This is a genomic window from Microbacterium sp. USTB-Y (genome assembly GCF_023703415.1).
In the GTDB taxonomy this organism is placed as follows: Bacteria; Actinomycetota; Actinomycetes; order Actinomycetales; family Microbacteriaceae; genus Microbacterium.
On sequence record NZ_JAGMTU010000002.1, the window covers coordinates 675387 to 730314 of the forward strand.

At 71.5% G+C, this 54928-nt stretch carries 57 protein-coding genes and 1 tRNA gene (2 of these 58 only partly in view); 17 read left to right on the plus strand and 41 right to left on the minus strand.

Features of this window, described 5'->3' with window-relative positions; genetic code table 11:
* From J8G10_RS06890 to J8G10_RS06905, 4 genes are all read right to left on the minus strand, one after another.
* Positions 1–371 carry the beginning of an isocitrate lyase/phosphoenolpyruvate mutase family protein gene (locus J8G10_RS06890; RefSeq protein ID WP_251442039.1) on the minus strand. It extends 445 nt beyond the left edge of the window, so 371 of the gene's 816 nt are visible here — the first part of the coding sequence; its start codon is at positions 369–371; its stop codon lies off the left edge, out of view.
* 16 nt (positions 372–387) lie between these two features.
* Positions 388–879 carry a peptide deformylase gene (locus tag J8G10_RS06895; protein ID WP_251442043.1) on the minus strand — a complete coding sequence of 164 codons (492 nt, stop codon included), beginning with the start codon at positions 877–879 and terminating at the stop codon, positions 388–390.
* Complete coding sequence (locus J8G10_RS06900) at positions 879–2879, minus strand: MinD/ParA family protein (protein ID WP_251442046.1); 2001 nt, start codon at positions 2877–2879, stop codon at positions 879–881. The genes J8G10_RS06895 and J8G10_RS06900 overlap by 1 nt, the downstream gene beginning before the upstream one ends.
* A 99-nt stretch (positions 2880–2978) precedes the next feature.
* Positions 2979–6392 (minus strand): pyruvate carboxylase, encoded by a 3414-nt coding sequence (locus J8G10_RS06905; RefSeq protein WP_251442049.1) that lies wholly within the window; start codon positions 6390–6392, stop codon positions 2979–2981.
* 84 nt (positions 6393–6476) lie between these two features.
* On the opposite strand from J8G10_RS06905, the gene J8G10_RS06910 reads away from it, so the two are divergent.
* A complete protein-coding gene (locus tag J8G10_RS06910) occupies positions 6477–7286 on the plus strand; it encodes a ParA family protein (protein WP_251442406.1) in 810 nt (269 codons plus the stop codon).
* A gap of 71 nt (positions 7287–7357) precedes the next feature.
* Here J8G10_RS06910 and J8G10_RS06915 read toward each other — a convergent pair whose 3' ends face one another.
* The 3 genes from J8G10_RS06915 to J8G10_RS06925 all read right to left on the minus strand — a co-directional run bounded on the left by J8G10_RS06915 (position 7358) and on the right by J8G10_RS06925 (position 9189).
* On the minus strand, positions 7358–7903 hold the full coding sequence (locus J8G10_RS06915; protein ID WP_251442052.1) for a MerR family transcriptional regulator: 546 nt from the start codon (positions 7901–7903) through the stop codon (positions 7358–7360).
* Positions 7904–8035: 132 nt separating this feature from the next.
* Positions 8036–8713 carry a MerR family transcriptional regulator gene (locus tag J8G10_RS06920; protein ID WP_251442055.1) on the minus strand — a complete coding sequence of 226 codons (678 nt, stop codon included), beginning with the start codon at positions 8711–8713 and terminating at the stop codon, positions 8036–8038.
* Positions 8713–9189: an FHA domain-containing protein gene (locus J8G10_RS06925; protein ID WP_251442059.1), complete on the minus strand. Its 477-nt coding sequence runs from the start codon at positions 9187–9189 to the stop codon at positions 8713–8715. The genes J8G10_RS06920 and J8G10_RS06925 overlap by 1 nt, the downstream gene beginning before the upstream one ends.
* 112 nt (positions 9190–9301) lie before the next feature.
* On the opposite strand from J8G10_RS06925, the gene lpdA reads away from it, so the two are divergent.
* Positions 9302–10699, plus strand: a complete 1398-nt coding sequence (gene lpdA, locus J8G10_RS06930) for a dihydrolipoyl dehydrogenase (protein WP_251442062.1) — start codon at positions 9302–9304, stop codon at positions 10697–10699.
* Between the two features lie 68 nt (positions 10700–10767).
* Here lpdA and J8G10_RS06935 read toward each other — a convergent pair whose 3' ends face one another.
* From J8G10_RS06935 to J8G10_RS06965, 7 genes are all read right to left on the minus strand, one after another.
* Positions 10768–11868, minus strand: a complete 1101-nt coding sequence (locus J8G10_RS06935; RefSeq protein WP_251442065.1) for an NAD(P)/FAD-dependent oxidoreductase — start codon at positions 11866–11868, stop codon at positions 10768–10770.
* A 28-nt stretch (positions 11869–11896) separates the two neighbouring features.
* Positions 11897–12637 carry a methyltransferase domain-containing protein gene (locus J8G10_RS06940; protein WP_251442068.1) on the minus strand — a complete coding sequence of 247 codons (741 nt, stop codon included), beginning with the start codon at positions 12635–12637 and terminating at the stop codon, positions 11897–11899.
* On the minus strand, positions 12627–13781 hold the full coding sequence (locus J8G10_RS06945; RefSeq protein WP_251442071.1) for a type III polyketide synthase: 1155 nt from the start codon (positions 13779–13781) through the stop codon (positions 12627–12629). Before J8G10_RS06945 ends, J8G10_RS06940 begins: the two co-directional genes overlap by 11 nt.
* 81 nt (positions 13782–13862) lie before the next feature.
* Positions 13863–14495, minus strand: a complete 633-nt coding sequence (locus J8G10_RS06950; protein ID WP_251442075.1) for a CYTH domain-containing protein — start codon at positions 14493–14495, stop codon at positions 13863–13865.
* Positions 14488–14700, minus strand: a complete 213-nt coding sequence (locus J8G10_RS06955; protein ID WP_251442078.1) for a response regulator — start codon at positions 14698–14700, stop codon at positions 14488–14490. Before J8G10_RS06955 ends, J8G10_RS06950 begins: the two co-directional genes overlap by 8 nt.
* A gap of 39 nt (positions 14701–14739) precedes the next feature.
* On the minus strand, positions 14740–15210 hold the full coding sequence (locus J8G10_RS06960) for an A24 family peptidase (protein ID WP_251442081.1): 471 nt from the start codon (positions 15208–15210) through the stop codon (positions 14740–14742).
* Between the two features lie 96 nt (positions 15211–15306).
* Positions 15307–16161 (minus strand): Rieske (2Fe-2S) protein, encoded by an 855-nt coding sequence (locus tag J8G10_RS06965; protein ID WP_251442084.1) that lies wholly within the window; start codon positions 16159–16161, stop codon positions 15307–15309.
* Positions 16162–16273: 112 nt separating this feature from the next.
* Between J8G10_RS06965 and J8G10_RS06970 the strand changes: the two genes are divergently transcribed.
* The 4 genes from J8G10_RS06970 (at position 16274) to J8G10_RS06985 (ending at position 22777) form a co-directional block, all read left to right on the plus strand.
* Positions 16274–16723, plus strand: coding sequence for a nuclear transport factor 2 family protein (locus J8G10_RS06970; RefSeq protein ID WP_251442087.1), 450 nt, complete (start codon positions 16274–16276; stop codon positions 16721–16723).
* A 251-nt stretch (positions 16724–16974) separates the two neighbouring features.
* Complete coding sequence (locus J8G10_RS06975; protein ID WP_251442090.1) at positions 16975–17793, plus strand: hypothetical protein; 819 nt, start codon at positions 16975–16977, stop codon at positions 17791–17793.
* A complete protein-coding gene (locus tag J8G10_RS06980; RefSeq protein WP_251442093.1) occupies positions 17790–19337 on the plus strand; it encodes a DNA polymerase Y family protein in 1548 nt (515 codons plus the stop codon). The genes J8G10_RS06975 and J8G10_RS06980 overlap by 4 nt, the downstream gene beginning before the upstream one ends.
* Positions 19337–22777, plus strand: coding sequence for an error-prone DNA polymerase (locus J8G10_RS06985; protein ID WP_251442095.1), 3441 nt, complete (start codon positions 19337–19339; stop codon positions 22775–22777). The genes J8G10_RS06980 and J8G10_RS06985 overlap by 1 nt, the downstream gene beginning before the upstream one ends.
* A 45-nt stretch (positions 22778–22822) precedes the next feature.
* Here J8G10_RS06985 and J8G10_RS06990 read toward each other — a convergent pair whose 3' ends face one another.
* On the minus strand, positions 22823–23197 hold the full coding sequence (locus J8G10_RS06990; RefSeq protein WP_251442098.1) for a hypothetical protein: 375 nt from the start codon (positions 23195–23197) through the stop codon (positions 22823–22825).
* Positions 23198–23253: 56 nt separating this feature from the next.
* Positions 23254–23781 (minus strand): flavin reductase family protein, encoded by a 528-nt coding sequence (locus tag J8G10_RS06995; protein WP_251442100.1) that lies wholly within the window; start codon positions 23779–23781, stop codon positions 23254–23256.
* A gap of 138 nt (positions 23782–23919) precedes the next feature.
* Between J8G10_RS06995 and J8G10_RS07000 the strand changes: the two genes are divergently transcribed.
* A complete protein-coding gene (locus J8G10_RS07000) occupies positions 23920–24546 on the plus strand; it encodes a GyrI-like domain-containing protein (RefSeq protein WP_251442112.1) in 627 nt (208 codons plus the stop codon).
* Between the two features lie 5 nt (positions 24547–24551).
* Here the strand turns inward: J8G10_RS07000 and J8G10_RS07005 are convergent, their stop codons facing one another.
* Entirely contained in the window at positions 24552–25331 is a 780-nt protein-coding gene (locus J8G10_RS07005) for a thioesterase family protein (protein WP_251442114.1), read from the minus strand.
* A gap of 126 nt (positions 25332–25457) precedes the next feature.
* Here J8G10_RS07005 and J8G10_RS07010 point away from each other — a divergent pair, with 126 nt between their 5' ends.
* Entirely contained in the window at positions 25458–25931 is a 474-nt protein-coding gene (locus tag J8G10_RS07010; RefSeq protein WP_251442117.1) for a carboxymuconolactone decarboxylase family protein, read from the plus strand.
* 15 nt (positions 25932–25946) lie between these two features.
* On the opposite strand, the gene J8G10_RS07015 is transcribed toward J8G10_RS07010, so the two are convergent.
* The 5 genes from J8G10_RS07015 to J8G10_RS07035 form a co-directional block, all read right to left on the minus strand.
* A complete protein-coding gene (locus J8G10_RS07015) occupies positions 25947–26582 on the minus strand; it encodes a YoaK family protein (RefSeq protein WP_251442120.1) in 636 nt (211 codons plus the stop codon).
* 116 nt (positions 26583–26698) lie between these two features.
* Positions 26699–27256, minus strand: coding sequence for a peptide-methionine (S)-S-oxide reductase MsrA (gene msrA / locus J8G10_RS07020; RefSeq protein ID WP_251442138.1), 558 nt, complete (start codon positions 27254–27256; stop codon positions 26699–26701).
* Positions 27253–27735: a peptide-methionine (R)-S-oxide reductase MsrB gene (gene msrB, locus J8G10_RS07025; protein WP_251442140.1), complete on the minus strand. Its 483-nt coding sequence runs from the start codon at positions 27733–27735 to the stop codon at positions 27253–27255. The genes msrA and msrB overlap by 4 nt, the downstream gene beginning before the upstream one ends.
* Before the next feature lie 145 nt (positions 27736–27880).
* Positions 27881–28543, minus strand: coding sequence for a response regulator transcription factor (locus tag J8G10_RS07030; RefSeq protein ID WP_251442142.1), 663 nt, complete (start codon positions 28541–28543; stop codon positions 27881–27883).
* Positions 28540–29697, minus strand: a complete 1158-nt coding sequence (locus J8G10_RS07035) for a sensor histidine kinase (protein ID WP_251442144.1) — start codon at positions 29695–29697, stop codon at positions 28540–28542. The genes J8G10_RS07030 and J8G10_RS07035 overlap by 4 nt, the downstream gene beginning before the upstream one ends.
* Before the next feature lie 271 nt (positions 29698–29968).
* Between J8G10_RS07035 and J8G10_RS07040 the strand changes: the two genes are divergently transcribed.
* Both J8G10_RS07040 and J8G10_RS07045 read left to right on the plus strand, forming a co-directional pair.
* Complete coding sequence (locus tag J8G10_RS07040) at positions 29969–30661, plus strand: ABC transporter ATP-binding protein (RefSeq protein ID WP_251442146.1); 693 nt, start codon at positions 29969–29971, stop codon at positions 30659–30661.
* A complete protein-coding gene (locus J8G10_RS07045) occupies positions 30658–31956 on the plus strand; it encodes an ABC transporter permease (RefSeq protein ID WP_251442148.1) in 1299 nt (432 codons plus the stop codon). Before J8G10_RS07040 ends, J8G10_RS07045 begins: the two co-directional genes overlap by 4 nt.
* A gap of 45 nt (positions 31957–32001) precedes the next feature.
* Here the strand turns inward: J8G10_RS07045 and J8G10_RS07050 are convergent, their stop codons facing one another.
* The 3 genes from J8G10_RS07050 to J8G10_RS07060 form a co-directional block, all read right to left on the minus strand.
* Positions 32002–33261 (minus strand): MFS transporter, encoded by a 1260-nt coding sequence (locus J8G10_RS07050; protein WP_251442150.1) that lies wholly within the window; start codon positions 33259–33261, stop codon positions 32002–32004.
* 132 nt (positions 33262–33393) lie between these two features.
* Entirely contained in the window at positions 33394–34146 is a 753-nt protein-coding gene (locus J8G10_RS07055) for a hypothetical protein (protein ID WP_251442151.1), read from the minus strand.
* Positions 34147–34192: 46 nt separating this feature from the next.
* On the minus strand, positions 34193–34918 hold the full coding sequence (locus J8G10_RS07060; protein WP_251442154.1) for a hypothetical protein: 726 nt from the start codon (positions 34916–34918) through the stop codon (positions 34193–34195).
* Between the two features lie 108 nt (positions 34919–35026).
* On the opposite strand from J8G10_RS07060, the gene J8G10_RS07065 reads away from it, so the two are divergent.
* Together J8G10_RS07065 and J8G10_RS07070 are read left to right on the plus strand one after the other, a co-directional pair.
* Positions 35027–35491 carry a glyoxalase/bleomycin resistance/extradiol dioxygenase family protein gene (locus J8G10_RS07065; RefSeq protein WP_251442157.1) on the plus strand — a complete coding sequence of 155 codons (465 nt, stop codon included), beginning with the start codon at positions 35027–35029 and terminating at the stop codon, positions 35489–35491.
* Between the two features lie 20 nt (positions 35492–35511).
* Entirely contained in the window at positions 35512–36000 is a 489-nt protein-coding gene (locus J8G10_RS07070) for an SRPBCC domain-containing protein (RefSeq protein WP_251442166.1), read from the plus strand.
* 224 nt (positions 36001–36224) lie between these two features.
* Here the strand turns inward: J8G10_RS07070 and J8G10_RS07075 are convergent.
* A tRNA-Pro gene (locus tag J8G10_RS07075) sits at positions 36225–36298 on the minus strand.
* A 120-nt stretch (positions 36299–36418) separates the two neighbouring features.
* Here J8G10_RS07075 and J8G10_RS07080 point away from each other — a divergent pair.
* The 4 genes from J8G10_RS07080 to J8G10_RS07095 all read left to right on the plus strand — a co-directional run bounded on the left by J8G10_RS07080 (position 36419) and on the right by J8G10_RS07095 (position 39630).
* On the plus strand, positions 36419–37003 hold the full coding sequence (locus J8G10_RS07080) for a GNAT family N-acetyltransferase (RefSeq protein ID WP_251442168.1): 585 nt from the start codon (positions 36419–36421) through the stop codon (positions 37001–37003).
* A 59-nt stretch (positions 37004–37062) separates the two neighbouring features.
* Positions 37063–37779 (plus strand): lysoplasmalogenase, encoded by a 717-nt coding sequence (locus tag J8G10_RS07085; RefSeq protein ID WP_251442171.1) that lies wholly within the window; start codon positions 37063–37065, stop codon positions 37777–37779.
* Positions 37776–38156 (plus strand): RNA-binding S4 domain-containing protein, encoded by a 381-nt coding sequence (locus tag J8G10_RS07090; protein ID WP_251442174.1) that lies wholly within the window; start codon positions 37776–37778, stop codon positions 38154–38156. The genes J8G10_RS07085 and J8G10_RS07090 overlap by 4 nt, the downstream gene beginning before the upstream one ends.
* A 61-nt stretch (positions 38157–38217) precedes the next feature.
* Positions 38218–39630, plus strand: a complete 1413-nt coding sequence (locus J8G10_RS07095) for an HNH endonuclease signature motif containing protein (protein WP_251442177.1) — start codon at positions 38218–38220, stop codon at positions 39628–39630.
* A gap of 287 nt (positions 39631–39917) precedes the next feature.
* Here J8G10_RS07095 and J8G10_RS07100 read toward each other — a convergent pair whose 3' ends face one another.
* Positions 39918–40874: an NUDIX hydrolase gene (locus tag J8G10_RS07100; protein WP_251442180.1), complete on the minus strand. Its 957-nt coding sequence runs from the start codon at positions 40872–40874 to the stop codon at positions 39918–39920.
* A gap of 78 nt (positions 40875–40952) precedes the next feature.
* Here J8G10_RS07100 and J8G10_RS07105 point away from each other — a divergent pair, with 78 nt between their 5' ends.
* Positions 40953–41372, plus strand: a complete 420-nt coding sequence (locus J8G10_RS07105; RefSeq protein WP_251442183.1) for a GNAT family N-acetyltransferase — start codon at positions 40953–40955, stop codon at positions 41370–41372.
* Between the two features lie 150 nt (positions 41373–41522).
* Here the strand turns inward: J8G10_RS07105 and der are convergent, their stop codons facing one another.
* The 14 genes from der to xerD all read right to left on the minus strand — a co-directional run.
* Positions 41523–43046: a ribosome biogenesis GTPase Der gene (der, locus tag J8G10_RS07110; RefSeq protein ID WP_251442186.1), complete on the minus strand. Its 1524-nt coding sequence runs from the start codon at positions 43044–43046 to the stop codon at positions 41523–41525.
* A complete protein-coding gene (gene cmk / locus J8G10_RS07115; RefSeq protein WP_251442189.1) occupies positions 43039–43737 on the minus strand; it encodes a (d)CMP kinase in 699 nt (232 codons plus the stop codon). Before cmk ends, der begins: the two co-directional genes overlap by 8 nt.
* Positions 43730–44827, minus strand: coding sequence for a prephenate dehydrogenase (locus J8G10_RS07120; RefSeq protein ID WP_251442191.1), 1098 nt, complete (start codon positions 44825–44827; stop codon positions 43730–43732). The genes cmk and J8G10_RS07120 overlap by 8 nt, the downstream gene beginning before the upstream one ends.
* Positions 44824–45612 carry a pseudouridine synthase gene (locus J8G10_RS07125; RefSeq protein ID WP_251442193.1) on the minus strand — a complete coding sequence of 263 codons (789 nt, stop codon included), beginning with the start codon at positions 45610–45612 and terminating at the stop codon, positions 44824–44826. Before J8G10_RS07125 ends, J8G10_RS07120 begins: the two co-directional genes overlap by 4 nt.
* Positions 45609–46235: an SMC-Scp complex subunit ScpB gene (scpB, locus tag J8G10_RS07130; RefSeq protein ID WP_251442195.1), complete on the minus strand. Its 627-nt coding sequence runs from the start codon at positions 46233–46235 to the stop codon at positions 45609–45611. Before scpB ends, J8G10_RS07125 begins: the two co-directional genes overlap by 4 nt.
* Positions 46225–47094, minus strand: coding sequence for a ScpA family protein (locus J8G10_RS07135; RefSeq protein ID WP_374208763.1), 870 nt, complete (start codon positions 47092–47094; stop codon positions 46225–46227). Before J8G10_RS07135 ends, scpB begins: the two co-directional genes overlap by 11 nt.
* Positions 47078–47941 carry a ParA family protein gene (locus J8G10_RS07140; protein WP_251442197.1) on the minus strand — a complete coding sequence of 288 codons (864 nt, stop codon included), beginning with the start codon at positions 47939–47941 and terminating at the stop codon, positions 47078–47080. The genes J8G10_RS07135 and J8G10_RS07140 overlap by 17 nt, the downstream gene beginning before the upstream one ends.
* Before the next feature lie 31 nt (positions 47942–47972).
* Positions 47973–48701 carry a gamma-glutamyl-gamma-aminobutyrate hydrolase family protein gene (locus J8G10_RS07145; RefSeq protein WP_251442199.1) on the minus strand — a complete coding sequence of 243 codons (729 nt, stop codon included), beginning with the start codon at positions 48699–48701 and terminating at the stop codon, positions 47973–47975.
* On the minus strand, positions 48694–49473 hold the full coding sequence (locus J8G10_RS07150) for a 3-oxoacyl-ACP reductase (RefSeq protein WP_251442201.1): 780 nt from the start codon (positions 49471–49473) through the stop codon (positions 48694–48696). The genes J8G10_RS07145 and J8G10_RS07150 overlap by 8 nt, the downstream gene beginning before the upstream one ends.
* 98 nt (positions 49474–49571) lie before the next feature.
* Entirely contained in the window at positions 49572–50975 is a 1404-nt protein-coding gene (locus J8G10_RS07155; RefSeq protein ID WP_251442203.1) for an aldehyde dehydrogenase, read from the minus strand.
* A gap of 34 nt (positions 50976–51009) precedes the next feature.
* A complete protein-coding gene (locus tag J8G10_RS07160) occupies positions 51010–52377 on the minus strand; it encodes a glutamine synthetase family protein (RefSeq protein ID WP_251442205.1) in 1368 nt (455 codons plus the stop codon).
* On the minus strand, positions 52374–53096 hold the full coding sequence (locus J8G10_RS07165; protein WP_251442212.1) for a FadR/GntR family transcriptional regulator: 723 nt from the start codon (positions 53094–53096) through the stop codon (positions 52374–52376). The genes J8G10_RS07160 and J8G10_RS07165 overlap by 4 nt, the downstream gene beginning before the upstream one ends.
* A 7-nt stretch (positions 53097–53103) precedes the next feature.
* Entirely contained in the window at positions 53104–54651 is a 1548-nt protein-coding gene (locus tag J8G10_RS07170; protein ID WP_251442214.1) for an amino acid permease, read from the minus strand.
* An 88-nt stretch (positions 54652–54739) separates the two neighbouring features.
* Positions 54740–54928, minus strand: partial view of a site-specific tyrosine recombinase XerD gene (xerD, locus tag J8G10_RS07175; protein WP_251442217.1) — the 3' portion only. It continues 714 nt past the right edge of the window; only the last 189 of its 903 coding nucleotides appear in the window; its start codon lies off the right edge, out of view; its stop codon occupies positions 54740–54742.

A 54928-nucleotide genomic window follows, 5' to 3' on the forward strand; every position in this document is an offset into this window, starting at 1 on the left:
CGGAGGGAGTCCTCGAGGTTGACGCCCACGACGCCCAGGGCGACGGCCTCCGCGACGGTCTCGGCGACGGCCGCCGGCCCGGCTCCGAAGCCGTCCTCCAGATCCGCCGTCACCGGAAGCCTGCCGTCCACCGCGACGACGATCCGCTGCAGGGCGCGCAGCGCGGTGTCGCGGTCGAGGCGGTGCCCGTCGGCGCTGCCGTTCGCCCAGGCGATCCCGGCGCTCGTCGTCGCGATCGCACGGAGGCCGGCCTGCTCGGTGATCCTGGCCGACACGGGATCCCAGGCGTTGACGAGGACGAGCGGATCCCCCGGGACGTGGAGCGAGCGGAACCCGTCCGCCCGGGCGCGCTGCGCCGCCGGAACCGTCATGCCGATCCCTCCCGCATCAGAACCAGGAGCTCTCGCGCACCTCGCGCATCGCGACCTTCCGGGTCTCGGGATCCAGCCGGGAGAGATAGACCTTGCCGTCCAGGTGGTCGGTCTCGTGCTGGAGCGCCTGAGCGAGCAGGCCCTCCCCCTCCAGCACCACGGGCTCGCCGTCGAGGTCGATCCCCTCGACCCGCGCCCAGGGGTGGCGCAGCGCGTCGTGCCACAGGCCGGGCACCGACAGACAGCCCTCGCCGGTGGGCACGGGCTCCCCGCGCACCTCGACCAGCACCGGGTTCAGCACATAGCCGATGTCTCCGTCGATGTTGTAGCTGAAGGCGCGCAGCGCCACGCCGATCTGCGGCGCCGCGACGCCGGCTCGGCCGGGCAGCTCGACGCTGTCGACGAGGTCGGCGACGAGGGCGCGCACGCCGTCGTCGATGGTCTCGATCTCCGCGCACACCGTGCGCAGCACCGGGTCTCCGAAGAGGCGGATCTCGCGGACCGTCATCAGGCGGCCTGCGCTCTCAGGCCCTCGACCACGACGGCGGCCAGCTCGCGCGCCGCCTGCCGGGTCTCGGGCTGGAGTGCGGCGAAGGAGATGGCGCTGCCCGCGGCGATCCGCGCGTCGTACGGCACGCGCAGCACGTGCGCCACGCGGGTGCGGAAATGCGCCTCGAGCTCGCTCAGCCGGACCATCGGGGATCCCGGGCTGGACTGGTTGAGGACGACGACCGCCTCCCGCACCTTGTCCGCGTATCCGTTCGTCTCGAGCCAGGTGAGCGTCTCGGAGGCGAGGCGCGCCTCGTCGACGCTGAGACCGGTGACGATCACGATCGTGTCGGCGCGGTCCAGCGTGGCGGCCATGACGGAGTGCACGATGCCGGTGCCCGTGTCGGTCAGCACGAGCGAGTAGTAGTGCGCGGCCACGGACGCGACCTGGTCGTAGTCCTCGTCGTTGAACGCCTCCGAGACGCGCGGGTCCGTGTCCGATGCCAGCACGTCCAGGCGGGTCGCGTCACGGGACACCACCGCCGAGATGTCGTGGTAGCCGGTGACCTGATCGTGGATGCGCACCAGGTCCCGCACGGTCTTGCTGTTCGTGCGCGCGATGCGGTCGGCGAGCGTCCCGCGGTCGGGGTTCGCGTCGACGGCGATGACACGGTCCTCGCGCGCGTCGGCGAGGGCCATGCCGAGCAGCGCGGTCACCGTGGTCTTGCCGACTCCGCCCTTGCGGCTCAGCACCGGCACGAAGCGCGCCGTGCCGGGAAGGGGCGCGGCGATGCGCGCGCTCAGCGCCTTCCGCTGCTGGGCGCGCTTGCCGTCGCCGAGGTTGATGCGACGACCGGAGATCGTGTACAGCAGATGGCTCCACAGGCCCTCGGGCTCGGGCCCCGCGAGCCGCGAGGTGTCGAGCAGCCGGTCCGCCGTCAGCAGATCGGCGCTCTCGCGCTCGCGGTCGCCCAGCTGGTCGAGACGGCGCGAGGCGAGCTCCGTCTCCGGCGCGGGGGCGGCGTCTCCGTTCACGGTCTGCTCCTCGGCTCGGGGGACGGATACGGGAGGTGTCGCCGGCGTCGGACGCGGCTCGACCGGGCGGAGCGTCATCGGCGACGGCGCCGGCCAGGGAGCGCGGACCGGGGCCGCCGCGGGTTCCGTCATGGGGCTCTCGGCTGCCGCGGCCGCGGGCTCCACGCGCGCGGGCTCCTCGGGGGCGTCCGTCTCCGACTCGTCCCGCGGCTCGACGGCAGCGGTGCCGGCCTCGTCCTGGGACGGGGCCTGCGCGCCGTACCCCGGGCGCTCCGGCTGTTCGCCGTCGGGCGAGCGCGGCGCGCTCGGGTGCGACTCCTGCGCCGTGCTCGAGTCCTCCGGCACGGCCGCATCGGTCGCGACGGCGTCGTACGGCGCCTCCGCGGCGTCCGGGTCCACATGACCCTCGGCTTCGGCTTCGGCTTCGGCTTCGGCTTCGGCTTCGGCTTCGGCTTCGGCTTCGGCGAGATCGTCATCGGCTTCGGCCGCGGCGGGCTCGTCAGCGGCTTCGGCAGGCTCGGCTTCGGCTTCGGCTTCAGCGAGCTCGTCGTCGACCTCGGAGTCCGTCATCTGCTCGGCGGCGTCGGCCTGCTCGGCGGCGGCCGTCGGCTCGTCGTCGGCCTCATCCGTCTCGTCCCCCTCGACGAGCTCGGCGACGACCACGGTCTCCTCGGCGACGGGCGCCGGGATCTCGATCACGATGTCCGGGACGCCGGTGCCCTGATGGATCCGCCCGATGCCGTCGTCCTCGCGGACGAAGGCTGCGGGATCGGCCTCGAGGACGAGATCGGTGAAGGCCTCGCCCTCGGTGACGTCGTCATCGACGAGGTCCTCGTCGTCGGCCGAGGGCAGCGTCACCGGGACCTGCGCCGTCGCCCCGCCGAGCAATCCGATGCCGGCGGTGCTGATGGCGCCCGTGCTGTCGAGCACGCCGAGCGTCTCCTCGGCGTCTTCGCCCTGCGTGTTCCTGCGTTCTGTGCTCATGCTGGTCTGTCTCTCCCCCGCGGCGCGCCCCGGTGGGGAGCGCATCGCCCGCACAAGATTAGTGCACGGCGACGGGGGCGCACACGACGGCCGGACTCCTCACGCCGGCTGCGACGGCCGGATGACGACGATCAGGTCCCCTGCCTCGACCTGCTGCGTGGCGCCGATCGCGAGCCTCTCGATGACGCCGTCGACGGGTGCGGTGATCGCCGCCTCCATCTTCATCGCCTCGATCGAGGCGACCGGCTCCCCGGCGCGAACGGCGTCGCCGACCTCGGCCTTGACCGTGACGACGCCCGAGAACGGTGCGGCCACCTGGCCCGGCTTCGAGGTGTCGGCCTTCTCGACCTCGCGCGCGTCGACCGCGACGGAGCGGTCCCGCACGAACACGGGCCTCAGCTGTCCGTTCAGCGTGGTCATGACGGTGCGGATGCCCTTCTCGTCCGCCTCGCCGATCGCCTCGAGGCCGACGTAGAGCTGCACACCCGGGTCGATCTCCGCCACGTGCTCCTCGCCCGGCACCAGTCCGTAGAGGTAGTCCGGGGTCCCGAGGGCGGACAGATCCCCGAACGCCGCACGGGTGCGCTCGAACTCCGCCGCCGGTCCCGGGAACAGCACGCGGTTGAGGGTCTGCCGACGCTCGCGGCTCTCGCCGTCGAGGGCCTGCTGCTCCTCCGCGGTGATCGGGACGACATCGATCGACACCGTCCGGCCGGCGAGCGCCTTGGTGCGGAACGGCTCCGGCCATCCGCCGGGGAGATCGCCCAGCTCACCCGCCATGAAGCCGATCACGGAATCGGGGATGTCGTAGTTCTGCGGGTTCTCCTCGAAATCCGCGGGGTCCGCCCCTGCGGCGACGAGCGCCAAGGCCAGGTCGCCGACGACCTTCGACGACGGGGTGACCTTGGGGATCCGGCCCAGGATCCGGTCCGCGGCGGCGTACATGTCCTCGATCCGCTCGAAGTCGTCGGCCATGCCGAGCGCGATCGCCTGCTGGCGCAGGTTGGACAGCTGCCCGCCCGGGATCTCGTGGTGGTAGACCCGTCCGGTCGGGGCGGTCAGCCCGGACTCGAAGGGACGGTAGAGCTGGCGCACGCCCTCCCAGTAGGGCTCGAGGTCGCCGACGGCCTGCAGGTCCAGCCCGGTGTCGCGCTCGGTGTGGGCGAGGGCCGCCACGAGCGCGGACAGCGACGGCTGGCTCGTGGTGCCCGACATCGGCGCCGCGGCCGCGTCGACCGCGTCGGCGCCGGCCGCGCTGGCGGCCAGCAGCGTCGCGAGCTGACCGCCCGCGGTGTCGTGCGTGTGCACCTGGACCGGAAGGTCGAAGCGCTCCCGCAGGGCGGCGACGAGCCGTGCCGCCGCGGCGGGCCGCAGCAGCCCCGCCATGTCCTTGATGGCGAGGATGTGCGCACCCGATTCGACGATCTGCTCCGCGAGGCGCAGGTAGTAGTCCAGGGTGTACAGGTCCTCCGCCGGATCCAGCAGGTCGCCCGTGTAGCAGAGCGCGACCTCGGCGACGGCGGTTCCGGTCTCCAGCACCGCGTCGATCGCCGGGCGCATCTGCGACACGTCGTTGAGGGCGTCGAAGATGCGGAAGATGTCCACGCCGGTCGCCGCGGCCTCGCGCACGAACGCGTTCGTCACCCCGACGGGACGCGGCGTGTACCCGACGGTGTTGCGTCCGCGCAGCAGCATCTGCAGCGGGATGTTGGGCATCGCGGCCCGCAGCGCCTCCAGGCGCTCCCACGGATCCTCGGCGAGGAAGCGCAGGGCGACGTCGTAGGTCGCACCGCCCCAGGCCTCCATCGAGAGGAGCTGCGGGGTCATGCGCGCCACATGCGGCGCGACGCGCACCAGGTCGCGGGTGCGCACCCGCGTGGCGAGCAGGGACTGGTGCGCATCGCGGAAGGTCGTCTCGGTCACGGCGAGAGCGGTCTGCTCGCGCAGCGCACGGGCGAAGCCCGCCGGGCCGAGCTGGAGCAGCCGATCCCGGGCGCCCGCCGGCGGCGCCGCGCTCAGGTCGATCGCGGGGAGCTTGCTGCCCGGCGACGGCGACAGCGGCTTGTCCCCGTAGGGCCGGTTCACCGTGACATCGGCGAGCCAGTTCAGCAGACGGGTCGCGCGGTCCCTCGAGGGGTTGCTGGTGACCAGCCCCGGCCGCTCCTCGATGAACAGCGTGGACAGGTCGCCGACGACGAACGCCGGGTCGTCGAGCACCGCACGAAGGAAGGGGATGTTGGTGGAGACCCCGCGGATCCGGAACTCCGCGAGCGCGCGCTTGGCCCGCGCCACCGCGGCCGGGAAGTCGCGGCCTCGGCAGGTGAGCTTGGCGAGCATCGAGTCGAAGTGCGGGCTGATCTGGGATCCCGCGGCCGTGGTGCCGCCGTCGAGGCGGATGCCGGCCCCTCCCGGCGAGCGGTACGTCGTGATGCGACCGGTGTCGGGACGGAAGCCCTGGGCCGGGTCCTCGGTCGTGATGCGGCACTGCAGCGCCGCACCCCGCAGCTGGATGTCGTCCTGCTCCAGCCCGAGGTCCGCGAGCGTCTCGCCCGCGGCGATCCGGATCTGCGACTGCACGAGGTCGACGTCGGTGACCTCCTCGGTGACCGTGTGCTCGACCTGGATGCGCGGGTTCATCTCGATGAACACGACCTCGCCCGCGCGCTCCCCCGCGGTCTCCAGCAGGAACTCGACCGTGCCGGCGTTCTCGTAGCCGATCGACCGGGCGAAGGCGACCGCGTATCCGTGCAGGGCGTTGCGGGTCTCGTCGTCGAGGTTCGGCGCCGGCGCGATCTCGACCACCTTCTGATGCCGCCGCTGCACGGAGCAGTCCCGCTCGAACAGATGCACCGTGTTCCCGGCGCCGTCGGCGAGGATCTGCACCTCGATGTGGCGGGGCCGCTGCACCGCCTGCTCGAGGAAGACCCGGGGGTCGCCGAACGCGCTCCCCGCCTCGCGCATGGCCTCGGCCAGCGCCGGGGCCAGATCGCCCAGCGACTCGACCCGGCGCATCCCGCGTCCGCCGCCGCCCGCGACCGCCTTGACGAAGATCGGGAAGCCGATGGCCTCGGCCTGCGCGACGAGTGCGTCGACGTCGTCGGAGGCATCGGTCGACCGCAGCACCGGCACGCCCGCCGCGACCGCATGCTGCTTCGCGGTCACCTTGTTGCCGGCCATCTCCAGCACGTGCGCCGGAGGCCCGATGAAGGCGATGCCGTTCTCCGCCGCGCGGGCGGCCAGCTGCGGGTTCTCCGAGAGGAAGCCGTACCCCGGGTAGATCGCGTCCGCACCGCTGGACAGCGCCACCCGGATGATCTCGTCCACATCGAGATAGGCGCGCACCGGGTGCCCGACCTCGCCGATCTGGTAGGACTCGTCCGCCTTCTGACGGTGGAGGGATCCACGGTCCTCCCAGGGGAAGACGGCGACCGTCTTCGCTCCCACCTCGAATGCGGCTCGGAACGCGCGGATGGCGATCTCACCACGATTGGCCACAAGGATCTTCTGGAACATGGCACCTCGAACACTGTTCTGCGCGACGACGCGCATCGGGGGGCTGAGTGTGTCCTCAGCCTAGAGGAAGGTAACGTGGTCTCCGTGCACGTACTCAGCGTCAGTTCCCTCAAGGGCGGTGTCGGAAAGACGACCGTGACCCTCGGCCTCGCTTCGGCGGCGTTCGCCCGCGGCGTCCGGACCCTCGTGGTCGACCTCGACCCGCAGTCCGACGTCTCGACGGGCATGGACATCCAGGTCGCCGGGCGGCTCAACATCGCCGACGTCCTCGCCAACCCCAAGGAGAAGGTGGTCCGTCAAGCCATCACGTCCTCCGGCTGGGCGAAGGTGCATCCGGGAACCATCGACGTGCTCATCGGCAGCCCGTCCGCGATCAACTTCGACGGGCCGCACCCGAGCGTGCGCGACGTCTGGAAGCTCGAGGAGGCGCTCGCCGCCGTCGAGGCCGACTACGACCTCGTCCTCATCGACTGCGCGCCGTCGCTGAACGCGCTCACCCGCACCGCGTGGGCCGCGAGCGACCGCGTCATGGTCGTCACCGAGCCGGGCCTGTTCTCCGTCGCCGCCGCCGACCGCGCCCTGCGCGCGATCGAGGAGATCCGCCGCGGCCTCTCCCCGCGGCTGCAGCCGCTCGGCATCGTGGTCAACCGCGTGCGCCCCCAGTCGATCGAGCACCAGTTCCGCATCAAGGAGCTGCGTGACATGTTCGGCCCGCTGGTGCTGAGCCCCCAGCTCCCCGAGCGCACCTCCCTGCAGCAGGCGCAGGGCGCCGCGAAGCCGCTGCACATCTGGCCCGGCGACTCCGCGCAGGAGCTCGCGGCCGACTTCGACACCCTGCTGGACCGGGTCATCCGCACCGGACGCATCGCACTGCCGGAGGACACCCGCGCCTGAGCGCCGGGCGCCCCTGAGACGACGAGAGCCGGTTCCCCTCGGGGACCGGCTCTTCTCGTCGCGGGAGCGGCTCAGGCGGAGCGGCGGGCGCGGCGTGCGGCGAGATCGTCCATCGGGTCGGGCACCAGCGCGTCGAACTCGACGAGCGTCGCCTCGACCTCGTGGAACACCTTGCCCACGGCGATGCCGAAGACACCCTGACCGCGGCTGAGGAGGTCGATCACCTCGTCGTTCGAGGTGCAGAGGTACACCGAGGCCCCGTCGCTCATGAGCGTCGTCCCGGCCAGGTCCCGGATGCCCGCCGCGCGGAGCTGGTCCACCGCGGTGCGGATCTGCTGTAGCGAGATCCCGGTGTTCAGCAGCTCCTTGACGAGCTTGAGGACGAGGATGTCCCGGAAGCCGTACAGGCGCTGGGATCCGGAACCGCTCGCCCCGCGGACGGTGGGGACGACGAGCTCGGTGCGCGCCCAGTAATCCAGCTGACGATAGGTGATGCCGGCCGCACGGGCGGCGACCGCTCCGCGGTACCCCACCTCGTCGTCCATCGCCGGGAGGCCGTCGGTGAAGAGGAGGTCGTCCCCGAACGACGGTGCGTCGCCCCGTTCGTCGGCGCTCATGGCTTCCTCCTCATCCTGAAGGCACACAATCCTTCAACCACAACCTGAAAGTCGATGACTCCACGCTAGAACAGCAGGTCTCCGGCGACAACGACATCCGGGCGGAGCGAGGGGTGTGTCGCAACCAGTTCGTTACGACAGCAGCCGGCCGATGCCGTCCTTGACGAGGAGTGCGCGCACCTCGTCCAGCCGGGATGCCAGCTCGGGAGCCATCTCGCTGGCCCTGGCACGCGACGGGGTGTCGGTGCGCCGCAGCAGCGCGGACAGCGCCGACTGCACCAGGGCGACGTCGCGCTCGGCGCTCTGCCGCAGCGGTCGCAGGTGGCGCGGTCCGATCCCGTGCCCGTCCAGGGCGACCAGGGCGCGCAGGAGCGACACCGCGGACTCGGGGTACGCCTCGGCGGCCGGCAGCATGCCGCTGGACACCGCGTCGCCGAGCAGGGCGTGCGTCGCGCCGGCCGCGCTGACGAGCTCGTCACGGCGGTAGCGGCGCGGCCCCTGCACGATCGACGCCGGCAGGACCGGGGCGCCGCCCGACGCCTCGAGCGCGTCGAGATGCTCGCGGATCACCTTGAGCGGCAGGTACTGATCACGCTGCAGGGTGAGGGCGACGCGGATCCGCTCGAGGTCGGCGGCGGAGAACTTGCGGTACCCGGACGCGGTGCGCACCGGGTTCACGATCCCCTTCTCCTCGAGGAAGCGGAGCTTCGAGGCGCGCACGTCGGGGAACTCGGGCGTCAGGCGCGCGAGGACCTGGCCGATGCTCAGCAGCCCGGTCGGGGCGGTGCGCTCGGCGGCCGACGCCGCCATCAGGAGTTCGCCTGCGCGAGATCCACAGGCGAGGCGAAGAAGTTCAGCCGGAACTTGCCGACGCGCACCTCGTAGCCGTTGCCCAGCGGGCTGCGGTCGACGCGCTCGCCGTTCACGTAGGTGCCGTTCAGCGACCGCTGATCGATGATCTCGAACGCGGTGCCGGTGCGGATGACCTCGGCGTGACGGCGCGAGACCGTGACATCGTCGAAGAAGATGTCCGCCTCCGGGTGCCGGCCGACCGTGGTGACCGCCGTGTCCAGCAGGTACCGGGCTCCGGCGAGAGCGCCGGAGCGGACCAGCAGCAGCGCGGAACCGGAAGGGAGCGCGGCGATCGCCGCCTGCTCGACCTCCGTCAGCTCGGCGCCGAACGGGACGAACGACAGGTCGGAGTCGTGTCCGAACGTCTGCGTGGTGTCGTGCGCGGGTTCTCCGCCGCGGCGGACGGCGCCTTCGGGAACGTCGTTCTCAGTCACTGTGCACCCCTCCTCTGGCGTTCCAGCCTATCGGAAGCCCGCCGCCATCGGGAGCAGGATCCGGCCCGCAACCTCCGCCCGGAGCGGTGTCGCCGAACGGTAGGCTGAGGGCATGCCACACTACGACGTCGTCATCCTCGGCGCTGGCCCCGGCGGCTACGTCGCCGCCGTCCGCAGCGCCCAGCTCGGCCTTTCCACCGCGATCATCGAGGAGAAGTACTGGGGCGGCATCTGCCTCAACGTGGGGTGCATCCCCTCGAAGTCGCTCCTCAAGAACGCGGAGATCGCGCACACCTTCACCCACAAGGCCGAGTTCTTCGGCATCTCGGGTGACGTGCACTTCGACTTCGGAGCGGCGTTCGATCGCAGCCGCAAGGTCGCGGAGACCCACGTCAAGGGCATCCACTTCCTCATGAAGAAGAACAAGGTCACCGAGTACGACGGACGCGGCACCTTCACCGGCCCGAAGGCGATCTCGGTCGCCAAGTCGGACGGCACGACCGAGGAGGTGACGTTCGACAACGTCATCATCGCGACGGGATCCACCGTCCGCCTGCTGCCCGGCGTCCAGCTCAGCGACAACGTCGTCACCTTCGAGGAGCAGATCCTCACCCGCGACCTTCCCGAGTCGATCGTCATCGTCGGCGCCGGCGCCATCGGCATGGAGTTCGGCTACGTGATGGCGAACTACGGCGTCAAGGTCACCATCATCGAGTTCCTCGACCGTGCCCTGCCCAACGAGGACGTCGAGGTCTCCAAGGAGATCCAGAAGCAGTACAAGAAGCTCGGCATCGACATCCTCACCTCGACCGCGGTGAAGACCGTCACCGACAACGGCTCGTCCGTGCACGTCACCTACGAGACCCGCGACGGCCAGCCCGGCGAGATCACCGCCGGCAAGGTGCTGATGTCGGTCGGCTTCGCCCCGAACGTCGACGGCTACGGCCTGGACAAGACCGGCGTGAAGCTCACCGAGCGCGGCGCGATCGACATCGACGACCACATGCGCACGAACGTCGAGGGCATCTACGCGATCGGCGACGTGACCGCCAAGCTGCAGCTCGCCCACGTGGCCGAGGCGCAGGCCGTGGTCGCCGCGGAGACCATCGGCAAGGCCGAGACCATGACACTGGGCGATTACCGGATGATGCCGCGCGCGACGTTCTGCCAGCCGCAGGTCGCCAGCTTCGGTCTCACCGAGGAGCAGGCGCGCGCCGAGGGCCGCGAGATCAAGGTCGCGAAGTTCCCGTTCAGCGCGAACGGCAAGGCGAACGGCCTGGGCGAGCCCGTGGGCTTCGTCAAGCTGATCGCGGACGCGGAGCACCTCGAGCTCATCGGCGGTCACCTGATCGGCCCCGACGTCTCGGAGCTGCTGCCCGAGCTGACCCTGGCCCAGAAGTGGGACCTCACCGCCCTCGAGGCCGCGCGCAACGTGCACACCCACCCGACGCTGTCGGAGGCGCTGCAGGAGGCGTTCCACGGCCTCGCGGGCCACATGATCAACCTCTGATCGGATCCGATCGGCCGAGGGCCGGTCACGCCTCGTGCGTGGCCGGCCCTCGGTGCGTCCGAGAGCGCTCACAGGCCGCGCATCGTCACCAGTCCGGCCGCCCACGGGCGCAGCGGCGCGGATCCCAGCGAGCGGATGAGGAGCTCCCGCGCGAGGAGCGGAAGCCCGTGCCGCGCCGGCGCGCCCATCGCCATGTAGAAGGCGCTGCGACGCTGTGCGCCCCGGGCGGCGCGCAGGGTCCGGCGCCCGTAGTCGCCGAGGTCCGCCCCGCCGTCGGCCAGGGCGAAGCGCAGTGCGGCGTCCAGCCTCCCGGCGTCGGCCCAGCCGAGGTTCATGCCCTGTCCGCCGATCGGGCTGATCTCATGCGCGGCGTCGCCCAGCAGCGCGATCCGTCCGCGCGCAGGAGCACGCGCGACGTGCTGCCTCGCCGTGAACGCGACCGGCACGACATCGGATCCGATCGCCGGATCCGCCCCGGTGCGCACCCGGATCGCCGCCCGGAAGCCGGCCGCGGTGCCGACGTCCTCGTCCTCTGCGGCGCGCACCACCCAGCGCCGCAACCCGCCCGGCAGCGGGAACGACTCCACGAGTCCGCCGGGTCCGCAATGGAGCAAAGCCGTGGCGCCGGCATCCGGGTCCGGCACATCGGCCATCGCGTACCGCGCGCTGCCGGCCCGCCGCCGCCAGCCCAGGCCGAGCCCGGTGCGCAGTCCGCTGTGCACGCCGTCCGCGATCACCGCGAAGGCGGCGGTGAGCTCCCTCCGCCTCCCCTCGGCGTCGAGACGGACCCGTACGAAACCGCCCTCGTCGCGCACCCCGCTCACCGAGCAGCCGGCCCGGAGCGCCCCCGGCGACAGCCGATCCAGCCGCTGGCTCAGCAGGGCGTGGGTGCGGCGCTGCGGCAGCACGAGCACCGGGCGATCGGCCGGGAAGGCGAGCGATGCCAGCACCCGCCCGCGGCTGAGCACCTCGCCGCCGGCGAGGGCGAGAGCCTCCGCCCGCACCGCGGCACCGGCCCCGGCGCGGTCGAGCATCGCGAGTCCCGGCGGATGGATCCCGATCGCCCGGCTGCGGACGTCGTCGCCGTCGCGCTGCTCGCAGAGCGCGACGTCCACGCCGCCCTGGGCGAGGAGGCAGCCGAGCAGCAGCCCCACGGGACCGGCTCCCACGATGACGACACTGTGATCGAGCCTCGGCTCAGCCGGCGGCATCGGCAGGCTCCCAGCGCAGCTGCAGCCGGGAGGGGAAGCCGCGGCGGACCACCCATCCCGGAGGCGCCGCGGCGGCCAGCTCGGCGGCCGTGTAGGAACGGCGGATGCTGGTCAGCCCGTCGGCACGGATGAAGGATCCGGCCAGCAGATTGCCCGAGAAGGGCCAGGTGCCCGCCGCGAACGCCGCGCTCGCGAGACGACTCCGGGCGATGTCGTGGTGCGCGACGACCCCGTCCTCCGGCACGAGGCGGCGGGTGTCCTCGAGCATCCCCGCGAGACCCGCCCCGTCCAGATGGTGCAGCACGTGGTTCGACAGCACGATGTCGAATCTCTCACCGGCGCGGACCAGATCCGACGACGAGGCACATCGGTAGACCGCGCCGGCACCCCCGTCGTGCGCGGACGCCCAGGCCACGGCGCGGGGATCGACGTCGAGGGCGGTGATCTCCGCATCCAGGCGGTCGCGCCGCAGACGCACGGCGAGCGCCCGGCACAGATCGCCGCCCCCGGCGCCCACGTCGAGGATGCGCACCGGAGCGCCGCCCAGGGCGCGGCGGCGGCGAGCGCGCGGACGCACGTCCCCGCGGTAGACCGAGCCGGGCCGCGACACCACCGCGTTCACCGCACCGAAGCGCCGGTAGGTGCGCTCCAGCATCCCGGGATCCGCGGACGGGTCGTCCATGAGCTCGCGCACGCCGACGGCGCGCGTCGAGAGGTCAGCGCCCATCCGCTTCCGCGCCGACCACGGTCATCAGCGCGCTCTCCGCCGTCAGGCCGGGGCCGAACGCCATCGCGGACACCCTGTCGCCGTCGCGCGCGTCCTCCTGTTCGAGGATCCGGCGCAGGACGAACAGCACGGTCGCGCTCGACATGTTCCCCTGCGTCCGCAGCGTCTCCCGGGCGGGGCGCAGCTGCGCATCGCTCAGGCCGAGCCGATCCTGCACCCGGTCGAGGATGCTGCGCCCGCCGGGATGGATCGCCCAGTGCCGCACGTGCTCGCCGATCGCGCCGCCGTCGAACGGCGCGCTCAGCTCTCCCGCGTACAGCGGGCGCAGCGCCTCGACGATGGTCGCCCCGATGATCTGGGGAACGCCGGTGGAGAGGATCATCTCGAAGCCGCGGTCGCCGATCGTCCACGCCATGTCCTTCTCCCCTTCGGGGGCGATGGCCGTGTGGAAGCGGTCGAGCCTCAGTCCCGGTGCCGCGGACGGACGCGCGGTGACGATGCCCGCGGCCGCGCCGTCGGCGAACAGCGAGGAGGCGACGATCACATCCGGATCCTCCGAGGAGCGCAGATGCAGCGTGCACAGCTCGACGCTCACGACCAGCACCACCGCGTCCGGGTCGGCCGCGCAGAACTGGCTCGCCGCCCGCAGCGCGGGCATCGACGCGTAGCAGCCCATGAAGCCGAGGTGGAAGCGCTGCACCGAATCCGCGAGCCCGAGCGCGCGGACGATCTCGTACTCCGGCCCCGGGGCGTGGAACCCGGTGCACGAGACCGTGATCACATGCGTGATGTCGGCCGGCGAGATCTCCGGATCCGCTTCGAGCGCGGCGCGGGCGGCCGCGACGAACAGCCGACGCGCCTCCCGCACGTAGACGTCGTTGCGCACCCCGGTGCCCGGAGACAGCAGCGTTCCCGTGGACCGGTCGAAGAAGACGGGGTCCGCCCCCGTATCGGCCAGGGTGAGCTCATCGAGCACCGTGCGCCGGGTGTCGATGCCCGAGCCGTCGAAGGAGGCGGTCACGAGGCGCCGCGCGAGGCGGGACAGCTCCGGTTGCGCGGCGAACACGTCGCGCACCTCGTTCTGATGCAGGACCGTCTCCGGGACGACCGTCTGCAGGGACCTCAGCACCGCGGGGCTGCTCATGCTGTCACTCAAGCACGCCGGCAGCGTCCTCGGAACCCCCGGGCGGAACCTCGTCGGGCACGGTAGGGTTCGCCGTGCGGCTCAGAACCCGAGCGCGCGGCCGAGCTTCGAGCCGGACGGGGAGACGCGTCCCCCGGCAGCGGCGACGGCCCGCTCCACCGCCAGGAAGAAGGCGCTCCGGCCCGCCTCATCGGCGGGAGCCGCGGGCCCCAGCTCCATCTCCCATTCGCGCCATTCGCGCGGCGCGGGGGCGGGCAGGCCGGCCGGAAGGCGCAGGTCCGTGCCGCGGACGCGGTCGTCCACGAACTCCGCGACCACGCCGTCGGGACCGGTGAGGAGGTAGGCGGTGCGCGCGTTCTCGATGCGGGCGAGCGGGATCAGCGGTGCCGTGGTCCACTGGGCGACGAACTCCGCGACCTGCGGCGGCAGGTCGTCCGACTCCCCGAGCGGCCAGCCGAGCTCGATGCGGCCGTCGCCGGTGCGGGGGCCCTTGACATGCCAGCCCTCGTCCGGCCCTCCGGTGCGGCGCCGCAGGGCGACGCCGGCGCGCGCGAGATCTCCCGAGGCGGTGTCGAAGTAGCGTGCGTCCAGTGCACGGGGCTCGCCCTCGGTGACCGCGTCGACCCCGGGGATCGCCTCCCACGACGGCAGCGGGGTGCTGCCGTCCACGTCGTACTTGCGCTCGACCTCGACCGTGCGGGACGGCTCAGACATCCGCGGGGTTGAGGTCGTCCTGGGATCCCTGGTACCAGTACTCGAACTCGGTGGGCCCGTCGTGCTCCCCCGTGTGCGTCGGCTCGCCCCGCTTGTTGTAGACGAGGAGCGTCTCGCTGTAGGGGACCGCGATCTCGTCGTCCGCGGATCCGAGGGGGATGATCTGCCCGTCGAGCGGGCCGCCGTGAAGCCGTGCGAGTGCCATGTGCTCACCCTAATCCCCCGGCGCCGTCGAGGAGGGCGATCACGCCGCGGAGATGCCCAGCACGGCGCCGACGATCATCCACGGCCCGAACGCGATGCGGGTCGTCCTCGTGGCACGGCGGAGGAGGACGAGGCCGAGCGCGTACCCCGCACCGAGGACGAACGCCGCGGCGGCGCCGACGAGGAGCGCCGTCCACCCGTGCCAGCCGAGCACCAGGCCGACGAGCCCGGCGAGCTTCACGTCCCCGCCGCCCAGGCCGCCCCGGCTGAGGGCGCGCAGCAGCGCGTAGAAGCCGCCGAGCAGCAGCAGACCCCACAGCGCGCCGAGCAGCCGCCCGCCCATCCGCGCGAACAGGGCCCCGGCGAGCGCGAGCAGGAGCGCCCCGGCGAGCGCGGGCAGCACGATCCGGTCGGGGAGCCGGTGCGTGCCGACGTCGATCGCGGTCAGCCAGGCGCCGATCCCGAGCAGGCCGATGTGCGCCAGGACGGTGACGACGCCTGCGGGTTCCATGCAGGCCACCCTCCCAGATCCGCCGGGGCTGCGTTTCGGGCCTGTGGAGAACCGCGCGGCGCCGGTGCGGTGCGCAGCGGAACCGCCTGATCGCCGTCAGGCGGAGCGGAGCAGGATCCGTCCGTCCTCGACCTTCGCCTCCCAGCACGGCTGGGGCACGCTCGCCGGTCCGCGCCGCACCTCCCCGTCGTCGACGCGGAACCGGCTGCCGTGCCAGGGGCAGGTGATGCATCCGTCCGCGCCGAGCTCGCCCTCGTCCAGAGGTCCGCCGGCGTGCGTGCAGACGGCCGAGATCGCGTGCAGCCGGGAGTCGAGGCGCACGAGCAGCACCGGGACGTCGCCGACCATCACCCGTGTCCGCGCCCCTTCGGCGAGGTCGGCGTCGGCGCCCACGTCGGTCCAGCGCCGCACCGCCGGCTGGAACGCCGTGTGGTTGACGCCGGTGCCGCGCACGAACGACAGGTGACCGCCGAGATAGGACGACCCCAGGGTGAGCCCGAGCCCCAGCAGGCTGAGCGCCTTCCCGGCTCCGTGGTGCCCGCGACGGCGCAGGAGCCACGACGTGATCTGCAGGACGGAGGCGGTCGCGTTCGCGGCGGCGTGCACGAGTCCGACCCGTTTGGCGGCCCCGATCGTGGTCGACCAGTCCGAGGCGCCCGCGGCCGCCGTCGGCGCGGACGCGAGGATGCCGAGTCCGACGAGGCGGCGCGCCGCGGCGGGATCCGCGCCCGTGAGGTCGAGCACGGTGGCCGCGCCCCAGGCGCCGATCGGCAGGTCGGTGAGCATCGGATGCACCTGATGACCGAGCCAGGCACCCGAGAGCGCGTTCTTCACGGCCGGGGAACGGGTGGCCTCGTCCACCCAGCCGCTGAGCTTCTCCGCCGCCGGATCGAGTTCCTTGGTCTTCCCGATCGTCCGGATCAGGGACTGCATCGCTGCTTTCACCCGCATGGGATCTCTCCTCCGCATCGCGTCGCCGGAGCCTCCTGTCTACCCGCGCATCCGACAGGGGTCAAAGGGTTGACAGACGGGCGCGCGAGTGCAGGTGGTAGCCTCGCGCTCGATGGATCCGCTCTCCCCCGCCGCCCTGCACGCGGATGTGCACCGACTGCTGTCCGCGATGTATGAGGACTATCTGCGCGGCGACCCTGCGGCGATCGACGCCCGCCTCGCCGAGGACGTGACGATCTTCGACTCCGCCGCGGACGCCCTGGTGACCGGTCTGGACGAGCTCGCCGCGCTGCGCCGGAGCCGGGCATCGAGCCCGTCGGCGTCGTCCTCGCCGGCCTGGACGGAGACGGCTCTCACGATCGCCGACCTGGGGGTGCGCGAGATCGGCGACGTCGTCGTCGCGACCTGGTGGCTGCGGGTGGACGGAACGGATCCGCAGGGGGTCGCGGTCTCCCCCGAGCTCTCCCGCAACACGGCGGTCCTGCGCCGCGGAGAGGACGCGGCGCTGCGCATCGCGCATCTGCACGAGGACGTCCGCCAGGAGGCCGGCCCGACCGCCTGAGCGGGCGGAGAACGAGGATCCGGCTCACCGAGCGTGCGCCCTCGCCGATGCCCTCGGCGTCGCGCGCCGCACCCGTGGTCGCCAGGACGTCGAGCCGCCGCGGAGGACCGAGGCGCCCGCGCGATCCGAGCCGCCCGGTCCGAGCCGCCGTCGCCTGCCGACGCTCCCACCCGATTCGACCATGTCGGATGTACGGATTATCGTCGTCTCTGTTGTTGCAGTATTCGAAGAGATATTCGAGAATGGAGTGCATGGGGATGGCTCTCGGTTCCATGATCGCCCCCGCCGCCGACACCGACGACCGGGTCTCGGATGTGCTGCGCCTCCGCCGCGAGATCACGCGGATGCAGCGTCGGCGGAGCGATCTGCCCCTGATCCCGGTGCTGCCCGCCCTCGAGTCGATCCTCCCCGAGGGCGGCCTGCAGGTCGGGACCACGTATTCCCTCTCCTCCTCCCCCGGCCTCATCGGCGCGCTGCTCGCCGGCGCCTCCCGGACGGGGGCATGGTGCGCCGCCGTCGGCATGCCCACCCTGGGCGTGGAGGCGCTGGCCGGCCACGGGGTGGATCTGGATCGGCTCCTCCTGGTCCCGGCCCCCGGCCCGCGCTGGCTCTCGGTCGTCTCCGCGCTGAGCGAGGTGATCCCGCTGATCGCGATCCGCCCCGCCACCTCCGCCCGGGAGGCCGAGCTGAGCCGGCTGAGCGCCCGGCTGCGCGACCGCGGCTGCACGCTCCTGGTCGTGCCCGGCCCCGGGAGTCAGGCCTGGCCGCAGAGCGAGGGATCGATCCGCGTGCACGACCCGCGCTGGCAGGGCCTCGGCGACGGCTGGGGCGCCCTGGAGGAGTGCGAGGTGACGGTCACCGCGCGCACCCGGCGCTCGCCCGTGCCGCAGAGCGTGCGGGTGCGTCTGCCCGACGTCCATGGCCGGATCCACGAAACGGTCGAAGCCGCCGCTCCCGCCCTGCCGCGGCTCTTCCCGCTCCCGTCCGCCGCGGCCGAGGCACGCCCGGTCACCGCGATCGATGCGCGCCCGTCCGCCGAGTCGCCCGCGCTCCTGGCGGTGGCCGGATGAGCGCCCCGAGGCAGGAGCCGGTCCGGGTGATCGTGCTGTGGTTCCCCGACTGGCCGCTGCGCGCCGCGGGGGCCGAGGCCGCGGAGCCGGCGGCGATCCTGCACGCGAACCGGGTCGTCGTCTGCAGCGCGGCGGCGCGCGCCCAGGGGGTGCGGATCGGGCAGCGCCGCCGCGAGGCGCAGGGGCTGCTGCCGAACCTGCGCATCCTGCCCGCGGACCCGGCGCGGGACGAACGCGCGTTCCTCCCGGTGCTGCGTCTGATCGAGGCTCAGGCGCCCGGCGCGCAGCTGCTCCGCCCCGGGCTCGCCCTGCTCCGCGCCCGCGGGGTCGCCCGCTTCCACGGTGGCGAGGAGGAGGCCGCCCGCGCCCTGCACGCCCTGCTTTCCGCCGAGGGGCACCAGGAGGTGCGGATCGGGATCGCGGACGGCCCGTTCACCGCCGAGCTGGCGGCGCGGGGTGCGGATCCGACGCTCGTGGTGGGTGCGGGGGCGTCCGCCGCCTTCCTCGCCCCGCTGCCCGTGCAGGCTCTGCAGGATCCGGAGGTGACGGGGCTGCTGCTCCGTCTCGGCGTGCGCACCCTCGGCGAGCTCGCGACCCTGGGCGCGGCGCGCCTGCGAGACCGCTTCGGCGAGCACGGGGCACGCCTGCACGCCCTGGCGGCGGGGGCGGACTCCCGTCCGGTGGTGCCGCGCCCACCGGATCCGGAGCTCGCGGCGGAGGTCGAGTTCGAGGCTCCGCTGGCCCAGTCCGATCAGATCGCCTTCGCCGTGCGGCAGAGCGCCGATGCGGTGATCCTCGCCCTCGCGAAGGCCTCGCTGGTGTGCACCGAGGTGCGGATCGATCTCACCGACGACGACGAGCAGGTGACCTCGCGCACCTGGCTGCATCCCACCTGCTTCGAGGCCGCAGACCTCGTCGACCGGGTCCGCTGGCAGCTGGAGTCCCTGGCCGCGGCCTCCGCCGGCGACGACGACGAGGCGCACCGCTTCCGCGGCATCGTCCGGGCACGCATCGCCCCCGTCGCCGTGGACGACGCCGCCCATCATCAGCCGGGCCTGTTCGGATCCGGCACCGACGAGCGGCTGCACCACGCCGTCTCCCGGGTGCAGACCCTGCTCGGGCATGAGGGTGTGGTCACCGCCGTCGTCGCGGGCGGGCGGCTCCTCACCGACCGGCAGCAGCTCACCCCCTGGGGCGAGCGGGCGGTGCCGGCGCGCGCCGCCGATCAGCCCTGGCCGGGGCGGCTGCCGGACCCGCTCCCGGCCGAGGTGTTCGCACCGGCCCGGCCGATCGCGGTCACGGACGCCGACGGCGCCCCGGTCTCCGTCGATGCACGGGGGCTGCTCAGCGCGGCCCCCGCGGCGGTGGACGCGTGCGCGGTGCGGTCCTGGGCGGGACCGTGGCCGGTCCGGGACCGGCGCGGGGATCCGGCCGGGGCGCTCCGCGGCGAGCGCCTGCAGCTCGTCGACGAGCAGGACAGGGCCTGGCTCGTGCTGCACGTCGAGGGCGAGGACCGCTGGCTCGCCGAGGGGAGGTACCACTGATGGGCTTCCACAATCCGAGCATGTCCTGGTCGGAGCTCGAGCGCACCCTCAGCGGCGAGAGGCCGCTGCACCAGGAGCTGCCGATCGACGCCCCCTCCCGCATGCACAAGAAGCGCCCTCCGATCTCGCTCGCCGAGGTCGAACGCCCCCGGGACGCGGTGCCCTACGCCGAGCTGCACATGCACTCCTCGTACTCCTTCCTCGACGGCGCCTCCTCCCCCGAGGAGCTGCTCATGGAGGCGCAGCGGCTGGGCCTGAAGGCGCTGGCCCTCACGGACCACGACGGCTTCTACGGCGCCGCGCACTTCGGCGAGGTCGCCGAGGAGGCCGCCGGGCTGCAGACGGTGTACGGCGCCGAGCTGTCCCTCACCGGCCCCGACCCGCGCGGGAACGCGAGCACCGCCCCCACGCCGGAGCGGCGCGGGGCCGCGGATCCGCTCGGCGAGCATCTGCTGGTCCTCGCCCGCGGGGAGGAGGGCTATCACCGGCTCTCCTCCGCGATCACGCACGCGCAGCTGCGCGGCGGCGAGAAGGGGCGGCCGTTCTATGAGATCGAGTCCCTCGCGAACACGGCGGAGGGCCACTGGACGATCCTCACCGGCTGCCGCAAGGGGGCCGTCCGCTCCGCCCTGGAGCGGGAGGGGCCGGAGGGGGCGAAGCGGGCGCTGCGCACGCTCGTCGACCTGTTCGGGACCGACGGCGTGGCGGTCGAGCTGATCGACCACGGCGACCCGCTCGACACCCGCCGCAACGACGTGCTCGCCCGCCTCGCCGCCGAGCACGGGCTGCCGGTGGTGTGCACGAACAACGTGCACTACGCCCGCCCCGAGCACGCCCGCCTCGCCGAGGCGATCGCCGCGGTGCGCGCCACCCGCAGCATGCGGGAGCTGGAGGGATGGCTGCCCTCCCACGGTGCGGCGCATCTGCGCTCCGGCGCGGAGATGACCGCCCGCTTCGCCCGGTATCCGGGGGCGGTCGCGCACGGCCTGGAGATCGCCGAGGCCTGCGCCTTCCCGCTGCGCAGCGCCAAGCCCGCGCTGCCGACGATGCGGGTGGCCCTCGGAGAGACGCCGATGAGCCATCTGCGCGACCTGGTCTGGGCGGCCGCTCCGGAGAAGTACCCGACGCTCGACGAAGGCGGCCGGGCCCGGATCGAGCGGGAGCTCGCGGTGATCGAGGAGAAGGACTTCCCCGGCTACTTCCTCATCGTGCACGGCATCGTGAAGGAGGCGAGGGACCGCGGGATCCTCTGCCAGGGCCGGGGATCCGCCGCCGCGAGCGTGGTCTGCTACCTGCTCGGCATCACCGCGGTGGATCCGATCAGATACCGCCTTCCCTTCGAGCGGTTCCTCGCCACGACCCGCACCGAGGAGCCGGACATCGACGTCGACTTCGACTCCGGGCGCAGGGAGGAGATCATCCAGTGGGTCTACGACGAGTACGGCCGGGAGAACGCGGCGCAGGTCGCGAACGTCATCCAGTACCGGCCGAAGAACGCGGTGCGCGACATGGCCAGGGCGCTCGGGCACTCCCCCGGCCAGCAGGACGCCTGGTCGCGTCAGGTGGAGCGCTGGGGGCTGGATCTGAGCCCCGTCCCCGACCACGACATCCCGCTGCCCGTCATCGATCTCGCCGACAGGCTGATGAGCGCACCGCGCCATCTGGGCATCCACTCCGGCGGCATGGTGCTCACCCAGCGCCCGGTCGGCGAGGTGGTGCCGGTCGAGCACGCCCGGATGGACAAGCGCACCGTCATTCAGTGGGACAAGGACGCCGCGCGCTGGATGGGGCTGGTGAAGTTCGACCTGCTCGGGCTCGGGATGCTCTCCGCCCTGCGGCACTGCTTCGACCTGGTCCGCGAGGCCACCGGTGAGGAGTGGACGCTGGACTCCCTGCCGAAGGAGGAGCCCGCGGTCTACGACATGCTCTGCCGCGCCGACACGATCGGGGTGTTCCAGGTCGAGTCCCGCGCGCAGATGGGGCTGCTCCCCCGACTGCAGCCGCGGGAGTTCTACGAGCTCGCCGTCCAGATCGCGCTCATCCGCCCGGGCCCGATCCAGGGCGGTGCGGTGCACCCCTTCGTCCGCCGAAAGCTCGGCCAGGAGACCGTGACCTATGCGCATCCGGATCTGGAGCCGATCCTGCGCCGCACCCTGGGGATCCCCGTCTTCCAGGAGCAGCTCATCCAGATGGCCACCACCCTCGGCGACTGCACCGCGGACGAGGCGGATCTGCTGCGCCGCGCGATGGGATCCAAGCGGGGGCTGGAGAAGATCGACCGGGTCAAGCAGAGCCTGTACACGGGCATGCGCCGGCACGGGCTGGACGAGGAGACCGCGGACCGCATCTACGCGCAGATCCAGGCGTTCTCCGACTTCGGCTTCGCGGAGTCGCACTCGCTCTCGTTCGCTCTGCTCGTGTACGCCAGCTCCTGGCTCAAGCTGCACTACCCCGCCGCCTTCCTCGCCGGGCTCCTGCGCTCCCAGCCGATGGGGTTCTACTCCGCCTCGACGCTCACCGGCGACGCCCGGCGGCACGGCGTCGAGGTGCGCCGTCCGGACATCGCGCGGTCCGGGGCGACGGAGACCCTGGAGCCCGTGGGCCCGGAGAGGACGGGGGTCACCGGGCGGGAGTCGTGCGCGCATCAGCTCCCGGACCGTCCGGACGGCGTGGATCCGGATCCCTTCGATCCGAAGGCCCCCGACGAGACCGCGGCGCACCGCAGGGACGGCCGCTTCGCCGTACGGCTGGGACTCGCCGGCGTCACGGGGATCGGCGAGAAGACGGCCGAGCGGATCGTCACCGAACGCGATGCACGGGGCCCCTACCGGGATCTGAACGACCTCGTGCGCCGCACCGACCTCACCGCGTCCCAGGTGGAGTCCCTCGCCACCGCCGGCGTCTTCGACTCGCTCGGGCTGCAGCGCCGGGAGGCGATCTGGCTGGCGGGCTCCGCGGCGGAGGACCGCGCGCGCTATCTGCCCGACACGGTGGTCGCGGTGCAGCCCCCGCTGTTCGGCGACCAGACCAGCTACGAGCTCCTCACCGCCGACCTCTGGGCGACGGGGGTGTCCACCGACGACCATCCGCTCGCGCACTTCCGGCCCGGTCTCGATGCGCGCGGAGTGCTGACCTCCGTCGCGCTGCGCACGCACGAGAGCGGCCGACGGGTCGAGGCGGCGGGTCTCGTGACCCATCGGCAGCGCCCCTCCACGGCGGGCGGGGTGACCTTCCTCAACCTCGAGGACGAGCACGGCCTGGTGAACGTCATCTGCACGCAGGGCGTCTGGCTGCGCTACCGCCGGATCGCCCGGGAGTCGCCCGCGCTGATCGTGCGCGGCATGCTGGAGCGCTCTCCTGAGGGCGTCACCAACCTGCTCGCGGATGCGTTCGAGACGCTGCAGGTGGGCGTGCCCCATCATTCGCGGGACTTCCAGTGACCCCAGGGCCGGGCGTCGTCGCGCCCTCGGCGGTATGCGCCGCTCTCACCAGAAGCGCTCAGGGACCTCGTGCGCCCGGCGATCGGTGCCGCCCCAGTTCGCGGCCTGATCCCGCGCGTCGTCCGCCGCCTGCTGAGCGCCGCGCAGGGCGTCGGCGGCGCCCCGGCGCTCGGCCCCCACCGGGTTCGCATCGAGCACGAGCTCCGTGAGGGTGCCCTCCGCCGAGGCCTCCACGGTGCAGCCCTGCACCCGTCCCCGCCACGGCAGCGCGCCGAACTCCGCCAGGACGGAGCCGGGCACGCGGTACACGACGCCCGTCGTCAGATCGCGGATCTGCACCGCCCCGGCCTTCTCATCGACCGAGACGATGCGCCCGACGCCGAGCGGGGCGGCGAGGGGAAGGATCAGTGTGACGGCCATGCCTCCACCTTCGTTCAGAACGGCCGTACGGGCAAGCAATGCGCCGCCGGCCCTGCTCAGCTCTGCGGGGCCGGAGCCTGCTCCCGTGACGAGACCAGGCTGTCGTAGTGCCGGTCGACGTAGAGAAGGGGTGCGCCGGGCGTGCCCTCGATCACGTCGAGCACGTCGAGCAGCACGAGCGAGGACGGTCCGACCGGATGCGTCTCCCGGATCGTGCCGCGCACGGCGACCCGGGCCGAGGGCAGGAAGGGCTCGCCGGTGGGCAGTGTGCGGAACCCCTGCTCCGCGGTGAAACGGGGCTGGCCCGAGCGGGCGAACGCGTCGGCGATCGGCTCCTGCCCCGCGACGAGGAAGTGCACCAGCGCGCTGGGTGCGCTGAGGATCCCACCCGCGCTGCCGGTCGCCCGGGTGACCGAGAACACGAGCACCGCCGGGTCGGCGCTCACCGAGGCGACGCTCGACAGCGTGAGCCCGACCGGGCCGTCGGGGGCGACTCCCGTCACCAGGGCGACGCCGGCCGGATGGTGCCGGAACGCCCCCTTGAACTTCTCGGTGACGTCCTCTTCCAGACCGGGGGTGCTCATCCTGCTTCTCTCTGTCGTCGTGCCGCGGGCGCAGAGTTCACGCCCGCACTCAACGGTATGCCCGATCCGGGAGCATCGGCTCCGTTCCCGCCTCACTCCGTCATGGCCGGTGTCGGTGCCCTGTGCTGGAATGCCTCCATGACGACGGGGACCAAGACCGATCTCACCAAGACCCTGGACGGCTATCGCGCGCGCATCGACGAGTTCCGCCTTCTCGAGCTGCCTCCGAGCCGCTACCTCGCGATCGACGGCCACGGGGATCCGAACACGGCCCCCGCCTATGCCGAGGCCCTGGAGGCGCTGTACCCGGTCGCCTATGCGCTGAAGTTCGCGAGTCGGCGCGAACTCGACCGGGACTACGTCGTCCCGCCCCTGGAGGGACTGTGGTGGGCGGACGACATGGACGCGTTCACGACCGCCCGCGACAAGACCCGCTGGGACTGGACGATGATGATCCTCATCCCGGACTGGGTCGAGGATCCGCTCGTGCACGCCGCGATCGCGACCGTGCGGGAGAAGAAGTCGCCGGCGCGGATCGATGCGCTCCGGATCCTCCCCCTCTCGGAGGGGACGTGCATGCAGACGCTGCACGTCGGATCCTTCGATGACGAGGCCCCGCTCCTGGAGCGCCTGCACGACGAGGTGATCCCCGAGCACGGCCTGCGCCTCGCGGGTCTGCACCACGAGATCTATCTCAGCGACGCCCGCCGGGTCCCTCCGGAGCGCCGCCGCACGATCCTGCGCCAGCCCGTGGCGCCCGCCTGATCGCCTCAGCCGCGCATCGGGCGCACCGTGAGGATCTGCTGCACCGTCCCGACCGGACCCCGCTCGTCGTGCAGCACGGTCTCGGTCAGGCCTAGGCCGGTCGGCCCGATCGACACCGTCGTGTCGAAGCCGATCCAGTCCCCCTCCGGCTCGGCGAACAGATGACAGGTGAGATCGACGTTCGGGAACGCGACCTCCGTCGGCGCCAGACGCAGGGTCAGGCCGTTCGCGAAGTCGACTATGCCCAGCAGGCGCGGGATCCGGCCGACCGGCTCCCCCTCCACGAGCGGGATGCGCGGCTTCAGCCAGGCCCACGCATGCCCCGGTTCCCGCTGCCCCCGGTGGAAGTCCACGCTGCGGACGGCGCCGCCCTGCCAGTGATCGCCCATCGCCCACGGAGCGAGTTGGTCGCGGCCCGGCATCGCGTTCAGGGCGCTGCCGGCCAGCTCGCGGGTGTCCGCGGCCTGCAGGAACCAGGCCCGCGCGATCACCGCGGCGCGTCCGTCGTGGCTCAGCACTGCCTCCACGAGCTCGATCGTGCGGCCGGGACGCAGGATCCTGATCTCGAGGTCGACGCGCTCGAGCGGGATCGTCCCGAGGATGTCGTACGAGATCCTGCCGAGCTGCAGCTCGCCACCGCGGCGGTCGGCGTGATCCCGCTCGATCGCGTGCGCGATGAGTCCGAGTGCCGGCGCGACGTGCTGCTCCTGCGTGCTCCACGCCCCCTCGACCGCAGAGGTCGGTCGGAAGGCGGACGTGTCGACGCGTTCGAAATAGGAGGGCATGGTCGGATCCTATGTCGGCCCGCTGCCGCACCCGCCCGCGGTCATGGCCGGGGCGTCGGCGGGGAACATCCCGGCGCGCGGTACGTTGATGTCGTCGAGCAGATCGATCCGCACGAGAGGAACAGCATGCGCCCCTACCTGGACAAGGTGATCCCGGACGCGTGGAAGGCCGCCTCCGCGTACTCCGACGCGGTCGCCAGGGCCACCGCCGATCAGGGCCTCACCACCGCCGAGGCCGAGTTCATCAAGGTGCGCGCGTCGCAGCTGAACGCATGCGCGTTCTGCCTCGACCTGCACTCCCGCGAGGCGCGAGCGGCCGGCATCCCCCAGCAGAAGCTCGACGTGCTGCCCGCGTGGCGCGAATCCGACCTCTTCACCGAGCGGGAGAAGGCGATGCTGGCGATCGCCGAGGCCGCGACCCGGATGCCGCTGGGCGAGGAGGCGAAGGCCGATCTCGCCGCCGCCCGCGGGCTGCTGGGCGACGACGTCTTCGCCGCCGCCGAGTGGGTGGCGCTGACCATCAACATGTTCAACCGCCTCTCGATCCTCAGCGAGCACCCCGTGCGCCCGCGCGATGCCGAGGGTGCCCTCGTCCGCTGATCAGCGCCGTACCCGTCAGCGCCGTGACACCACGCTGATCGCCACCGCGAGTGCGGCGAGCACGACGGCCGCACCGAGCAGCGCGCCGTCGCCGAGCCATCGATGCGCGGCCGCACCGGCGACCGCTCCGGCGGCGAGCGATGCCCAGAGCAGCAGCGGGCGGCGCCAGGCCGTGGCGGAGCGGCCCGTGACGAGGTCCGCGAGTGCCAGGCCGAGGCTCACGAGAGTCCCCGTGGCGTAGGTGATCGCGATCCGCGCCCTCCCGTCGGCCAGGTAGAGGGTGTTCAACGCGCCCATCGCACAGGCCAGCAGCGCGAAGCGCCACGCGGCGTGCGGGAACGCGAATCCCACGGCCGCGCACGCGGCCACGGCGATCGCGCTCGCCGCGACCACGAGACTCCGACGCCGGACGTGGTGGCCCACGGCGACCCCGCCGGCCGCGACCCCGATCACGAAGGCGACGACGAGCGCGAGCGGCAGCAGGGCACGGGCCGGATCCGTCCAGATCTCGACTCCGGCCTGGGTGGAGTTGCCGCTCATGAACGAGACGAACAGTCCGCCGGTCTCGATGAAGCCGACCGCATCGACGTATCCGGCGACGGCGCTGAGCGCGAGGGAGAGCACGACCCCGCGCCGGGAGACCGCTCTCATGCTTCCGCTCCGCTCACTCGCACCGGTCCATCCTCCGGCCCGGTGCAGCTCCGCGGCAAACCGGGGACGACTTCGGGCCCGCCGGAGCGATCCGACGGGCCCGAAGGGAAAGGCGACTACTGCGCGGCGGCCTCGCTCCGACGCGGCAGCACCCAGCCCGCCCGTGGGAAGTGGCACGTGTAGCCGTCCGGGTAGCGCACCAGGTAGTCCTGGTGCTCGGGCTCGGCCTCCCAGAACGGGCCCTCCGGCTCGATCGTGGTGACCGCCTTGCCCGGCCACAGGCCGGAGGCGTCCACATCGGCGATGGTGTCGCGCGCGACGCGCTCCTGCTCGGGGCTGAGCGGGAAGATCGCCGAGCGGTAGCTCGATCCGATGTCGTTGCCCTGCCGGTTCAGCGTCGACGGATCGTGGATCTGGAAGAAGAACGCGAGGATGTCGCGATACGTCGTCTTCGACGGGTCGAAGACGATCTCGACGGCCTCCGCGTGTCCCGGGTGGTTCCGGTACGTCGCGTGGTCGTTGCTGCCGCCGGTGTAGCCGACGCGGGTGCCGAGCACCCCGGGCTGACGGCGGATGAGATCCTCCACGCCCCAGAAGCATCCGCCTGCGAGGACGGCGGTCTCGGCGCCCGGGACGCGGGCGATGGATCCGGTGTCGGCGGGTCCGCTGGTCATGATGCGTTCTCCTCAGAAGTGTGCGGGGCGATGGTCTCGAACAGTCCACGGTACGCGCCGTAGCCCTGCTCCTCGAGCTCGGCCGCGGGGACGAAGCGCAGCGCCGCCGAGTTCATGCAGTATCTCAGGCCGCCGGCATCACGCGGGCCGTCGTCGAAGACGTGGCTCAGGTGGCTCTCGGCACCGGACGACAGGGCCTCGGTCCGCACCATCCCGAACGTGCGGTCGGTGCGGGTCGTGACGGATCCGTCGTCGATCGGCCGGGTGAAGCTCGGCCAGCCGGTTCCGCTGTCGAACTTGTCCGTGGACGAGAACAGCGGCTGCCCCGAGACGACGTCGACGTAGATGCCCGGCGCGTGGTTGTCCCAGTACTCGTTGCGGAACGCCGGCTCCGTGCCGCCTTCCTGCGTGACCCGGTACTGGTGCGCGGTCAGGGCGTTCAGCGCCTCGGTCGTGCGGCGGTAGTCGGTGGGGTTCATCGTGGTGCTCCTCCTCTGACGCCGCTGGCTGCGGCGTCATCAAGAAGAACCACGGCCGAGGAGGATTTGGTCCCGTCAACCTGTGCGCCGACTGTGAGTTTCCGGACGAGCCCCGAGCTGAGCTCCGCCCTGCAGGCTCCGCCGGTCACTCGGCACCCGGGGCGATGAGTCCCGACTCGTACGCGGCGATCACGAGCTGGGCGCGGTCGTGCGCATCCAGCTTGACCATCGTCCGGTTGACATGCGTCTTCGCAGTCGCGGGCGAGATGAACAGGGCCGCGCCGATCTGCTCGTTGGAGAGGCCGCGGCCCACGAGCCCCAGGATCTCGATCTCGCGTTCGGTGAGCTCCGCGGGGAGCAGGCGAGGGGAGTGAGCCGGCCCGGCATCGAGGGACCGGCGGATCAGCGCGCGGGTGGCGGCCGGCGAGAGCAGCTCCTCCCCCGCATGCACCGTGCGCACCGCGCGCACGATCTCGGCCGGATCAACGCCCTTCCCGAGGAACCCGGATGCCCCTGCGCGGAGCGCCGCCAGGACGTTCTCCTCGTCCTCGAAGGTCGTCAGCACGAGCACGCGGGTCCCCTCCAGGCCGGGGTCGGCGCGGAGCAGCCCGGTCGCCGCGATCCCGTCGGTGCCCGGCATGCGCAGATCCATCACCACGACGTCGGGACGTGCCGTCCGCGCGAGGCCGACGGCTTCCGCCCCGTCCGCGGCCTCGCCGACCACCTCGATGTCCTCCTCGTGCCGCAGCAGGCCCGCGACGGCGGAGCGGATGAGCGGCTGGTCGTCCGCGATGAGCACCCGGATCATGCGGCGCCCCCGGGAAGAGTGGCGACCACGCGGAAGCGCCCCTCTGTGGTGTCCAGCGCGAGGCCGCCGTCGACCTCCTCGAGACGTTCGCGCATCCCGACGAGACCGTGTCCGTCTGCTCCGGTCGGCGCCGGCGGATCCGAGAGCGGGTTCGTGATGCGGATGATGAGTCCCTCCTCGGCGTAGTCGAGCTGCAGCTCCGCGGTGCGGTCGGCCCCGTGCTTGTAGGCGTTCGTGAGCCCCTCCTGCACCACGCGGTACGCGATCGCCCCGAGCCGTCCGTCGAGCGGGCGGGGCGTGCCGTCCACGCGCACGTGCACCTTCAGCCCGCTGCGGGCGAAGAGCGCGAGCAGCCCCTCGATCCGTCCGAAATCGGGCTCGTCCACGATGTCCCGGCCGGCCGTCGTGCGCAGCAGGCCGAGCATGTCGTTGAGCTCGGTCAGCACGCTGCGCGCGGCGTCCCCGACGATCGTGATCGCCTCCTCGGCCTCGGCCGGGTCGCTGCGCAGCGTCCGGGCCGCGACCCCGGTCTGCAGGTTGATGACGGCGATCCGGTGCGCGACGGAATCGTGCAGGTCCCGGGCGATGGCGAGGCGGTCCTCCGCGACCCGCCGGCGTGCCTCCGACTCGCGCGACTCCTCCGCCTTGCGCGCGCGTTCCCGCGCCGATTCCAGCGCGTCGAAGTAGGAGCGGATCGCGGATCCCAGCGCGGCCGCGAAGGCGATCAGCACCGCCGGCTGCAGCGTCGCGGGCGAGGTGAGCTCGGCGGCGTCGAGGCCGCGCCCCACGAGCTCCTCGATCGGCAGCAGCACGACCAGCGCCGCCGCCGCGGTGACCGTGACCGCACGGGAGCGATGGCGCGCCACGGTGTACATCGCGATCGCGACCGGCAGCACGAACGCCGGTGTGTAGGGCTGTCCGAGCAGCATCGCGGCGGGACCGATCGCGACGCAGACGACGAGCACGGTGAGAGGGAGGCGCCGGCGCGCGAGCAGCACCACCCCGGCCAGGACCATCCCGGGCAGCACCGTCCAGCCGTGCGGCGCCGACGGCTCGCGGGAGAACGGGGCGAAGGCCGCGAGGCTCACGAGAAGGAGCACCCCGACGTCGATCACGACGTCGCGGACGCGGAGGCCGCCCGGCAGTGCGCGCATCCGTCCTCCTCTCCCCCGGCTCCGGCGAGATCCGACGACCGGCGCCGGCCGGCCACGCCCGCGCGGTGAGCGAGCCGCACCGACAAGCATCGCGCATGGAGCGCGCCGGGGCATCCTCCGCCCGGTGCGCCCGCGTACCGCGGCTGCGGTACTTCTTCGACCGCGTCCGGAGGACGCGGCGGAGCGAGACGGTCCCGAGACTGGAGAGCACGGCGCGCACAGCGCCGCGAAAGCCGCGTCCGTGCGGGCGACGGCGAGGAGAGGACGAGGAATGCCATCGGTGCTGGAGGCCCGCGATCTGCGTCGGGCGTATGGGAGCGGTTCCGATCGCTTCGAGGCCCTTCGGGGCGTGTCGGTAAACGTGATGGCGGGTGAGAGCCTCGCCATCGTCGGCAAGAGCGGATCCGGGAAGTCGACCCTCATGCATCTGCTCGCGCTGCTCGACCGTCCGAACTCCGGAAGCGTGTTCGTCGACGGTGCCGACGCGGAGCAGGTGCGCGGACGCGAGCTCAACCGGCTACGCAACGAGCAGTTCGGATTCGTGTTCCAGCAGTTCTTCCTCAACGCGCACGCGAGCGTGTTGGACAACGTCTCGCTGCCGCTCGTCATCGCGGGGATCCCTCGGGCGGAGCGACGGCAGCGCGCGCTGGAGGCGCTCGACCGGCTGGGTCTCGCCGACAAGGCGCGCAATCGTGCCAACGACCTGTCCGGCGGGCAGAAGCAGCGGGTCGTGATCGCGCGGGCGCTCGTGAACGATCCGAAGATCATCTTCGCGGACGAGCCGACCGGCAATCTCGACTCCGCCACCGGCGCGGAGGTGGAGGGCATGCTCTTCGATCTCAACCGCACGCAGGGCATCACGCTCGTCGTCGTCACGCACGACGCTGACCTGGCTTCCCGCTGCGGACGCAGCATCACGATGCGGGACGGGCTGATCTCGGATGTCTCGGAGGTGGCGGCATGAAGACCGGGGACCTCATCGCCTCGGCCGTCGCGAACACCTTCCGCAGCAAGCTGCGCACGACGCTCACCGTCATCGCGATCTTCATCGGAGCGTTCACCCTCACCCTCACCTCGGCCATCGGCACGGGTGTGTCCTCCTACATCGGCACCCAGGTCTCGTCGATCGGCGCGACCGACACGCTCACCGTCACGAAGGCGGCGAGCGCGCCCTCATCGACGGGATCCGGGCCGCAGAAGTACGACCCGAACGCTGCCACCGCCGTCGGCGGCGGCCCACTCGCTCGCGGCGGTGGAAGCGAGAGCGCGCTGACGGCCGAGGACATCACGACCATCAAGGGCATCGACGGCATCACCGGCGCGAGCGGCAACACGGCGGTCACGCCGTCCTGGATCGGCTACGCCGACCACGGACAGTGGGTGCTCACCGTGAACGCGGTGCGCGGCGTCAAGGCCGACCTCGCCGCAGGAGCGCAGCTCGACAGCACATCGGACGAGAACCAGATCGTGCTCCCCACGACCTATCTCGGCAACCTGGGTCTGGGCTCGGCGAAGAACGCGATCGGCAAGACGGTCACGATCGGCATCAAGGACTACCTCGGTGCCATGCACGAGGTCACCGCCACCGTCGTCGGGATCCAGAACGCGACGCTCTTCTCCTCGGGCGCCGCGCTCAACGACACACTGCGCTCCGCGCTCCAGACCGCTCAGGCCACCGGCCGCCCCGCGACGGTGGTGACGGGATACGGAAGCGCGACGGCGACCTTCGCCGCGAACGCCACACCGCAGCAGATCCGCGCCGTCAAGGCGGATCTGACGAAGGCCGGCTTCACGGGGATGACCGTCGCCGATCAGCTCGGGAGCGTGCTCACGGTCGTCAACGGGATCGTCGGCGTGCTCGACGCGTTCGCGGTGATCGCCCTGATTGCCGCCGGATTCGGGATCGTCAACACCCTGCTCATGAGCGTCCAGGAGCGCACCCGTGAGATCGGCCTGATGAAGGCGATGGGCATGGGCAACGGCCGGGTGTTCGCCCTGTTCAGCCTGGAGGCGGTGTTCATCGGCTTCCTCGGGAGCGCCATCGGCGCGCTGGCCGCGATCGGGCTCGGCACCCTGATCAGCGACCGGCTCTCCGCAACGCTCCTCTCCGACCTTCCCGGCCTGCATCTGCTGCAGTTCTCCGCGGTGTCGGTGACGAGCATCGTGCTCGTGGTGATGGCGATCAGCTTCCTCGCCGGGACGCTGCCGGCCCGCCGAGCCTCGCGACAGGATCCGATCGAAGCCCTCCGGTACGAGTAGCACCGCCGTCTTCGTGACCCGGCGCCGACGGCGGCCGGCGTCGGGTCACACCGCCGCGGAACGCTCCCTCTGGCCGATGAGCAGGAGCAGGATGCCGGCGAGCAGGCACAGCGCCGACAGCGCCGCGAACGACAGCGCGAACGACGTCCCGGCAGCCAGGGCGCCGATCGCGAGCGCGCCGATCCCGGTGCCGGCATCGAACGCGACGTTCCAGGCGGTGCTGGCGACGCCCTTCGCGTGCTCGCCCGCGACCTCGAACGCCCGCACCAGGGTCACGTTCTGCATGGTGCCGAACGCGGTGCCGACGAGGATCGCGCCGGCGATCAGCAGCGCGGGAGCCGCCGGCCCGGCGATCCCCGCGATGCTCGCCGCGATCGCCGCCAGCCCGAGAGCCGCGATCGCAAGTCCCGGGAGGACGAACCTTCGCGCGCCGAGGCGGTCGGCGGGGCCACCGACCGCCCAGCGCGCGAACGCCGCCGCGGCGGTGTAGAGGAACAGAGCGACGACCGTGAGCACCGCATCGGGCACGAATTGCGGGGTGAACGTGGTGATGGCGCCGCCGGCGCAGGTGACGACGGTGAGCGCGAGGATCGGCGGCCAGAGCCTCACGAGCGCGCGGCGCTCCTCGCGCGGGGTCTCCAGCGGATCGCGCACCGGTCCGGCGCCGCCCAAGAGGGCGGCCGTGGCGCGGGCATGCTTCGCGATCGCGCTGCCCGCGGCGAGCGCGAACGGGATCCCGGCGAGGGGCAGCGCCGCGACGGCCAAGGCGACCGGGAGGCCCGCCTGATCGGCGATCCAGGGCGAGATCGGGGTGAGCACGAGCTGCGCGCCGGCGACCGCGAGTCCGTAGGCGCCGATCGCCCGACCGCGCCGCTCGGGCGGGAACAGCGCGCCGACCGCAGAGGATCCACTCACGGTGACGATGCCGAAGCCGATCCCGCGCACGGCGGCGAGGGCCAGGATCTGCCCCGGTGTCGTCGCGAAGATCTCGCCGATCGCGGGCAGGCCGAGCAGCACGCAGGCGAGAGCGAGGCTGACCCGCCAGCCCATCCAGGTGCGCATCCGCTCCACGACGAGCTGAGTGAGGATCGTGGCGAGCATGAGCACCGCGTTGACGAGCCCGGCGAGGAACTCGTCCCCGCCGAGCGCGACCATGTGCATCGGCGCGACCGGCAGCATCACCGCGAACCCGGCGAAGGCGAACGTCGTCATCGCCAGCAACGCGGGCATGCCGGGCTCGCGCCACGGCGGCCGTGCGGGGTCCGCGATCCGCACGGCGTCCCCCGGTTCCTCAGTGCTCGTCACCGCGCCACCCTATCGAGTCCCGGCGCAGCGGCCGCGCTCCGGCTGTCGTGCGGCACCGACGGCGCGCCGCGGGCGCGCGCGTCTTGCAGGGCTTCCAGGCCCATCTTGCCCGTGGTGCCGGACAGACCAGGCTCAGCCCCGGGCTGAGGATGAGGCGTCTCGCGGGTATCCGCCGGGCCGGCGGCGCGGATCCCAGGGCCCCCAATGCGCCGGAGGCGCCTCGCTCGGGCTGAGCGGAACGTACCGTCGCCAGGCCGAGACGTAGCGGAACCCCGCGTACCAGACGGCCAGCACCACGACACAGAGTCCGATCAGCACGCCTGCCACGACCGCGGCGCCCACCGGTGCGCCGAGGGCGGTGCATACGCCCCCGACGAACATCCCGGTCACCGTCGCGTTCACGAGGACGCTGAGCAGCGTCGAGGATCCCAGGATCTGCTCGACTCCGCTGCGATGCCGGAAGAACGAGTAGGTCACGCGCATCCCGAGCTCGTCGTCGTGCGTCGACGCGAGGAAGTAGCCGGCGGCCACCGGATCCACCTCCGCATAGCCGGCGCGGATGCGATTCATCGCGGTGACGTACATGAAGTCCTCTTCGGAGACCACCAGCACGCGCATCAGCGTGAGCAGTCCGACCGCGGCGAGGAACCCGAGGATGCCGAGGGCCGCGGGCGGGAACCAGGACGCGAAGTGCGAAGCCTGGCCGAGGAGCCCGATCGTGACCAGTCCGGCCGAGACGAGCGTCAGGTGGAGGGTGATACGGGTGAGCACCTCGCTCTGCGCCGTGCTGCGCGCGGCCAGCAGCCCCCAGTGCTCGGTCGCGAGGATCTGCAGCCGACGCGCGAGTGCCGCGTCGGTGGCACCGTCGCCGGCATCCGTCGCCATGATCCATGGTCCCACCGCCGCGAGGAGTGCGGAAGAGCGGGCAGGCTCATGGCCGGGCGGACGACGCTCCGCGGTCCGGGCGGGTCGCGAGCCCGAGCCGTACGAGGGGCAGATCCGCGCGCGGGATCACGACCGTGACCACGATCTCGGGCGAGAGCTGTGCGCCGATGCCGAAGACGAACGGATCCGTGTCGATCTCGACGGCGTCGACCTCCACTCCATCGATCTCCAGATGCGACCGCGGGTTCACTCCGGACAGCCGTGCACGCCAGGGCTCGTCGAAGCTCGGGGGCCCGCTCGGCGGTCCGTCCGGGATGCCCAGTTCGCTGCGGAAGTGGTTCATCAGGATGTGGTTCACGTGCTGCACCAGCTGCTGCGGGAGGGTCTCGTACTCCCCCGGATCCTGAGTCCAGGTCGTTCGCACCGCCTCCGAGATCATCGGATACCGCATCCGCTCGGCCGCCTCGACGAGCCATCGGGGACGGCGCCACGGCGGCTTCTGATCGAGTGCCGCCCGGGTGTTCTCGTCGAGCTCGGCGAGGTTCACCGGGTCGTCGTGGTCGTCCGGATTGCGCCACAGCGTGTAGGTGACGGCGACGGTCACCTGTGTCGGAGCGGCGCCGCCGACCACCGTGAGCCCCAGGCTGTCGAGATCCTCGAGTGTCGACTGCGGCACGAGACCGTAGACGGCGAACGGAAGGTCACGCACACGCTCTGCGAGCCCGACCCGCGGATCGGGCGCGTCGGCCGGCAGCCGTCCGGAGATCCACATGCTCCCGAGCCTGGCCCTCATCTCGGGTCAGGACAACCCCTCGGCACGCCCTCGCTCCCCCGGGCGACGAACCTACCCGGCGTCGCACCGGGCGGGCAGGATGAGGGCATGACCTCGCACACCCCCTCCCCCCAGCAGCTGCGGCTGATCATCGAGACCGACGACTTCGACAGCGCGATCCGGTTCTATCGCGACGTGCTCGGGATGCCGGAACAGCTCGCCTTCGCCACCGAGGGTGACGATCGCGTGGCGATCTTGCACGCCGGCATCGCGACGATCGAGCTGGCGACGCCCACCCACGCGAAGAACATCGACGAGGTCGAGGGCGCGCCGCACACGCCGGGAGTGCTGCGGATCGCCCTGGAGGTCGACGACACCGAGCAGGCCGTCGCGGCCGCACGCGACGGCGGCGCAGAGGTGATCGCCCCGCCCGTGAAGACGCCCTTCCAGAGCCTCAACGCCCGCGTGCAGGGCCCCGCCGGCTGGCAGGTGACCTTCTTCCAGGAGCTGGAGACGCTCGAGGAGCGGGCAGCGCGGGAAGGCTTCACGACCGACGACGTCCGCGACCGGTGAACGACGCGGAGCCTGGCGGCGTGTTCACTCTCACTGGATCATTCACGATCCCGCTCGAACTCACCGCGCCGCCCGAACAGGTGTGGCGCCTGTTCGCCGAACTCCCCCTGCGCCGCACCTGGGTGCGGATGCCCGGGCCGTCGAGCACCGTCACGCACGAACTCGACTTCCGAGCGGGAGGCGAGGAGCGACTGACCAACACGTTCGTCTCGGGCGACATACGCGAGCACCTGGAGAACCGCATGACGTTCCTCGACATCGTTCCGAACGAGCGGATCATCTCCACGTACACCGCGGTCGTCGCCGGCTCGCTCCGCTGGGTATCGCTGGTCACCGTCGATCTCGCCGCCGCGGAAGGCGGCACGCGCCTGGGGTGGACGGAGCAGTACAGCTTCGCGAACCTCAGCACGCCCGACGGATCCGACGACGTGAAGCACCTCGTCGGCGGAACCCGCCTTCGCCTGAACGGGCTTGTTGCGGCCTGCTCAGCACTCGATCGCGGAGTGTGACGACGGGCGGGTCGCACGAGGGTCGGCTGTGCCGGTGCTGCTAGCGGGTGGCTTGATATCTCCGCGCCGCTACGAGGCCGCCCGAACCACGAGACTCGCAGAGGCCGGCGACGGGGCGAAGCTCCCATCGGCCCTGTGACCGCCCGTTGGATCCGTCCCTCCGGCGGAGGTCCCGGAAACGAAAGAAGCCCTGACGAGAATTAGATCCCGTCAGGGCTTTTCTGTCGGGCTGACAGGATTTGAACCTGCGACCCCTTGACCCCCAGTCAAGTGCGCTACCAAGCTGCGCCACAGCCCGTGGACGACCGCGCCGGAGCGCGGGCAACTCCCTTATCGTAGCCGACTCCCGAGGCCTCCGCGAAACCGGGCGCGGTCCGGGCGCGGCGCGGATGTCCGCAGCCGCGCGTAGGGTCGGGGCATGACCACGATCACGACGAAGGCAGCGACGCCCACGGAGTGGGATGACGTGCAGCGCACGCTCACCGGAGGCGGCGACGGTGCGTCCTGCCAGTGCGTGTGGCCCGTGCTGCGCAACAAGGACTGGAACGCGACCACGAAGGATCAGCGGGTCGAGATCCTGCGGGATGAGATCGCTGCGGGTCCCCCGCCGGGCATCGTGGCCTATGTCGACGGCGAGGCCGCGGGGTGGATCCGCATCGGTCCTCGGCCGGCGCAGGCCCGGCTCGGATACACGCGCGCCATCGTCGCCGCGACGCAGGAACCGCTCGACGACGGCGAGGTGTGGGCGGTGTCCTGCTTCTCGGTGCGCCGCGATCAGCGCGGCCAGGGGCTCAACGCGGCACTTCTCGCGGCGGCGGTCGAATACGCCCGTGAGTCCGGAGCCCGCGTCGTCGAGGGATATCCGGTCGACACCGCCGCCGTGAAGGTGTCGTCGAACGAGCTCTTCCACGGGGCGCTGTCGACCTTCCTCACCGCGGGATTCTCGGTCGTCGGCGAGCTGCGCTCGGGGCGGCCGCTGGTGAGCCTGAGTCTCGCCGCATAGTGAGACCGACGGATCCGGAGCCGACCGCTCGCGCGTCACCGCACTCCTACGATGGAGGGATGCAGAGCCGCACCCGACTTCGCGCCCTGTGGCCGTTCGCCCCCTACATCGTCGTCTCCGTGATCCACGTGCTGGCGAACGCGACGCACAGCCCGCTCACGACGCCGACCAAGGCGTTGCTCATGCCGCTGCTGGCCCTGCCCGTCCTGCTGGCGTGGAAGACGCTCGCGCCGCGCGCGGCCGCCGTCCTGCTGATCGTGGCGCTGGTCTTTTCCTGGCTCGGCGACGAGGCCGGTCTGTTCTTCCCGTTCGCCCCGGAGCTGCCCCTCATGCTGGGGTTCTTCGGCCTCGCGCACATCGCGTACATCCTGCTGTTCCTGCGCCACCTGCGCGTGCGCCGGCTGCCGATGTGGACCGTCGTCTTCGTGCTCTGGTGGCTCTTCATGATCATGATCCTCGGACCGCACACCGGATCCCTCCTCCTTGCCGTCGGCGCCTACGGCATCGTCCTCGCGGGCACCGCGGCGACCTCCGCCCGCTGCCGCCCGATGGTCGCCTGGGGCGGCGTGTTCTTCCTCTCCAGCGACTCGATCCTCGCCTTCCGCCTGTTCCTGTCCGATGCGATGCCCGACTGGACGAGCCCCGCGGTGATGGCCACCTACACGATCGGACAGGGCCTCATCGTGGCCGGAGCACTGCTCGCACTGCGTCGCCGCGCCGAGACCACCGCCGTCGAGCCCACGCCGTTCGACCACACCCAGGGAGCTCGCCCATGAACGAGCCCTGGGCGAGCGGCCCCGTGCGCATCGACAGCTGGCTCTGGGCGGTGCGCGCGTTCAAGACCCGCTCCGCCGCGACCACCGCCTGCCGCGCCGGGCACGTACGCCTCAACGGCGAGCGGGTGAAGGCGGCGCAGACCGTGAAGATCGGCGACGAACTGCGGATCCGCATCAGCGGCTTCGACCGGATCCTCATCGTCCGCCAGACCCTCGTCAAGCGGGTCGGCGCCCCGTTGGCCGCCGTCGCCGCCGAAGACCGCACACCGCCCCGCGACCCCGTGGCCGCGGCCGGTCTGCGCGACCGCGGCGCGGGCCGCCCGACCAAGCGTGAGCGCCGCGACATCGATCGCCTCCGGGGGCGCGACACCCCATGATTCCCGCCGTGACTTATCCACAGGCCCCATGGATGTCGTAGCTTTGTTCTAAAATTGGAACATGAACAGCCTCACCCGTCCCCCACTCGCAGACCGCGAGGTGGTGCTGGACGCGTGGGTGGCCAAGCGCGCGCAGATCGCCCGGCTCGAAGCTGAGGCCGCCGACCTGCTGGCCACGCGGGCCGCGTTGTTCGACCAGGATGTGCTGGCGCACCCGGTGCATCGAGACATGGCCCGCCGCTCGATGATCGCCGAGTACTCGGCCGCGGGCCACATCGGGTCCGGAGCCGTGGAGAACGCATTCGCCGACGCCGACGCACTCTCGATGCACTTCGCAGGCCTCCACCAGGCGCTTCGCGAGGGAACGGTCTCCGTGCAGCACGTGCGGGCCATCATCTCGGCGGCCGATCCGATCCGGGATGCCGTCCGCAACGGGCGCATCCCCGCCGAGTCCTTCGCCGCCTACGAGCAGGCGAGCATCGCGGTGGCGGAGCAGGACTCCCCCACGCGCACCCGAGTCGCCGCTCGTCAGATCGCGGCGGTCATCGCGGGCGAATCCGTGAAGGAGCGGCACCGTCGCGCGGTCGATGAGCGATGCGTGACTGTGCGGATCCTGGACGAGGGCATGGCGCTGCTCACGGCCGTCCTGCCCGAGGTGTACGCGGTCGCCATCAAGGACCGCCTGCGCAGCCTCGCGAAGGCGATCGCGCAGACCTCCCGTTCATCCGCCCGGGACTCGGATACGGACGGATCCGAGACCGCTGACCTCTTCCCCGATGACCCGCGGCTGGATGCGCACGACCTCATCGTCACAGACGACACCTACGCCATCGACCCCGGAATCAGTCGCCCGGAGGACGACGACGAGACCGAGCACGCGGTCACCGCCGACGGCCGTACCCGCGCCCAGATCGAGGCGGACGCCCTCGTCGATCTCCTGCTCGCCGCCGGTCTCTCGGAGGTGCACGGCACGGGGCTGGACAGCATCCGGGCCACCGTGCAGGTCACGGTGGCAGCCACGACGCTGGCCGGAGAGGACGACCGGCTCGCCGAGCTCGACGGGCGCGGCCCTCTGGACCCCGACGTCGCCCGGGAGCTCGCACGCACGGCCACCGGATGGAACCGGCTCTTCCTGGACCCCACCGGCATGGTCACCCGCACAGATCGCTACACCCCGACGGACGCGATGAAGCGGTTCCTCCGCGCGAGGGATCAGCGCTGCCGTTTTCCCGGGTGCCACACGCCGGCCGCTCGGTGCGAGATCGACCACAACCTCGACCATGCCAAGGGCGGACCGACCGAGCTCTCGAACCTGGCCGACTTCTGCCCGGGGCACCATCCGCTCAAGCATCCCGATCTCGACGACATCGTGCGCTGGACGGCGCATCAGCTCGCCGACGGCACCCTGCGATGGACGAGTCCCCTCGGTCGCAGTTACGACGACCATCCGCCACGACGGGTCATGTTCGTCTGACGGGAAGCCCGAGAGCGGCTGACGGGAAGCTCGAGAGCCGCTGACGGGAACTCCGGGGGGCGCTGACGTCAGACCGAGCATCGCTGACTCCAGCCCGAGCATCGCTGACGGGAACCCCGGGGGTCGCTGACGTCAGACCGAGCATCGCTGACGGAAGCCGAGAGCCGATGACGCGAGTCCGAGCATCGCTTACGGCAAGCCCGGGCACCACCGACGAGTACTCCGAGAGCCGCGCAAACGAGACGAATCTCGGCGTCCGGCTCGCTCAGCCCGTGCTCGGACCTCGCTCAGTCCGCGCTCGGGGCGCCGTCGCCCAGCTGATCGAGCAGCCAGCGCACCGGCCTCACCTCAGCCGGACCCCCTGCCCCGGCCAGCGCCTCGATCCGCAAGGACAGTCCGCGATCACTCGTGACGACGAAGACGCGATCCCCCACCGCCACGCGCGCGCGGGCGACGTCGACGATCGCGTCGTCTCCGGATCCCGGCGCTCGCACGATCTCCACGGCGCATGAAACGTCGGCGCTGTCCTCGGGATCCGCGACGTCGCGCGCCGCCCCTTCCGCGACGAGCACGACGCGCGGATGCCAGCGCGTCGAATCCAGGGCGACCTGCTCGGCCTCCACACCTCGCCGCGCCCAGGCGTCCAGCCGGTCACGCAGGCGTGCCGTCGCGCCGGCACGATCCTTCCACCAGCCGTCCGGAACGGATCCGACGACGTTCGCGGCGTCGACGATCACCGCGGGTCGCACCTCCAGCAATCCCCGCAGTTCGGGCCAGGCCTCTGCGAATCCGGGATGCAGCGGACGGGCATCGACCTCGTCGACGGGCACCCACTCCAGCGCGAGGCTCTCGGGGTCGCTGATCACCGGCTCGAAGGGCACGACGACATCGGCAACGACCGTGGTGTAGCTCCAGATGCCCAGATCCAGCACGCTCTCGAACCGCGCGCGCACCGCGCCGTGCGGGACGCCCGCCTCCTCCTGCGCCTCGCGGATGGCTCCCTCACGGGCGCTCTCGCCGGCGTGCAGCGCGCCACCCGGGAGCGCCCAGGTGCCGCCGTGGTGCGACCACGCGACCCGGTGCTGCAGCAGCACGCCCCGGGCGGAGTCATAGGCGAGCAGTCCTGCAGCGCCGTACCGCCCCCAGTACCGCTCCCCGGTCGGTGCCACGACCCAGGCGTCGCCGGAGTCGAGCGGTCCGAACGGGCGCCGCGGCTCACCGGGGGCAGGAGGAACGATCGTCACCCGTCCAGCCTTTCACACGCCGCCGCGGCACGGCCCTGTACGTCGGCGGGTTGCACCCGGTGTTGCGAGAATGGCGACATGAACGACGCCTACGAACTCGACGACGACCCCGCCCGGATCCAGCTCGACACGGTGTGGCACTGGCTGTCGACCGAGGCGTACTGGGGCCGCTGGCGCTCCCGCACCGACGTGGAGACGCAGATCGCGAACGCGTGGCGCGTCGTCGGCGTCTATCGCTCCGACACGGGAGAGCAGGTGGGATTCGCCCGGGCCGTCTCGGACGGCGTGGGCTTCGCCTACCTCGCCGACGTCTACGTGAGCGCCGAGCACCGCGGCCACGGTCTCGGCAAGCGCCTGATGCGGCTCATGATCGACGACGGCCCCGGCCCCGACATGCGCTGGACGCTGTTCACGAGCGACGCGCACGGCCTCTATCGCCAGTTCGGGTTCAGCGAGCCCGACCGCACCGCGATGGTGCGCCCGCCCCGCTCCGTCTGACCGGACCGCATGACGACACCCGCGATGGTGCACCCGCCCCGCCCGGTCTGAGGACACAGGAACAGCCTGAGCACACCGGAACAGCCCGCGTACACCGGAACGGCCTGAAGATACAGGAACGGCGCCGACCCGGAGGTCGGCGCCGTGTCCTCAGCGCTGCCGGCGCTCGCGCACCCGCATGTTGATCACGATCGGGGTGCCCTCGAAGTCGTACAGCTCGCGCAGGCGCCGCTGGATGAACCGGCGGTAGCCCGGATCCAGGAACCCGGTCGTGAACAGCACGAAGGTCGGCGGACGGGTCGACGCCTGCGTGCCGAACAGGATCCTGGGCTGCTTGCCGCCCCGCAGCGGGTGCGGGTGGGCGGCGACGAGCTCGGTGAGGAACGCGTTGAACTTGCCGGTCGGGATGCGGCGGTCCCAGTTCTCCAGCGCCGTCTCCAGCGCGGGGACGAGCTTGTCCAGGTGCCGTCCGGTCTTGGCCGAGATGTTCACGCGCGGCGCCCACGCGACATGCGCGAGGTCCTGCTCGATCTCGCGCTCCAGATACCGGCGGCGGTCCTGGTTCTCCATGTCGTCGTCGAAGAGGCGATCCCACTTGTTGAACGCGAGCACGAGCGCGCGGCCCGACTCGAGCACCAGGTCGATGATGTTGAGGTCCTGCACGCTGATCGGCTGGCTGACGTCGAGGACGACGACAGCGACCTCCGCCTTCTCCAGCGCGGCCGAGGTGCGCAGCGAGGCGTAGAAGTCCGCCCCCTGCTGAAGATGCACGCGGCGGCGGATGCCGGCGGTGTCGACGAAGCGCCACATCTTGCCGCCGAGCTCGACGATCTCGTCCACCGGGTCACGGGTGGTGCCGGCGAGGTCGTTGACGACCACGCGCTCCTCCCCCGCGGCCTTGTTCAGCAGCGACGACTTGCCGACGTTCGGACGGCCGAGGATGGCCACCCGGCGCGGTCCGCCGATCTCCGCCTTGGCGACCGCCGAGATCTCCGGGAGCTTCTCCATGATCGCGTCCAGGAGGTCGGCGACACCGCGGCCATGGATCGCGGAGACCGGATACGGCTCGCCGAGACCGAGGTTCCACAGCGCCGCAGCCTCGGGCTCCTGCCGGGCGTCGTCGATCTTGTTCGCAACGAGGAAGACGGGCTTGCCGCTCTTGCGCAGCAGCTTCACGACGTGCTCGTCGGTCGAGGTCGCCCCGACCATCGCGTCGACGACGAACAGCACCACGTCGCTGAGGTCGATAGCGACCTCGGCCTGCGCGGCGACCGAGCGGTCGATGCCCTTGGCGTCGGGCTCCCAGCCGCCGGTGTCGACCAGCGTGAAGCGCCGGTCCATCCACTCGGCCTTGTAGGTGACGCGGTCGCGGGTGACGCCGGGGGTGTCCTCGACAACCGCCTCACGGCGGCCCAGGATCCGGTTCACGAGCGCGGACTTGCCGACGTTCGGGCGACCGACGATCGCCACCACGGGCAGCGCGGGCAGGAATTCGATCCCGTCCTCGCCGGCGACGAGGCCGGCGAGCAGCTCGGCGTCCTCGTCGTCCAGGTCGTAGTCGTCGAGACCGGCGCGCAGGGTCGCGGCGCGCGACTCGACGAGCTCCTCGTCCATCGCGTCCAGCTTCTCCGCGAGACGGTCTTCGCCGCCCTCGTATTCTTCTTCGTCAGCCATGGTCGGCTCCTCGCTGCGCTCCGGGCGCACGTCGCTCGATCACCGCGATCACGGCGTCGATGGTCTCCTCGAAGTCGAGGTCGGTCGAATCCACGACCTCCACTCCCTCTGCGGCGGTGAGGAAGTCCACCACCGCACTGTCTTTGGCGTCCCGGCGGTGCAGGGCATCCGCGACGGCGCCGGCGTCCTCCGTGTCGAGCTCCGCGGCCCGCCGCGCGGCACGCACCTCGGGCGCCGCGGTGAGCAGGATCCGCACCGGGGCGTCCGGGGCCACCACGGTGGTGATGTCGCGCCCCTCGATCACGACGGCCGGATACGCCGCCTCCCGCGCGATCCGGCGGAACGCGTCGTTCACCTGCACGCGCACGGCCGGAACCCGGGCCACGCCGCTCACGGCGCTCGAGACGCGCGGCTCGCGGATGGCCTCGGTCACGTCCGTCGCGCCCACGTGCACCACGCGGTCGTCGGGGTCGAGCCCCTGCGAGAACGGGAAGTCGGCGGCGGCCGCGAGCACGGCGGCCTCGTCGGCGGTGTCGTCGCCGCGGTCCAGCACGTGCCAGGCCAGGGCGCGGTACGCGGCCCCGGTGTCCAGGAAGCCGTAGCCGAGGCGCCGGGCGACGGCCTTGGACACGCTGGACTTGCCGGAACCGGCGGGGCCGTCGATCGCGACGACGAACGGGCTCTCAGTCATCGGGCATGCTCGCAATCCGCCATCCCCTGGCCTCGAGTCCTTCGACCGCGCCGCGGAGCGCGGCGGGGGTCACGCTGATCTCGGCCAGGCCGAACTGCGCGCCCGGCGAGTGCTCCAGACGCAGGTCCTCGACGTTCACCTCGAGCTCTCCGAGCTCCCCGAAGAGGCGGCCGAGCTGGCCCGCGGTGTCGTCGATCATCACGACGAAGGACTCGAAGCGGCGGTTCTGGCCGTGCTTGCCGGGCAGGCGCTCCACGCCCTCGTTGCCGTGCCGGATCGCTTCGGCGACCGTGCGCCGGGATCCGGTGCGATCCGGGTCGCGCAGCGCATCGGCGACCTCGGCGAGGTCGGCGGCGAGGGCGTCGAGCACCGACACCACCGGGGCGGCGTTCGCGCCGAGGATCTGCACCCACAGCTCGGGCGCGGAGGCGGCGATGCGGGTCGTGTCGCGCACGCCCTGGCCGGCGAGGCGCAGCGAGCCGTCCTCGGCGTCGGCGAGCCGGGCGGCGAGCAGGCTCGCCACGACCTGGGGCACGTGCGAGGTGAGCGCGACGGCGCGGTCGTGCTCTTCGGGCGTCATCTCGAGCGGCATCGCCTCGAGGTCGAGGGCCAGCCCCTCGACGAGCGCGAGGTCGGCCGCCCGGGTCTCCTCGTCGCGGCAGACCACCCAGGGGCGGCCGATGAAGATGTCGGCGCGCGCCGAGATCGCTCCCCCGCGCTCACGGCCGGCGAGCGGGTGGGATCCGATGTAGCGCGTGAGGTCGACGCCGCGTTCGCGCAGGGCGCGCAGCGGCTCGAGCTTGACGCTCGCGACGTCGGTGACGACGGCCTCGGGGAATCGGGAGAGCTCCGCCTCGATGACGTCGGCCGTCACGTCCGGCGGCACGGCGACCACGACGAGCGCCGGGGCGTCCTCCGGCTGCGCGGCACGGCCCGCGCCGTAGTCGATCGCGAGGCGCAGCTGCGCCGGCGAGGTGTCGGCGAGGGCGACGTCGACGCCCTTCGCGGTCAGGGCGTGACCGATGCTGGCGCCGAGAAGTCCCGCTCCGACGATCCGGACGGTGCCGGACAGTCTGCTCTGGGTGCTCAATCGATCTTCTCCTGGCGCGACAGGGTCAGAAGCGCGCCGAGTTCGATTTTAGTCAGTTCGCGGGACTTCCCTGCCGGGAGGGTTCCCAGGTGCAGCGGGCCGAACTGGCGGCGCACGAGCTCGGTGACCGGATGTCCGACGGCGGCGAGCATCCGGCGCACGATCCGGTTGCGCCCGGAGTGCAGGGTGAGCTCGACGAGACTGGATCCGGTCCTGCTCGCGGAGCCCGACGACGCATCCAGCAGGCGGGCCTTGTCGGCCGCGATCGGACCGTCCTCGAGCTCGACACCGCGCGTGAGCTTCGCGATCGTCTGCGCGGTCACCACGCCCTCGACCTTGGCGATGTAGACCTTGGTCACCCCGAACGACGGATGCGCGAGCACGTGGGCGAGGTCTCCGTCGTTCGTGAGGATCAGCAGCCCGCTGGTCTCGGCGTCCAGACGGCCGACGTTGTAGAGGCGCTCCTCGTACTCCTTCGTGAAGCGGCGCAGATCCGGGCGCCCCTTCTCGTCCTTCATCGAGGAGACCACCCCGGTGGGCTTGTTCAGCATGACGTAGCGCTTGCCGGTGTCCAGCTGCACCGCGGTGCCGTCCACGTCGACGAGGTCGTTCTCCGGATCGATCCGCCGCCCGAGCTCGGTGACGACGGATCCGTTCACGCGGATCCGTCCCTCGACGATGTACTGCTCGATCACGCGCCGCGACGCGACGCCCGCGTTCGCGAGCACCTTCTGCAGGCGCACGCCCTCCGGTGCGGCGAACGGGTCCACGGGGGCGGGGGTCATCGGGCGGTCCTCTCGTCGAAGCCGTCTGCACCGTCGTCGAGCAGCGGGGAGATCGGGGGCAGCTCGTCGAGCGAGTTGATCCCGAGGTTCTGCAGCAGCAGATCGGTCGTGCCGTAGTTGATCGCTCCGGTCTCGGAGTCCTGGAAGAGCTCGGTGATGAGGCCGCGCCCGAGCAGGGTGCGCACCACGGAGTCGACGTTCACCGCACGGATCGACGCGACCTGGCTGCGGGTCACCGGCTGCTTGTAGGCGATCACGGAGAGGGTCTCGAGCGCGGCCTGCGACAGTCGCGCCGGAGCCTGTCCGCCGATGAACTCGGCCACCAGGTCGTCGTAGTCCTCGCGCACGTAGAGCCGCCACCCGCCACCGACCTCGCGCAGTTCGAAGCCGCGCCGCGGACCCTGCCCCCGGCCGTCGTACTCGTCGACGAGGGACTCGATCGCCTGCCGCACCGCCGGCACGGGCGCGCCGACGGCCGCGGCGAGCGAGACGAGGCTGTGCGGCTCGTCGATGATGAGCAGGATCGCCTCGAGCTTCTCGGTGATCGGCAGCTCCGCGGTCGCGGCGGCTCCCGTCCCGGCGGCGTCGGTCACGTCAGCATCTGTCACGGTGTCATCGGTCATAGTCGGCTCCCAACGTCGCCAGCATCTCGTCGGTCCAGTGCTCGGCCGACCACCGCAGGGTCAGCTCGCCGAGCGGCTCCAGTTGCTCGAAGCTCAGCGCCGCGTGCCGGTACAGCTCGAGCACGGACAGGAACCGCGCCACCACGATCCCGGGCTCGGCTGCGCCCGCCACGATCTCCCGGAAGGTCACGGACTCGGCGCTGCGCAGCAGGGTGACCACGATCGCCGCCTGTTCGCGGATGCTCACGAGCGGCGCGTGCAGGTGGTCCAGGCCGACCGTGGGGATCTCCTTGGGCGCGAACGCCATGAGGGCGAGCGTCGCGAAATCGGAGGCGCTGAGGGTCCACACCAGTTCGGGGGTGCGCGCGCGGTGCTTCTCGTCCAGGCGCACCGCCCTCGCGTGCCGCCGGTCCTCGTACTGCAGGCTGCGCGAGAACCAGGCGGAGACCTCCTTGAACGCGCGGTACTGCAGGAGCCTCGCGAAGAGCAGGTCCCTGGCCTCCAGCAGCGCGACGGATTCGGCGTCCACGAGCTCGCCCTGCGGCAACAGGCCGGCCACCTTCATGTCGAGCAGCGTCGCGGCGACCACGAGGAACTCGCTGGTCTCGTCGAGGTCCTCGTCCGGGCCGAGCTCGCGCAGGTAGGCGATGAACTCGTCGGTGACCTTGCTCAGCGACACCTCGGTGATGTCCATCTCGTGCTTCGAGATGAGGTTCAGCAGCAGGTCGAACGGTCCGTCGAAGTTCGACAGGGACACGCGGAAGCCGACGTCGACGACCTCCTGAGGAGCATCCTCCTCCGGCGCCGAGGCGTCGGAGGCCTCTCCGGCCGAGGGGTCCTCGCTATGCGACGGCGCCACGGGCGACCAGCTCCCGGGCCAGTCGCAGGTACGCCTGCGCGGCGGGATGCTCCGGCGCGAACTCGGTGATGGGCACGCCCGACACCGAGGCGTCGGGGAACTTGACGGTGCGGCCGATCACGGTCTCCAGCACGTCGTCGCCGAAGGCCTCGACGACGCGCTCCAGCACCTCGCGGGAGTGCAGGGTGCGTGCGTCGTACATCGTCGCGAGCAGGCCGTCGAGCGTGATCGACGGGTTGAGCCGGTCGCGCACCTTGTCGATGGTCTCGATGAGCAGCGCCACGCCGCGCAGCGCGAAGAACTCGCACTCGAGCGGGATCAGCACGCCGTGCGCCGCGGTGAGCGCGTTGACGGTGAGCAGGCCGAGCGACGGCTGGCAGTCGATGAGGATGACGTCGTACTCCCCCGCGACCTGGCGCAGCACCCGGGACAGGATCGTCTCCCGGGCGACCTCGTTCACGAGGTGCACCTCGGCGGCGGAGAGGTCGATGTTCGCCGGAATGAGGTCGAGGCCCTCGACGCCCGTGTGCACGATCGCCTCGTGCGCATCGCGCTTGGTGTCCAGCAGCAGGTCGTAGACCGTGGGGATGTCGTGGGTGGGGATGCCGAGACCGGCCGACAGTGCTCCCTGCGGGTCGAAGTCGACGGCGAGCACCTTGCGCCCGTACTCGGCGAGCGAGGCGGCGAGGTTGATCGAGGTGGTCGTCTTGCCGACGCCGCCCTTCTGGTTGCAGAGCGCGATGATGCGCGCAGGGCCATGCGCCTTCAGCGGGGCGGGGATGGGGAATCCCTGGTAGGGACGGCCGGTCGGCCCGATCGGGGTGTCGTCCTTCGTCTTCTTCGCCACGTCTCTCCTGCTCGGTCGTGCTCGGAAGAGTCTAGCCGTGCCCCCGGTCCCGCATGCGCTCCCGCGCCGCGGCGACCAATCCGTCGAACAGCGCAGGATCGTCGTCGGTCTCGGGGTGCCACTGCACCCCGACCGCGAAGCGGTCCCCCTCCGCCTCCATCGCCTGCAGCACGCCGTCTGCGTCGTGCGCGACGGCCCGGTAGCCCGGATGCTCGGCGACCGCCTGGTGATGGTGCACGGGAACGGTGAGCTCCGGCGCGACGAGATCGGCGACCCGTCCGTCTGCGTCGACGCGCACGTCTGCCGAGCCGTAGGACGTCGGCCCGCCCGCATGCCGGTCGTGGCCGACCACATCCGGCAGATGCTGCACCAGCGCCCCGCCTGCGGCGACGGCCATGAGCTGCATGCCCCGGCAGATGCCGAGCAGCGGGAGCCGGATCCGCTCCGCCTCCTGCAGCAGCGCGAGCTCCCAGGCGTCCCGGTCGTCGTACCAGCGCACCGTGTTCGGGTCGGGATCCTGCCCGTACCGGCCGGGGTTGACGTCGGCGCCGCCCGCGATGAGGATGCCGTCCAGGCGGCCGAGCACGGCCGCGGCCGCACCGGGCGCCTCGATCGGCGGCAGCAGCACCGGGACGCCGCCCGCGCGTTCGATCGATCGCGCGTAGTCGGCCGGGAGCAGGTCGGCCTCGACCTGCCGCCACGTGCCCCAGTCGGCGGCCTGGCGGTAGGTCGTGATCCCGATGACGGGGGAATCAGTCAAAGTCGCTCTCCAGCGGGGTCACGTACGCGTTCGAGAGGCCGCCGTCGACGAGGAAGTCCATCGCGGTGATGAAGCTCGACTCGTCGCTGCCGAGGAAGGCGACCGCGTTCGCGATCTCCTCGGGCTCCGCGAAGCGCCCCATCGGCACGTGCACGAGCCGGCGCGCGGCACGCTCCGGGTCCTTCGCGAACAGCTCCTGCAGCAGCGGCGTGTTCACCGGACCGGGGCAGAGCGCGTTGACGCGGATGCCCTTGCGCGCGAACTGCACGCCGAGCTCGCGGGTCATCGCGAGAACGCCGCCCTTGGAGGCCGTGTACGAGATCTGCGAGGTCGCCGCACCCATGATCGCGACGAACGAGGCCGTGTTGATGATGGATCCGCTGCCCTGCTCGAGCATGTACGGGAGCACCGCCTTGCAGCAGTAGTAGACGCTCGTCAGGTTGACGTCCTGCACCAGATTCCACGCCTCGATCCCCGTCTTCAGGATCGAGTCGTCCGAGGCGGGCGAGATCCCCGCGTTGTTGAAGGCGATGTCGATGCGCCCGTAGGTGTCGTGCGCGACCTTGAAGAGGTTCTCCACCTGCGCCTGGTCGGTCACGTTCACGGTCACGAACGTGCCGCCGAGCTCCTCCGCGATGCGGGGACCGTTCGCCTCGTCGAGGTCGCCGATGACGACCTTCGCGCCCTCCGCCACGAACTTCTTCGCCGTCGCCAGTCCGATACCGCTGCAGCCGCCGGTGATGACGCCGACCTTGCCTTCGAGCTTTCCCATTCCTGTGGTGCCTTTCGCTGTGTGGGGAGGAAGTGTCAGTACGTCGTCGAGATGAAGAGGTGCTGTTCTGCAGCCTGCCTCACCTCGGCGAGAAGGTGTCAATACGTCGTCGAGATGAAGACGTTCTTCACCTCGGAGAAGGAGTCCGGTGCGTCCGGTCCAAGCTCGCGCCCGAGCCCGGACTGCTTGAACCCGCCGAAGGGGGTCCAGTACCGCACCGACGAGTGCGAGTTGATCGACAGGTTGCCGCTCTCGACCCCGCGGGCCACGCGGAGAGCCCGACCGATGTCGCGGCTGAAGATGGATCCGCTCAGCCCGTACTCCGTGTCGTTCGCCTTCGCGATCGCGTCGGCCTCGTCGCGGAACGGCATCACGGCGAGCACCGGGCCGAAGAGCTCCTGGGACCACACCGGATCGTCCGCGCCGCGCGGCAGCACCACGGCCGGCGCGAGCCAGAATCCGCCGTCCCAGTCGGCGCCCACGGCGTTCTGCCCGCGGAACGCGACGTCGGCGTCGTCCAGGTGCGCCGCGACGGCATCGCGCTGTCGCGCCGAGACCATCGGTCCCATCTCCGCATCTTCCGCGGCGGGGTCCTTCACGCGGAAAGCCTCGACCGCAGGCTGCAGCAGTTCGAGGAACCGCTCGTAGACGTTTTCGTGCACGAGGATGCGGGAGCGGGCGCAGCAGTCCTGCCCGGCGTTGTCGAGTCCTCCGCCCGGGGCGGCCGCAGCCGCCGCCTCGAGGTCGGCGTCGTCGAACACGATGTTCGCGTTCTTGCCGCCGAGTTCGAGGGTGAGGCGCTTGACCTGGTCGGCGCAGCCCCGCATGATCCCCTTGCCCACCTCGGTGGACCCGGTGAAGCACACCTTGCGCACGAGCGGGTGCGTCACGAAGCGATCCCCGACCACGCTGCCCTTGCCCGTGATGACCGTGAAGACGCCCTCCGGCAGCCCGGCCTCGAGGGCGAGCTCGCCGAGGCGCATCGCGGTGAGCGGGGTGAGCTCGGCAGGCTTCAGGACCACGGTGTTGCCCGCGGCGAGCGCGGGGGCGAAGCCCCATCCCGCGATCGGCATCGGGAAGTTCCACGGCACGATGATCCCGACGACGCCGAGCGGCTCGTGGAAGGTGATGTCGATGCCGCCCGGTACCGGGATCTGCTTCCCGAAATGCCGCTCCGGGCTCGCACTGTAGTAGTTGAGCACGTCGCGGACGTTGCCGGCCTCCCAGCGCGCATTGCCGATCGTGTGCCCGGCGTTCGCGACCTCGAGCGCAGCGAGCTCCTCGATGTGGGCGTCCACGACGCTCGCGAAGGAGCGCAGCAGCCGCGCCCGCTCCCCCGGGGTGATCGCGCTCCAGGCCGGGTAGGCGCGGTGCGCGCGCTCGATCGCCGCATCGGTCTCGCCGAGATCGGCAAGCCCCACGTCGGCGACCGTCCGGCCCGTCGCCGGGTTGAGAACGGTGAAGGCGCCGCCCGCGCCGTACCGGGAAGAAGGGATCCTCATGCCCACAGCCTCTCGATCTCTCCGATGAATCCGTTCACAGCCGCTCGAAGCCGCGCCGCAGCTCCCAGTCGGTGACGGCCGCGTCGAACGCCGCGATCTCGACGTCCGCGTAGTTCACGTAGTGGCGCACGACGTCCTCGCCGAAGACCTCGTTCGCGATCGCCGACTGGGCGAGCGCCTCGCGCGCCTCGTGCATCGTGGAGGGGACGGTCGGCGCACCGGACTCGTAGGCGTTGCCCTTCGTCTCCGGCTCCAGCGACAGCTCGTGCTCGATGCCGTACAGGCCGCCGGCGAGCATCGCGGCGAGACCGAGGTACGGGTTCATGTCGCCGCCGGGGAGGCGGTTCTCCATGCGCGCGCCCGCGCCGCGTCCGACCAGGCGCACCGAGCTCGTGCGGTTGTCGATGCCCCACGCGATCGCGGTCGGTGCGAAGGAGCCTTTGACGAAGCGCTTGTACGAGTTGATGTTGGGCGCGTAGAAGAGCGTGAAGTCCCGCATCGTCGCCAGCACGCCGGCGATGAAGTGGTCGTAGAGCGCCGAGCGCTCGCCGCGGTCGGCGTCCCAGAACACCAGCGCGTCGTCGTCCTTGCCGCGCAGCGACATGTGCACGTGGCAGGAGTTGCCCTCGCGCTGGTTGGGCTTGGCCATGAAGGTGATCGACTGCCCGTGCTGACGCGCGATGTCCTTCGAGGCCGTCTTGTAGTACGCGTGGTTGTCGGCCGTGGTGATGACCTCGTCGTAGAGGAACGCGATCTCGTGCTGGCCGAAGTTGCACTCCCCCTTGGCCGACTCGACGTTCAGGCCGGAGGCGTACATCGTGTTGCGGATCTCCCGCAGCAGCGGCTCGACGAGGGTGGACCCCAGGATCGAGTAGTCGACGTTGTAGCGGTTCGCCGGCTCCAGATCACGGTAGCCGCTGTCCCAGGCGCGGTCGTAGGGCGTGTTGAAGATCACGAACTCCAGCTCGGTGCCGGCCAGGGCCTTCCATCCGTGCGAGGCCGCGCGCTCGGTCTGCGCGCGCAGGATCTCCCGCGGCGAGACCCGCACCGGGGCGCCGTTCGTGCCGGCCAGGTCGCATTGGATCATGACCGTGCCCGGCCGGTGCGGCAGGAGGCGGATGGTCGCGAGATCGAGCTCGAACTCCATGTCGCCGTAGCCGTCCGCCCAGGAGGCGTGCGCGTAGCCGTCGACGGTGTTCATGTCGACGTCGACCGCGAGCAGGTAGTTGCACCCCTCGGTGCCGTGGCCGAGCACCGAGTCCAGGAAGAAGTGCGCGTGCAGGAGCTTGCCCTGCAGCCGGCCCTGCATGTCGGTGAACGCGAGCACCACGGTGTCGACGGAGCCGTCCGTGATCAGTCCGCGCAGCTGCTCCACGGTGAGCATGCGGTCGTTGCGAGTCATTTCAGAAGTCCTTTCAAGAGCGCCGCGGTGGCGTCGCAGTGCGCGGTCATGATGTCGCGGGCCCGGGCGGCGTCGCCGTCCAGGATCGCGGCGACGATCGCGCGGTGCTCGGTCTCGGAATGGTCGATGTTGGTCTTGAGGAACGGGATCTCGGCGAGGAGCTGGTGGATCCGCACCTGCACCTCGCTGCAGGAGCGCGAGAGCTCGTCGGATCCGCACACGGTCGCGATCGCGAGGTGGAGGCGGGCGTCGGCCTGGCGGTAGTCCGCCGGCGTCTCGGCCGCCGCGAGGTCGGCGAGGCTGTCGGAGAGCAGCGCGCGCTGCGCGTCGTCGAGCGGCGTCGACGCCGCACGGTAGGCGGCGCCGGGTTCGATGACGGAGCGGAACACGATGACGTCGTCGATCTCGGCACGGCGGGGCGGTGCCTGGTCCACGGGCCACTGCTCGGTGGCCGGCTGGACGACGGTGCCCCCTCCGCGCCCCCGGGTCGTGGTGACGAGCCCGGCGGCGCGGAGGGCGCTGATGGCCTCCCTCAGGGTGGCGCGGGAGACGTTGAGCTTCTCGGCGAGCTCGCGCTCGCCCGGCAGCTTCGTCCCCACCCGGAAGATCCCGAGCCTGATGGCCGAGCCCAGCTGCTCCACGCAGCTCTCGAAGGCCATGTGCCCCCGGACCGGGTGCAGTGCGGCGTCCACCAGAGGAGAGTCCATCGCGTCCGTCATGCTCGGATCATTCCTCCAGGAGCTTGTCCGGCGCCATCGTCAGATGCTCGGCCTCGGCGCTGGAGGCCATGAAGTCCCGCTTCCCGTAGGCGTACCACAGCACGATCGAGAGGATCGCGACCACGGCGACGGCGATCGGCGCATAGTTGAACGTGTCGATGGTGATCGGGTTCACCGGCGGGAGCACGAACAGGATGATGATGAAGATCACCCAGACCACGGCGATCCATCCCACGATCGCGCTCCATTTGCCGAGGTGCCACGGCCCGGGCGTGAAGCCCTTGTCCAGCCGGCGCAGGAACACCGGCGTGACGTACGCGATGTACAGTCCGATCACCGCGACCGAGGTGACGGCGAGGTAGGCGGTGGTGTTGAAGAGCGCGGGCGTGGTCAGGATGATCGAGAGCACGACGCACAGCCAGATCGAGTTGGTCGGAGTGCCGGTGCGCTTGTTGACCTTCGCCCACAGCCGCGACCCGGGGATCGCGTTGTCGCGGGAGAAGGCGTAGCTCATCCGGGAGTTCGCCGTGACCGAGGCCATGCCGCAGAAGAACTGCGCGCCGCAGACGATGAACAGCAGGAACTTCGCCATCGTCGGGTTGTTCAGCGCGTCCAGGAAGATCTGGGCCGGCGGCAGACCGGTCTCGGATCCGAGCAGGCCCGCGATCCCCTTGTCGCTGCCGTCCTGGATCGCCGCGGTGATCGAGAAGAGCAGGATCCAGCCGCCGATGATCGAGATCACGACGCTCATCACGATGCCCTTGGGCGCGGCGACGGAGGCGTTCTTGGTCTCCTCGGCGACGTGGGCGGAGGCGTCGTACCCGGTGTAGGTGTACTGCGCCATGAGCAGGCCCATGAGGAACACGTACGGGCCGAACGACCAGCCGGTGCCGTTGTACCAGTGCGTGAACGTCCAGCCCACGTCCTGGTGCTGGGTGGGCATGATCCACAGCGCGCCGACGATCACGAGCACGCCGACGATGTGCCACCAGGCGGACACGTTCGAGAGCAGGCTCACGATGTTGACGCCGAAGGTGTTCAGCAGGCCGTGGACCACGATCAGCACGACGAAGAGGCCGAAGGTGCTGGCCTTGGTCGGCTCGATCCCCCACACGAGGTTCGCGAATGCCATCATCGTGGTCGCGGCGCCGAAGTCGATCGCCGCGGTGACTGCGACCTCGCCGAGGAAGTTGAACCAGCCGACCCCCCACGCCCACTGCCGCTTGTTGCGCTTGGCGAGGCGGCCGGCCCAGAAGTAGAGACCGCCGGCGGTCGGGTACTTCGAGCACACCTCCGCCATGGCGAGCGCGACCATGAGCACGAAGACGCCGACGAGCGGCCAGCCGATCGTGATCGCCGAGGGGCCGCCCGAGTTCAGGGCGATGGCGTACGAGGTGATGCATCCCGCGAGGATGGAGATGATCGAGAAGGAGACGGCGAAGTTGCTGAACCCCGACATCCCCCGGTGCAGTTCCTGCTTGTAGCCCAGGGCGGCCAGGGCTGCGGCGTCATCGTCGATCGCCTGCGTGCCCTTCGCCTTTGTCGATTCGCTCATGGAGTGCTGCCTGCTTTCAGTGGAGGGAGCGTGTGCAGCGATTCTCGCAATGCGGAAGACCAACTGTCAATGGTCTGACTTCAAACCATTATCGAGCCCGGGGATGCGCCGTCACGTAGACGTCGCGGAGCGTGTCCACCGAGACGTGCGTGTAGATCTGCGTCGTCGCGACCGACGCGTGCCCGAGCAGCTCCTGCACGACGCGCACGTCGGCACCGCCCTGCAGCAGATGGGTCGCGAAGGAGTGCCGCAGCGTGTGCGGAGAGACCTCCGCGGT

Coding starts and splice junctions, on each gene's coding strand:
- J8G10_RS06895 (WP_251442043.1), bottom strand. CDS start 879: ATGACGGTCCGCGAGATCCGCCTCTTCGGAGACCCGGTGCTGCGCACG.
- J8G10_RS06900 (WP_251442046.1), bottom strand. CDS start 2,879: ATGAGCACAGAACGCAGGAACACGCAGGGCGAAGACGCCGAGGAGACG.
- J8G10_RS06905 (WP_251442049.1), bottom strand. CDS start 6,392: ATGTTCCAGAAGATCCTTGTGGCCAATCGTGGTGAGATCGCCATCCGC.
- J8G10_RS06915 (WP_251442052.1), bottom strand. CDS start 7,903: ATGAGCGCCGACGAACGGGGCGACGCACCGTCGTTCGGGGACGACCTC.
- J8G10_RS06920 (WP_251442055.1), bottom strand. CDS start 8,713: ATGGCGGCGTCGGCCGCCGAGCGCACCGCCCCGACCGGGCTGCTGAGC.
- lpdA (WP_251442062.1), top strand. CDS start 9,302: ATGCCACACTACGACGTCGTCATCCTCGGCGCTGGCCCCGGCGGCTAC.
- J8G10_RS06940 (WP_251442068.1), bottom strand. CDS start 12,637: ATGGGCGCTGACCTCTCGACGCGCGCCGTCGGCGTGCGCGAGCTCATG.
- J8G10_RS06945 (WP_251442071.1), bottom strand. CDS start 13,781: ATGAGCAGCCCCGCGGTGCTGAGGTCCCTGCAGACGGTCGTCCCGGAG.
- J8G10_RS06950 (WP_251442075.1), bottom strand. CDS start 14,495: ATGTCTGAGCCGTCCCGCACGGTCGAGGTCGAGCGCAAGTACGACGTG.
- J8G10_RS06955 (WP_251442078.1), bottom strand. CDS start 14,700: ATGGCACTCGCACGGCTTCACGGCGGCCCGCTCGACGGGCAGATCATC.
- J8G10_RS06960 (WP_251442081.1), bottom strand. CDS start 15,210: ATGGAACCCGCAGGCGTCGTCACCGTCCTGGCGCACATCGGCCTGCTC.
- J8G10_RS06965 (WP_251442084.1), bottom strand. CDS start 16,161: ATGCGGGTGAAAGCAGCGATGCAGTCCCTGATCCGGACGATCGGGAAG.
- J8G10_RS06970 (WP_251442087.1), top strand. CDS start 16,274: ATGGATCCGCTCTCCCCCGCCGCCCTGCACGCGGATGTGCACCGACTG.
- J8G10_RS06975 (WP_251442090.1), top strand. CDS start 16,975: ATGGGGATGGCTCTCGGTTCCATGATCGCCCCCGCCGCCGACACCGAC.
- J8G10_RS06980 (WP_251442093.1), top strand. CDS start 17,790: ATGAGCGCCCCGAGGCAGGAGCCGGTCCGGGTGATCGTGCTGTGGTTC.
- J8G10_RS06985 (WP_251442095.1), top strand. CDS start 19,337: ATGGGCTTCCACAATCCGAGCATGTCCTGGTCGGAGCTCGAGCGCACC.
- J8G10_RS06990 (WP_251442098.1), bottom strand. CDS start 23,197: ATGGCCGTCACACTGATCCTTCCCCTCGCCGCCCCGCTCGGCGTCGGG.
- J8G10_RS06995 (WP_251442100.1), bottom strand. CDS start 23,781: ATGAGCACCCCCGGTCTGGAAGAGGACGTCACCGAGAAGTTCAAGGGG.
- J8G10_RS07000 (WP_251442112.1), top strand. CDS start 23,920: ATGACGACGGGGACCAAGACCGATCTCACCAAGACCCTGGACGGCTAT.
- J8G10_RS07005 (WP_251442114.1), bottom strand. CDS start 25,331: ATGCCCTCCTATTTCGAACGCGTCGACACGTCCGCCTTCCGACCGACC.
- J8G10_RS07010 (WP_251442117.1), top strand. CDS start 25,458: ATGCGCCCCTACCTGGACAAGGTGATCCCGGACGCGTGGAAGGCCGCC.
- J8G10_RS07015 (WP_251442120.1), bottom strand. CDS start 26,582: ATGAGAGCGGTCTCCCGGCGCGGGGTCGTGCTCTCCCTCGCGCTCAGC.
- msrA (WP_251442138.1), bottom strand. CDS start 27,256: ATGACCAGCGGACCCGCCGACACCGGATCCATCGCCCGCGTCCCGGGC.
- msrB (WP_251442140.1), bottom strand. CDS start 27,735: ATGAACCCCACCGACTACCGCCGCACGACCGAGGCGCTGAACGCCCTG.
- J8G10_RS07030 (WP_251442142.1), bottom strand. CDS start 28,543: ATGATCCGGGTGCTCATCGCGGACGACCAGCCGCTCATCCGCTCCGCC.
- J8G10_RS07035 (WP_251442144.1), bottom strand. CDS start 29,697: ATGCGCGCACTGCCGGGCGGCCTCCGCGTCCGCGACGTCGTGATCGAC.
- J8G10_RS07040 (WP_251442146.1), top strand. CDS start 29,969: ATGCCATCGGTGCTGGAGGCCCGCGATCTGCGTCGGGCGTATGGGAGC.
- J8G10_RS07045 (WP_251442148.1), top strand. CDS start 30,658: ATGAAGACCGGGGACCTCATCGCCTCGGCCGTCGCGAACACCTTCCGC.
- J8G10_RS07055 (WP_251442151.1), bottom strand. CDS start 34,146: ATGGCGACGGATGCCGGCGACGGTGCCACCGACGCGGCACTCGCGCGT.
- J8G10_RS07060 (WP_251442154.1), bottom strand. CDS start 34,918: ATGTGGATCTCCGGACGGCTGCCGGCCGACGCGCCCGATCCGCGGGTC.
- J8G10_RS07065 (WP_251442157.1), top strand. CDS start 35,027: ATGACCTCGCACACCCCCTCCCCCCAGCAGCTGCGGCTGATCATCGAG.
- J8G10_RS07080 (WP_251442168.1), top strand. CDS start 36,419: ATGACCACGATCACGACGAAGGCAGCGACGCCCACGGAGTGGGATGAC.
- J8G10_RS07085 (WP_251442171.1), top strand. CDS start 37,063: ATGCAGAGCCGCACCCGACTTCGCGCCCTGTGGCCGTTCGCCCCCTAC.
- J8G10_RS07090 (WP_251442174.1), top strand. CDS start 37,776: ATGAACGAGCCCTGGGCGAGCGGCCCCGTGCGCATCGACAGCTGGCTC.
- J8G10_RS07095 (WP_251442177.1), top strand. CDS start 38,218: ATGAACAGCCTCACCCGTCCCCCACTCGCAGACCGCGAGGTGGTGCTG.
- J8G10_RS07105 (WP_251442183.1), top strand. CDS start 40,953: ATGAACGACGCCTACGAACTCGACGACGACCCCGCCCGGATCCAGCTC.
- der (WP_251442186.1), bottom strand. CDS start 43,046: ATGGCTGACGAAGAAGAATACGAGGGCGGCGAAGACCGTCTCGCGGAG.
- cmk (WP_251442189.1), bottom strand. CDS start 43,737: ATGACTGAGAGCCCGTTCGTCGTCGCGATCGACGGCCCCGCCGGTTCC.
- J8G10_RS07125 (WP_251442193.1), bottom strand. CDS start 45,612: ATGACCCCCGCCCCCGTGGACCCGTTCGCCGCACCGGAGGGCGTGCGC.
- scpB (WP_251442195.1), bottom strand. CDS start 46,235: ATGACCGATGACACCGTGACAGATGCTGACGTGACCGACGCCGCCGGG.
- J8G10_RS07150 (WP_251442201.1), bottom strand. CDS start 49,473: ATGGGAAAGCTCGAAGGCAAGGTCGGCGTCATCACCGGCGGCTGCAGC.
- J8G10_RS07155 (WP_251442203.1), bottom strand. CDS start 50,975: ATGAGGATCCCTTCTTCCCGGTACGGCGCGGGCGGCGCCTTCACCGTT.
- J8G10_RS07160 (WP_251442205.1), bottom strand. CDS start 52,377: ATGACTCGCAACGACCGCATGCTCACCGTGGAGCAGCTGCGCGGACTG.
- J8G10_RS07165 (WP_251442212.1), bottom strand. CDS start 53,096: ATGACGGACGCGATGGACTCTCCTCTGGTGGACGCCGCACTGCACCCG.
- J8G10_RS07170 (WP_251442214.1), bottom strand. CDS start 54,651: ATGAGCGAATCGACAAAGGCGAAGGGCACGCAGGCGATCGACGATGAC.